A 57513-nucleotide genomic window follows, 5' to 3' on the forward strand; every position below is an offset into this window, starting at 1 on the left:
TTGGGGTGGTGTCGGCGGGTTCGGTGGTGTCGGAGGGACGGGTACGGACAGCACGGTGTTCGGGGTGGCTGGCGGGGTCGGTGGGGTCGGCGGAACCGGTGGTGCGGGCGGGTTCGGCGGCGCTGGCGGGGCTGGCGGGGTGTTGGGGTCGGGGTTGTTGGGGTGGTCGGGGTCGGCGGGGGTAGCCGGGGTGGGCGGCAGCGGCGGGGCCGGGGGCGGCGGCGGTCTGGGTGGGGCCAGTGCTGCCGGCTTCAGCGCGGCCGGCACCGCTGGTGGCCCCGGTAGCGGGGCGGTCGGGCTGGCCGGCGGAGCAGGGGGCACCGGCGGGGCCGGCGGCTCCGGTGGCACGGTGAGCACCATCACCGGATTCCTCGGACCGAACGCGGTGGCGGTCAACCCAGGCGGCAACATCTATGTCACCGACTCCGGCGACGGCGTCCTCCTCGGCAGGGTGGCGGTGATCAACCCGAACACCAACACCATCACCGGGTCCATCCCGGTGGGCCTTTTTCCGTCCGCGGTGGCGGTCAACCCGGGCGGCAACATCTATGTCATCAACGCCGCCAGCGGCACGGTGTCGGTGATCGATCCGGGCACCAACACCATCGTCGGGTCCCCGATCGCGGTGGGCGACGCACCGAACGGGGTGGCGGTCAACCCGGGCGGCAACATCTATGTCACCAACTTTGTCAGCGGCACGGTGTCGGTGATCGATCCGGGCACCAACACCATCGTCGGGTCCCCCATCGCGGTGGGCAGTAATCCGTTCGGGTTGGCGGTCAATCCAGGCGGCAACATCTATGTAGCCAACCAACTCTCCGGCACGGTGTCGGTGATCGATCCGGGCACCAACAACGTGTCCACCATCGGCGGGTTCTCCGGTCCATCCGGGGTGGCGGTCAACACGGGCGGCAACCTTTATGTCACCAACCAATCTTCCGGCACGGTGTCGGTGATCAACCCGGCCAACAACACCGTCATCGGGTCCCCCATCGCGGTGGGCAGCGCACCGGCTGGGGTCGCGGTGAGTCCGGCCAGCGGGTTCGTGTTCGTCGCCAACCAATTCTCCGATACGGTGTCGGTGATCAACCCGGTCACCAACACCGTCACCGCCACCATTGCCGTAGGTGACAGCCCGATTGGGGTGGCGGTCGACCCCGGCACCGGTGCCGTGTATGTCACCAACTTCGAAAGCAACACGGTGTCGGTGATCAGTGGTTAGTCGCCCCGGGACCGGGGACGCGCAGCTGGGCAGGACGTGTCCCGGCGAGCATCACCGCCCTGGATCGCAGTGCGTGGCCTGAACAGCGACGGTGAATGCTTCGGCGCGTTGTTTGCCCGCGCAGCCGCCGGCAGATGAAGACCCACCGGGGCGGTGATGAGCGCTAGCGCTTTGGTGATCGCAAGCGCGGCGTGAGCCGCGCGCAGCGGGCCAGAGCCTGCTGACTGCAAATTTGTTGTGCGGCCGCGGGTTTGAGCGGCGCCGCCGCGGCGCGCCGTATGCTGGCGCGGACGGGCCGTGCGGGTGTACGGAAGAAGCATGGACAAGCGCACCGGCCTCTAGTAGCCCATAAACCACGCCCGTCACCGGTTGTAGTCACGAAATTCTCGTGTCAGCGCACCTGCGAACGTCCGCGCCGCAGCACTGCCTCACGGTTGGCTGCGATGTCCTCGCCGCTGGTCCGGAACTGGCGCGCCGCAGCGGCTTCCAGCCACAGCCCGCCGGCGATCTGGGCGTCGTCGATCCGGTGGTAGGAGGCCAGCAGCGCCCGCACCGCATCCTGGTTGTTGCCGACGATGGACGCCGCGACACCACGGGCGGCGGGCAACAGCTGATCGTGCGGCACCACCTCGGTGACCAGGCCGGCGCGTAGCGCGTCGGCGGCCGACAGATAGTCGCCGGTCATGCTCATCCGGCGGGCCAGGCCCACGCCCACCTTCTGCGGCAGCCGCACGCTCAGGCCCCAGGTGGGCAGCAGACCGACCCGGGCATGCGTGTCGGCGAACCGGGCCCGCTCCGATGCGATCAGGATGTCGCAGTACAGCGCCAGTTCCAGCCCGCCGGTGACCGCCGCACCGTTGATTGCTCCGATCACCGGTTTGGTCAGTGCCGGCCACCGCGGTGAGATGTCGGGAAGGGCGGTCTGCCCGCCCAGTTCCTTGAGGTCCAGTCCGGCGCAGAACACCGGATCGGCGCCGGTGACGATGACGACGTCCACGTCGTCGGTTTCGGCGTCGGCCAGCGCAGCGAAGAACTGGTCACGCAGCGCCGCGGAGAGCGCATTGCGGGACTGCGGACGGTTCAGCGTCAGGGTGCGCACCCGCTCGTCGGTGTCGATCAGCAGGATCTCGTCGGTCATGGCTTTACCGTAGCCAAACGAGTTCCGGCGGACGTCGAGCCTGCGCTGAGTTCATCGATTCCGCGCTGAGGGCGGCGACAAGCCAGGTGGGATGACCGTGGACGCAGGCTCGGCGTGGTTCGCCGACCCGGCGGCGCGCATATCGTGGAGACCATGTGCCGCAACATCACCGAACTTCGCGGGCTGGAGCCACCCGCCACCGCCGCGGAGATCGCCGCCGCGGCGCGCCAGTACGTGCGCAAGGTCAGTGGGATCACCCACCCGTCGGCCGCCAACGCCGACGCGTTCGAAGCCGCGGTGGCAGAGGTCACCGCGTCGACCGCCCGGCTGCTCGACGCACTCCCGCCGCGGCGGCAGCCGCCCAGGACCGTCCCGCCGCTGCGTCGCCCCGAGGTGGTGGCGCGGCTGGCCGGATCGCGATGACGGCGGCACTCAAAGAGTGGAGCGCGGCCGTCCACGCGCTGCTCGACGGGCGTCAGACCGTCCTGCTGCGCAAGGGCGGTATCGGGGAGAAGCGCTTCGAGGTGACCGCGCGCGAATTCCTGTTGTTCCCGACGGTGGCGCACAGCCACGCGCAGCGCGTCCGGCCCGAACACAAGGACCTGCTGGCACGGGCGGTCGGCGACAGCACCGAAGAGCACGTAACGGTGCGGGCGGCAGCGAAAATCGTTGCGGCAGTTGCCGTTAACCAGCCAGAGCGGTTACCCGAGATTGCGGATCTGCACATCTGGACCGACGAGTCGGTGCGCGCCGACCGCCTCGACTTCCGCCCCAAACACCGGCTGGCCGTGCTGGTGGTCTCGGCGGCACCGCTCGCCGAGCCGGTGCGGCTGTCCCGGACCCCTGAGTACGCGGGCTGCACCAGCTGGGTGCAGCTGCCCGTCGCGCCGAGGCCGGCGGCGCCGGTCCACGACCAAGAAGATTTAGCCGCCGTCGCCGCCCGGGTCCGCGCCGCCGTCGGATGAGGCCGGCAGCAGCAGCCGCGACTCGCCGAAGTGCACCGAATGCGTCGCCGGGTTGATCCGCCGACCGGTCAGTACCGGTTCTCCGCTGCCGAGGTTGCGTGCATAGCGAGGGAACCAGCTTCCGGCGATCAGCACCCGGATGCGGGAGCCGGCCTCGAACCGGTGCGCGACGGGGTCGAGCGCGACCGAGACGCTGCGCGAGGAGTCCCCGAGTCGGCGGTAGCCGTCGCTGACATTCCGGGACCTGCCTTTGGCGTCCACCTCGCTGACCCGGACGAACAGGTCGACGTGCGGATTATCGGAGCTGTGCGCCAGTTCCAGGACCGGGCTGCCGAACACGAAGAGATCCTCGGTGAGGGTGGCGCCGGTGAAGCTGAGCACGTCGTCGCGCTGCGCAAGGTGGGTGTCGTCCCGGTAGCCGCCCTTGGCCGACAGCAGCGGACCGCCGGTGGTCGGGGTCGGGTTGGCGGGGTCGTAGCGGAAGTTGGCCGGCCGGGTCTTGGTCTCCGGCGGGGTGTCGCCGAGGTGCCCGTAGGGCTGCAGATACAGCGAACGGTCCGTAGTAGCCGGCGGCCAGTCCGGCAGGTGCCGCCAGCCCTGGCCGGTGACGAAGACGTGGACCGGACTCGGGCGGCGCAGTGCCGGCGCCCCGCCTTGCCGGTCAGAGAGGTGGGCGTCCAGCCAGTCCAGCGTTTCGCGGGCGGAGACCGACAGGCCCTTGGTAAGCATCTGAACGTGCGTCCACGGACCGACCGTCATCGCGACGTTCACTCCCCGCTGGGAGAGGTGCCGGTACTGCCGAATCGTCTGGCCCACGAAGATGTCCTGCCAGCCGCTGAGCAGCAACACCGGAACGTCGACCCGGTCCAGGGCGTCGGGAAAACGCATCCCGTCCCAGAACGGGTCGTCGGCGTCGAGGGTCTGCACCCACGATTCGAACCAGGGCGCGCCCGAGCCGAGCAGATCGCGCGCTGCCGGCCCGAACGGGACCGACCCGACGGCGCGCGCCAGCTTGCGCGGTGCCCGCAGGTGACGGATGCCGGCCCGCAGCCGCCCGGGCTGCTCCTGGCGGCTCACCATCTCGCTCCAGGCCAGGAAGTCGATTGCGAAGGTGCCGGTGCCCCAGGTCGAGTCCCGGAAGTCGTGCGGCCCGACCGTGATCACCGCCGCGGCCAGCTCCGGTGGCGGGTCGTTGAGCAGCGCCCACTGAGTGAAACCCAGATAGGACAGCCCCACCGTGGCGAACTTTCCGGTGAACCACGGTTGCTCGCGAAGCCAGTGCACTGTGTCGGCGCCGTCGGCCGCCTCGTTGACCATCGGCTCGAACTCGCCGGCCGACCCGAAGGTGCCACGTACGCTTTGCAGCACCACGTGATAGCCGCGGGCGGCGTACAGCTTGGCGAAGGCCAGGGAGAACGGCAGTCTGCGGCCGTACGGCCCTCGGGCCAGCAAGGTGCCGGCCGGCTTGGAGGTCTGCGGTGCGTAGTGGTCGGCCACCAGGTGGACGCCGTCGCGCATCGGGATCTCGACCCGGTCGACGGTGTAACGCGTGGTGGCTCGCGGTAGGCCGAGTGCCGCGCCGATGGCGCCCAAGGTGGCCCTGCTGCCCAGACCGCTGGTCAGGGCCCGCAGCCTGGGTCGCTGACGCCGGATGGATGCGATGCTCACCAGTTGGGAGACAGATCAGAACTTGTAGAACGCAGCCAGGTCGTTGGCCCGCTGCAGGTTGGTGGACGGGCAGTCGACGTCGGGCTCGGAGTAGACGGTCGAGTAGAACAGCGACTGCTGGATCACGCCGTAACTGGTCTTGAACGTCACCATGCACGAGATGTACCAGTAGCTGTTGTGATAGGTCGGCTTCAACGTCCAGTACTGAGCCGCGCGGTGGCCCTGGATCGTCGTCTCGATGGCGTCGGCCGGAAGCGTCTGGGCATACGTTCGCCACACGATCGGCTCCACGGCCAGTTGGTAGTTGCCGGCATCGAACTGGCAGCGCAAGCCTTCCAGAGGCTCGGGGGGTGAGAAGGCCAGGCCGAGTCGTTGCACCGCGTCGAACGGGATGTCGCTGCAGGGGTCGAACGGGCTCGGGTCGGTCACCCCCACGATCGGGCTCTTCATGGTGGTTTCCATCGGCGCGGCGGTCGAGCGCAACTCGACGGGCCCCCGCACCGCCGATGGCGGGGGAGCGCATTGAAAGCCAACGACCACCGCCGTGATCAGCGCACTCAGCGCTGCAGCCAGACGCACCTTGGCGAACACGACATCCCCCCTGCTCTTGGCGGCCCTACTGCCCGGAGTGTACAAGTCGCCTCGGCCCAGTCGTAAGTGAAACGAGGCAATCAGCATCCGGTCGCTAGGGTGGTGAGTCGTGACAGGACATGAGCACGGCGGGGGACAGCCGACGCTGTGGGCCGTCTCGGACCTGCACACCGGTCACCTCGGCAACAAACCCGTCACCGAGTCGCTGCATCCGTCGTCGCCGGACGACTGGCTGATCGTCTGCGGGGACGTCGCCGAACGTACCGACGAGATCCGCTGGGCGCTGGACCTGCTGCGGCGGCGGTTCGCGAAGGTGATCTGGGTGCCGGGCAACCACGAACTGTGGACCACGAACAAAGATCCGCTGCAGATCTTCGGCCGCGCCCGCTACGACTACCTGGTCAACATGTGCGACGAGATGGGCGTCATCACCCCGGAGCACCCCTTCCCGGTGTGGACCGAACGGGGCGGACCGGCCACCATCGTGCCGATGTTCCTGCTGTACGACTACACGTTCCTGCCGGCCGGGGCCGCCACCAAGGCCGAGGGACTGGCCATCGCGAAGGAACGCAACGTGGTCTGCACCGACGAGTTCCTGCTCTCCTGCGAGCCGTACCCTACCCGCGACGCCTGGTGCCGCGAGCGGGTCACCAAGACCCGCGCCCGCCTCGAACAGCTCGACTGGATGCAGCCGACCGTGCTGGTCAATCACTTCCCGCTGGTGCGCGAACCCTGTGAGGCACTGTTCTATCCGGAGTTCGCACTGTGGTGCGGCACCACCAGGACCGCGGACTGGCACACCCGCTACAACGCGATCTGCTCGGTCTACGGGCACCTGCACATTCCGCGGACCACGTGGTACGACGACGTGCGGTTCGAAGAAGTTTCGGTCGGTTACCCGCGCGAGTGGCGGCGCCGCAAGCCGTACAGCTGGCTGCGTCAGGTGCTGCCCGACCCCCAGTATGCGCCCGGCTACCTCAATGACTTCGGCGGTCACTTCGTGATCACCCCTGAGATGAGGGCGCAGCACGCCCAGTTTCAGGAACGGTTGCGGCAGCGGCAGTCCCGGTGACCGCGCGCACGCTGGTGTCGTCGCTGCTGCCCGGCACCCTGGTCGACGATCTAGGCCATGCCGAGTTGTACTCCGACCCGCCGGGGCTGGCGCCGCTGCCCGAGGAGGAACCGCTGATCGCCAGGTCGGTGGCCAAGCGGCGCAACGAATTCATCACCGTGCGGCACTGCGCCCGCGTCGCGCTAGGCGAGCTCGGCGTGTCGCCGGTGCCGATCCTCAAGGGCGACAAGGGGGAACCGTGCTGGCCCGACGGCGTCGTCGGCAGCCTCACCCACTGCACCGGCTACCGCGGCGCGGTGGTCGGGCGCGACGGCGCGGTGCGCTCGGTGGGCATCGACGCCGAACCGCACGATGTGCTGCCGAACGGCGTGCTGGACGCGATCAGCCTGCCGGCCGAGCGTGCCGAGATTCCCGGGGCACTGCCCGCCGAGCTGCACTGGGACCGAATCCTGTTCTGCGCCAAAGAGGCAACCTACAAGGCCTGGTATCCGCTGACCAAGCGCTGGCTGGGTTTCGAGGACGCCCACATCACCTTTCACGCTGATTCGCCGGCGGCGGGCCGCTTCGTCTCCCGCATCCTGATCGACCCGGCCGCCCTCTCGGGCCCGCCGTTGACGACGCTGACCGGCCGCTGGTCGGTGGAGCGCGGTCTGGTGCTCACGGCGATCGTGTTATGACCGAAAGCCGTCCCGGGCTGGTGATTGTCGACAAGCCGGCGGGGATGACCAGTCATGACGTCGTCGGCCGGTGCCGGCGGATCTTCGGCACCCGTCGAGTGGGTCACGCCGGGACGTTGGACCCGATGGCCACCGGAGTGCTGGTTGTGGGCATCGAGCGGGCCACCAAGATCCTCGGCCTGTTGACAGCGACGTCGAAGTCCTACGCCGCCACCATCCGGCTGGGCCAGACCACCTCCACCGAGGACGCCGAAGGTGAGCTGCTGCAGTCTGTCTCGGCGGGACACGTCACCGACCAGGACATCGAGGCCGCACTGCGAAGCCTGCGAGGCGACATCAGCCAGGTGCCGTCGGCGGTCAGTGCGATCAAGGTCGCGGGCCGCCGCGCGTATCAGCTGGTCCGCGAAGGCCAGGCGGTCGAGCTTGCGGCCCGGCCGGTGCGCATCGACCGTTTCGAGGTTCTTGCCGCGCGCCGCCAAGACGGCCTGATCGACCTCGACGTGGAAGTCGACTGCTCCTCCGGGACCTACATCCGCGCGCTGGCCCGCGATCTCGGCAACGCGCTGGCCGTCGGCGGCCATCTGACCGCGTTGCGGCGGACCCGGGTGGGCCGTTTCGACCTGAGCCACGCGGTGTCGCTCGACGAGTTGGCGCAGTGCCCGCGGCTGTCGTTGGGCCTGGACGACGCGTGCCTGCTGATGTTTGCGCGCCGCGACCTCACGGCCGAGGAGACCGACGCCGCGGCCAACGGCCGTGCCCTGACGCCCGCGGGGATCGACGGCGTCTATGCCGCCACCGCCGCCGACGGCCGGGTCATCGCTTTGTTGAGCGACCAGGGGGGCCGCACCAAATCGGTGGTGGTGATCCGCCCGGCAACGATGCAGTCCGGTACGGACTGAAGAGGAGCCGGGCGCATCTGGCCCCGCCCGTCGACAGTTTGAGCCTCGTTTCGGTATCCCGGCGATGGCGTCCGCTCTACTATCACGGCGACACGGTTAGCAGCGGCGACGGAGCAGCGCAGAGATGGTCCCGAAGGCGACGAGATGGCGGCGGCTGATGATGATCGGGCCTTACGCAGGCACTACTTCTTCGGGATGGCATAGCGGACAGCGAATCCTGCCCAGCCGTCGGCGCCGTCAGAACGTGAAGTGCGACGCCAGTCTCGTCGGAATCGAACCTGGACTGGACTGGTGGCAATGCGGTCCAACCAAGCCGTGGCGGGCTGGCGACGGCCGGAGGAGATGACGATGTCACATTCAATTGCAATTCCGGAAGTGATCAGCGCCGCTGCCGGAGACGTGTTCAGGATCGAGGCGACGATCAACGCCGCCAGTGCCGCAGCGGCGGCTCGGACGTCGGACCTAGTGGCGGCAGGCGCCGACGAGGTTTCGGCCTCCGTCGCAACACTATTCAGCTCCCACGGGCAGGCCTATCAAGCGGTCTGTGCGCACGTGGCGGCATGCCAGAGCCGGTTTGCGCGGTTGCTCTCGGCCAGCGCGGAGGCCTACGCCGGCGCCGAGTCGGTGAGCGCATCACCGCTGCAGGTTCTCGAGCAGCAGCTACTCGACATTGTCAACGGTCCCACTCAGTCGCTGCTGGGACGTCCGTTGATAGGTAACGGTGCGGACGGAACCGCTCCCGGCGAAGCGGGCGGGGCGGGCGGCCTGCTGTACGGCAACGGAGGCAATGGCGCGGCAGGTGAGCCTAATCAAGGCGGTGGGGCCGGAGGCAGCGCGGGCTTGATCGGTAACGGCGGGGTGGGTGGTGCCGGGGGTACGAGCGCCGCCGGCGGCGCCGGGGGCAACGGCGGACTGCTGTACGGCAACGGCGGTGCGGGCGGCGCCGGGGGTCTCGGTGTCTCCGGAACCAACGGTGGCGCTGGTGGGCTGGGTGGCCACGGCGGTCGTGCCGTCTTGATTGGTGACGGTGGCGCGGGCGGGCACGGCGGTGAGGGCGCCGCAGGCATCGACGGGAGCAACCCCACGCCGCGCAGCACCGCGAACGCTGGCAAGGCCGGCGCCGATGACACCGGGAATGGGCCCGCCAACGCCACCGGCGGTGCCGGAACAGCTGGTAGCGACGGCGGCCTCACCAAGACGGGGGGTGCGGGCGGACATGGCGGTCTCGCGCGATCGCAGGGTCTCGCCAGTGGAGGCGCAGGCGGCGACGGGGGTGATGGTGCCAGTGGGGGCAACGGCGGCGACGGGGGAGGTGCCGGTAGTTCGACGACGGCCGTCGGCGGTGCCGGCGGTGACGGAGGAAACGCTCTTGCTTCCGGAGGCGGCGGCGGAAACGGCGGAAACGGCGGAGGCGCCGACGTCAGCAATGTGGAGGCGACCGCCGGCGACGGCGGCGCCGGCGGAAGCGGCCACAGCAGCGCGGTATCCGGCGGTACCGGCGGTACCGGCGGGACAGGTGGTGAAGGTGGCCGCGCAGGCTTGCTGGTGGGCAACGGAGGTGTAGGCGGCCTCGGCGGCGCCGGCGGTAGCGGCGGGACGGGTGCCCCGGGCGGTGCGGGCGGCAACGGCGGTGACGGTGGGAACGCCACGGCCACGGGCGGGGGTTCGGCTTCCGGGGGCGATGGTGGATCTGGTGGCGACGGCGGACAGGGCGCGCCCGGTGGCGACGGAGGCGGCGGTGGCAAGGGAGGACCAGGCGGCTCCGGTGGACTACTGCTTGGCGCCGGTGGCGCGGGCGGTGCCGGCGGGACTGCCGGGCCGGGGGGCGCGGGCGGAACAGGTGGCGGCGGCGGAGCCGGTGGTGGCGGGCGGGCAGGTACCGGCAGCATCCTCGGGCTAGGCGGCGATGGCGCCGCGGGTGGCACCGGTGGCGACGGCGGCCCCGGGGGCGCAGGCGGTGCTCCCGGCCTTGGCGGTGCCGGCGGGACCGGTGGATGGCTGGCCGGACTCCCGGGCAGCGCCGGTGCTGGCGGCGCGGGCGGTGCCGGTGGCGACGGCGGTGAGGGCGGCCCAGCTGGCAGCGGCGGAAAAGGCGCCTTTGGAAATACGAGTTCTGGCGTAGACGGTTTTTCCGGCCGGGCCGGCAACGACGGGACGCCCGGCCCGAACGGCTGATGATCGATGCCCAACGAGGGGCTGCACTCTCGGGAAAACATCGTCCCGGCCTTGAGGCCGGGCGCGTGGGCCTCTCGGCTAGGCCACCACCCAAATCGCCCGCGTCGCCAGACTTCCCAGTTCGACGGTGGTCGAGCCATCGCCATCGGAGTCAATCGCCACGGTGATCATGCCGGCGAACTCCCGCCGCGACCGGACCTGCAGGCGTGAATCCAGGCTGGTCCCCAGATTGTCGAATAACGGAGAATCTCCGGGTCCGCATCGGAGATCCTGGCGACCGTTCCGCTTTCCCTGTCGTGGCAGTCCCACAACACACGCGCGAGTGGCGTCGGCACCTGCCCATCCGCAGCGGGAATCGGATCCCCATCTGGGTCACGACGAGGGAAGCCGAGCTTGGCCTCGATCCGGGACACCAACCGATCAGACACCGGGTGCCCATGGACTTCGGCTTTATCGTGACGTAGCTGTCCGGGCGCTGGTCGGTGCAACGCGGCCTGGTGATCACCGCGATCGTGCTGTGACGGGGTCAGTCCTGGGCTGGTGATCGTGGACAAGCCCGCCGGAATGACCAGTCATGACGTCGTGGGCCGGTGCCGCCGGATCTTTGCCACACGCCGGGTGGGGCACGCCGGAACGCTGGACCCGATGGCCACCGGTGCGCTGGTGGTCGAAATCGAGCCCGCCACCAAGATCCTGGGCCTGTTGACCGCGACCTTCAAGGCGTACGCGGCGACCATCCGGCTCGGCCAGTCCACCAGCACTGAGGACGCCGAAGGTGTGCTGCTGCAGTCTGTTCCGGCGGACCACGTCACCGATCAGGCGATCGAGGCGGCGCTGGGCCCGCTGCGCGGTGATATCCGGCAGATCCCGTCCGCGGTCAGCGCGATCAAGGTGGCCCGCCGTCGCGCCTATCCGTTGATGTTTGCGCGCTGCGATCTCACCGCCGAGGAGGCAGGCGCCGCGGGCAACGGCCGTGCTCTGTCACCTGCCGGTATCGACGGTATCTATGCGGCTACCGCGCCCGATGGCCGGGTTATCGCCCTGATGCGCGGCCAGGGGCGCCGCACCGAATCGGTGGTGGTGATCCGCCCGTCGACGTTGTAGGGGGCCTTCGTCGCCCGGGGCCGAATCGCCCCCCGCCTGCCATCCGGTCCGACCAGGTTGCACACTGGGATACGAGTCGATCGAGCGGAGGGGCAACGATGCCTGCTAAGAGTCGTAACAAGGTCTACGTCGTTGGCGTGGGCATGACGAAGTTCGAGAAACCCGGCCGCCGCGAAGGCTGGGACTACCCACAGATGGCCAAGGAGTCCGGCACCAAGGCTCTGGCGGACGCTGGGATCGACTACACGGAGATCGAGCACGGCTATGTCGGCTACGTGGCCGGCGATTCGACCTGCGGGCAACGCGCCCTCTACGAACTCGGTATGACGGGGATCCCGATCGTCAACGTCAACAACAACTGTTCGACGGGGTCCACCGCGCTGTACCTGGGCGCGCAGGCCATCAGAGGCGGACTGGCCGACTGCGTGCTGGCGCTGGGTTTCGAGAAGATGCAGCCGGGAGCCCTGCAGGGCGGCGCCAACGACCGGGAGTCGCCGCTGGGCCGGCACGTCAAGGCGCTGGCCGAGATTGACGAATTGGCATTTCCGGTGGCGCCGTGGATGTTCGGTGCGGCCGGCCGCGAGCACATGAAGAAGTACGGCACCACCGCGGAACATTTCGCCAAGATCGGCTTCAAGAATCACAAGCACTCGGTCAACAACCCGTACGCCCAGTTCCAGGACGAGTACACCCTTGACGACATCCTGGCCGCGAAGATGATCTCCGACCCGCTCACCAAACTGCAGTGCTCGCCCACCTCCGACGGCTCGGCCGCGGTGGTGCTGGCCGGCGAGGACTACGTCGCCAGGCAGGGCTTGGCCGGTCAGGCGGTGGAGATCGTCGGGCAGTCGATGACCACCGACTTCGCCTCCACCTTCGACGGCAGCGCCCGCAACATCATCGGCTACGACATGAATGTGCAGGCGGCGCAACAGGTTTACGAGGAGTCCGGGCTCGGCCCCGATGACTTCCAGGTGATCGAACTGCACGACTGCTTCTCGGCCAACGAGCTGTTGCTGTATGAGGCGCTGGGCCTGTGTGGCGAGGGTGAGGCGGCCAAGTTGATCGACGACAACCAGACCACCTACGGCGGACGCTGGGTGGTGAACCCGTCGGGCGGGCTGATCTCCAAGGGCCACCCACTGGGCGCGACGGGGCTGGCGCAGTGCTCCGAACTCACCTGGCAACTGCGGGGAACCGCCGACAAGCGCCAGGTGGATAACGTGACCGCGGCACTGCAGCACAACATCGGACTGGGCGGTGCGGCCGTCGTCACCGCCTACCAGCGCGCCGAGCGCTGACTGGTGATCGATTGGTCCGACACCGACCTGATGGTGCGCGACAGCGTCCGTCAGTTCATCGATAAGGAAATCCGGCCCAACCTGGACGCGTTGGAAACCGGCGAACTGCCGCCGTATCCGATCGTACGCAAGCTGTTCAGTCAGTTCGGCTTGGACGTGTTGGCCGCGGAGTCGGTGAAGAAGATGCTCGACCGCGAGCGCGCTGAGCGGGACGGGACTTCCCGATCCGAAAAGCCGGACAGCTCAGGTGGATTCGGCGGCATGGGCGGCGCTCAGGGATCCATGGCAGCGGTGTTGATCTCCGAACTCGCCGGAGTCAGCATCGGCTTGCTGAGCACCGCGTCGGTCAGCCTCGGCCTGGGTGCGGCGACGATCATGAGTCGCGGCACGCTCGCTCAGAAGGAACGTTGGCTGCCCGATCTGATGACGCTCGACAAGATCGCCGCCTGGGCCATCACCGAACCCGACTCCGGCTCGGATGCGTTCGGCGGCATGAAGACTCACGTTAGGCGGGACGGGCGGGACTACATCCTCAACGGCCAGAAGACATTCATCACCAACGGCCCGTACGCCGACGTGCTGGTGGTCTACGCCAAGCTCGCGGAAGATGCTGCCGGCCAGGCGGACAAGCGCAACCGTCCGGTGCTGGTCTTCGTCCTCGACTCCGGCATGCCCGGACTCACCCAGGGCAAGCCGTTCAAGAAGATGGGCATGATGTCCTCGCCGACCGGCGAGTTGTTCTTCGACAACGTGCGGCTGAGCCCGGACCGGTTGTTGGGCGAGAGCGAAAGCCCCAGCGACGGTGACGGCCGGGAGAGCGCCCGGGCCAATTTCGCCGCCGAACGGATCGGCATCGCGATGATGGCGCTGGGCATCATCAACGAATGCCATCGCCTATGCGTGGATTATGCGAAGAGCCGTACCTTGTGGGGCAAGAACATCGGGCAGTTCCAGTTGATTCAGCTCAAGCTGGCCAAGATGGAGATTGCCCGAATGAACGTGCAGAACATGGTTTTTCATACCATCGAGCGCCAACAAGCGGGCAAACCGCTGACGCTGGCCGAGGCGTCGGCGATCAAGCTGTACAGCTCGGAGGCGGCCACCGATGTCGCGATGGATGCCGTGCAGTTGTTCGGCGGCAACGGCTATATGGCGGAGTACCGCGTGGAACAGCTTGCGCGCGATGCGAAGTCGCTGATGATCTACGCCGGCAGCAACGAGGTCCAGGTGACGCACATCGCCAAGGGGCTGTTGAGCGGCTGATGTGAGCGAGTGTCATGGCAGCGGCATAGCGCATCGGCGGCCGTCAGATCGTATTCCGGACCGTCGCAGCCCTTCGTCAGCATCGTGACGCCGAGGTCGGCCAGCGCCTGTGCGCGAGCGAGCAGTGCGGCGCGATCGAGCCCGGTGGCGATCTCGCCCCAGATCGCCACCGACCGCTCGATGGTGTCGGGATCCAGGCGTTTGATGAGGGGTAACGCCGCCGCGAGATCGTCGATACGGCTTGCGGCCGTGTCGAGCTCGTAGCCGTGCTCGTCGTAGTCGCGCTGCTTCCAACCCGATGCCGAGGATCAGCCGGCCTTGGCAGATGTGATCGACAGTGCGCGCCATGTCGGCTTCGGGCGCGCCACCTGTACCGATGCCCAGGGTCCCTCGTGGGCGCCCTCCCCGTCCTGGATGAGTCCGGCAGCTGCTAGCACCGGCGGGTTGATCGCGTCGCGCAAGCTCGACAGTGGGGATGCCCGCGCGGCCCCGGCGCCGCGGCGGGGATGTTTCGTGCGCCAACGAAGAAGTGAAAGTTCCGTCACAATTTGGTTGACTGAAGTTATCGTCATAACTGATACTTACCTCATGTGAATTGGCGAGACGCGGAGTTGTGGGCGTCGGCAGCCGTGAGGCAACCCCATGTCTTGTTGGCGCGGGTGGAAAGGGTTGGACCATGTCATATGTACTGGTGGCAACAGATCGGCTCGACGCCGCAGTTCGTGACTTGTCCGCCGTGGAATCGGCGGTCGCTGCTGCGAACGCGGCCGCCAAGGCCTCCACGACAGCGCTGCTCAGAGCGGGTGCCGATGAGGTGTCGGCCGCGATCGCGGCGATATTCGCCGGGCACGGCCAGGCCTATCAGGCGGTGAGTGCACAAACAGCGGCTTTCCACAGCCGATTCGTGCAAGCCCTCGCTGGCAGCGCCACTACTTACGCTGGGGCGGAGGCAGCTAGTGCCTCGCCGCTGCAGGCGCTCGAAGAACAGGTGGTCGCCGCAATCAACGCGCCATCGCAGGCTCTGCTGGGACGACCGCTGGTCGGTGACGGCGCAAACGGCGCGCCGGGAACAGGGCAGGATGGCGCACCGGGCGGGCTGCTATTCGGCAACGGCGGCAACGGCGGGTCGGGTGGGGGTGCACACCCGGGTGGTGGCAACGGCGGTGCGGCGGGGCTCATCGGCAACGGTGGTCTCGGCGGCGTGGGTGCGCCCGGGGCGGCCGGCGGTGCTGGCGGTGCCGGGGGACTTCTCTACGGATCCGGCGGGGCAGGTGGCAACGGCGGCAACGCAATCGCGCCGGGGAGCATTGGCGGCAACGGGGGCAACGGCGGATCCGCCGGCCTGTGGGGCCAGGGTGGGGCGGCCGGCAATGGCGGGCTGGGAGCCCCGGGGGCTCAGGGCGTCAACCCGACCCCTCTTCCGCAGGGTCCCGCAGCAGGTCCCGGCGCGCATGGTGCCATTGGCACAAGTGTTGGAGGCGATGGAGGGCCGGGCCATGACGGTGTCAGTTCCGCCACTCTCGGTCAGGCCGGCGGCACCGGGGGCTCTGGCGGTCTGGGCGAAGCGGGGGGTAAAGGCGGCTCGGGAGGCGGCGGCGGATTTGGCGCCCCGGGCGGTGCTGGCGGCCCCGGAGGCACCGGTGGCCGCGGCGGAGGCGGCACGGGTGGCACCGGTGGTGCCGGCGGTGTCGGCGCCCAAGGCGGCAGCGGCGGCACCGGCGGAGTTGGTGCGTCAGGCGTGGTCGGCGGTGTCGGCGGTGTCGGCGGTGCCGGCGGCATTGGCGCGGCGGGTGGCGCGGGCGGTACCGGCGGCACTGCCTTTGGCAACGCAGGTGGCCCCGGTGGGCTCGGCGGTGCCGGGGGTGTCGGCGCCGCAGGCGGCACCGGCGGCAACGGCGGCGCTGGCGGCGTTGGCGGTCGCGGCGGGTTGCTGGTGGGCAATGGGGGCGTTGGCGGGTACGGCGGCGACGCCGGATTCGGCGGCACCGGCGCGGACGGCGCCGCCGGCGGCAGAGGGGGCACCGGCGGCACCGGGCAGACTTGGTATCTCCAGGGCCACGGCGGCAACGGCGGGAGCGGCGGCGCCGGCGGTCCGGGCGGAGGTGGCGGCACCGGCGGAAACGGGGGACCGGGTGGCGCCGGCGGGCTGTTTGGCCTTGCTGGCGCGCCGGGTGCGGGCGGTAGCGGCGGTGGCGCCGGGGCCGGCGGTAGCGGCGGCGTTGGTGGAGGCGGTGGGACCGGCTTCGTAAACGGCCAGGCGGGCCCCGCCGGCAAGGCAGGCGCTGCGGGCGCGACCGGCGCCGACGGATTGCCTGGCTGAGCGTTGGCCGAAGCTGATCAGGAGTTTCGAGGCATGGAACGGCGTGGTGGCAACGCCGCTGCGGCCTCGACTCGTCGGTCGAGATGTCCATCCTGGCTGCGTTCCCGGCCGTCATCACGATGGAAGGATCTAAATGTCAGCCCAGGGACCTGAGCATGCCCGCGCCTGGGAGGACGTGGCTCCAAGCGCGGAAGCCGCGGAGTTTGCGTACGGCCAAAGCGGCGACCATACCGCCGATGGATCCGACTACTACGGCAACAGCCAGGGATACGGGCCCGACGACGTCGGCCCACCGGGGGCCGAGGCGATGGGCTGGCATCGCAACGCCGCGGTGTTGATGGGGTTCGGCGCCTTCGCCACCGTGACGATCGGGTTCATCATCTACGGCCTGGTCGTGCTGCTCGGCGGCGGCCAGGCCGGCGCGCCCGCCGACAGGACGTCGTTGCCTCCCCCAACATCCTCGGCAGTCCCAAAACCCACGCCAGTCACCACAGACTCAGAGGTCTCATCATCCGCACCGGTCCCGACGTCCCCGTCGGTCTCGGCGTCGATTCCGACGACGACCGTCGCAGCGCCCTCCTCGACTTCGCCAGCCACCACCCTGGTGCCCACGACTGAGGCGTCGGTGCCCGATACGACGTCCGTACCGTCGACGCAGAGCTCGCCCACTGCCACCACTACCGACACGTCGAGCGAGTCATCGTCCCGTCCGCTCGGCCCCCCGCCCCCGCAGGGCCCGGTTGGTCCGCTCCCTCCACAACCTCGGCTGGGTCCTTAACCGTCGCTGCGCGCCTGGGGTGCCGCCCCCATCCAAGAAGTTGGCTCGGCACGCCAGCACAAGGTCGACGAGGGAATCGATTCCTGAGCCGAAATCATCGGAGCGTCGACAGCGAAGCTGCTCGGATTGCCTGGGCCGCCATTTCGTCCACCCCTTATAGGCCCTGTCCAGGCCGACGCTCGGATGAGCAAGAGGGGACGCGGGTCAATACCCACCCGCGCCAGCGGTCCCGGCTTTGCCGAATGCCCCCGTCTCGCCGGCCGTCCCGTCGTTGCCGGCATTGCCGTTGTTTCCGCCACCGGTAGCGGTGCCCCCTGCACCGGCGGCGCCGCCGCCACCGCCAACACCACCACCGCCGCCGCCTCCGCCCGCGCCACCGGCGCCATGGTTGCCCGGCTGGCCGAAGAGGCCTCGGGCGCCCCCGGGGCCGCCCAGACCTCCATTGCCGCCGTCGCCGCCGCTCCCGCCGTTGCCGCCGTTGCCTCCGTTGCCGCCGTCGCCGCCGTCTGCACCGTCGTTGCCGAACCCGCCATTGCCGCCGTGACCGCCGTTGCCGCCGATGGCGCCGACACCGCCGTGGCCTCCGTCGCCGCCCTGGCCGCCTGCGCCACCGTTGCCGAATAGAAGCCCGCCAGTACCACCGGCGCCCCCGGCCCCGCCGGGGTGGCCGGCGCCCCCGGAGCTGCCGCTACCGCCGGTGCCGCCAGCGCCCCCATCACCCCCGTAGCCGGGGCTGCCGTTGATGCTTCCCTCGCCGCTTCCGTGTCCGGCGCCGCCGGCGCCGCCGTTGCCGCCGTCGGCTCCGATGCCGCCCGGCCCGCCAGCCCCCCCGCCACCGCCGCCATTGGGGCTGGGCACCCCGAATTGGCCGGCTCCGCCGGCTCCACCGCCGACGCCACCGCCTGCGCCCCCGCCCTTCGGGACGATACCGCCGGCGCCGCCGCCGATTCCGCCACCAGGGTCGCCTACGGAGGTGAAGTTGCCAGTGCCCCCTGCGCCGCCTATCCCGCCGCCGCCGCCCCCGCCGCCGCCGGCGACGCCGAGCAAGTTGCCGTCCCCGCCGGACCCGCCGTCGCCACCGGGGGCGCCCGCGCCACCGGGGCCACCGGCACCACCGCCTCCGCCGCCACCGGAGCTGGCCTTCCCGCCGTGGCCTCCGGTCCCACCGGGGGCGCCGGCCGCGCCAGCCCCGCCGGCTCCGCCGCCGCCGCCCCCGCCTAAGTCCCCCTGAGCTCCCGTACCGCCATCGCCGCCCGGCTGCCCGGCAGTGACGCCGTTGGCGCCGGGTTGGCCGCCGAGACCCGTGAGAGGTGCGCCGTTGGCGCCAGGGGAGGCTGCTGGGACAACGACGTGCTGAGTGGGGTTGACACCGGGCGCGCCGGGCGCGCCGGTCCCGCCGACGCCGCCGGCACCGCCGTTGCCCCAGAGCCACGCGTTACCGCCTGATCCGCCCGATTGCCCAGCTCCGCCTCGGCCGCCTGCACCACCATTTCCGATCAGCCCCGCATCCCCGCCGCGACCCCCGGATTGCCCGGCCCCACCGGCCGCACCGGCACCGCCATTCCCGTATAGCCAGCCGCCGGCGCCACCGTTACCGCCCGGCGTGGTCGCATTGGTGCCATCGCCGAAAAGTGGACGGCCGGTCAGCGCCTGGCTGGGTGCATTGACCGCTCCCAGCACGTGTTGCTCAATCAGCTGCAGCGGCGACACATTGGCGGCCTCGGCGCCGGCATACCAGCCTGCCCCGGTGTTGAGGGCTTGCATGAATTCACGATGAAACGCCGCTGCCTGCGCGCTCACTGCCTCGTAGGCTTGCCCGTGTTCGCTGAGTAGCGCAGCAATCGCAATCGACACCTCGTCGGCGCTGGCCGCGACCATTCGTGTGGTAGAAGCCACAGCCGCCGCGCTGGCGTCATCGATGGTGATGCCGATTTGGGCGATGTCCCCGACTGCCGCTTCGAGCAATCCCGGGGCTACTCGGAGATGTGACACCTATGGCTCCTTTCGGAGGCGGAATGTTCCTCCCGGTGGCGCCGCACATTTGCGGCAACCCGTACTCGCCCGGCCGTTACGCGGGTCGAAGCGAGAACGGCCAGCGATGTGTTCGCTCCGACGAAGTTGCGTGCTCGGACGCTGGCCCGGGACAAGTCGGCGAGATGTTGGCCCCCGCTCCGGTCGCGCGCATATCCAACAGGAATCGGCTGCATCGTTTGTTCGCTGACCATGCGGCAATCTCTCGACGTTTCGAACTTGAATTAAGTCTCACATAAGAAGTTTTCCTCAGTCAAGGAAGAGCTTGGGCGTACTTGCTGCGCCGGCATCGTCGCCTCTGCAACGCCCATGTGACTTGTTCTCGTTGACTGAAACTTGCAGCGGCCGGCAACAGCGGCGGACGGCGTGGCGTTCCCCGAGGCGGCCCTGGGCCTGCGGCGCGGGCGGCCGACGGCAGCTAAAGCGGCAGCGGAGTGGTTGGACCATGTCCGGTCCGAGCGGCGCCGGAGCGAAGAGTACGAGTGAGGTCGCCCGTGCTGCCCGGGCGAGCGCTAACCCACAACCCAAATCGCTCGTGCAGCGGGGCTGCCCAACTCAAGGCTCGTTACCGTCTCACCCCTGGATTCGATCGCCACAGTAACCGTGCCAGCAAACTCTCGCCGGGTCACCACCCGCACCCGCGAGTCCAGGCTGATCCCGACGCTGTCGAAATATCGCAACATCTCGGGATCGGCATCAGAGATGCGGGCCACGGTGCCGGTCTCACCGTTACGGCATTCCCACAACTGACGTGCCGGCGGAGTCGGCACCTGCCCATCGGGAGCAGGAATGGGGTCGCCGTGCGGATCGCGGCGAGGAAAGCCCAGCTTGGCGTCGATACGCGCCACCAGCCGATCCGACACCGCGTGCTCAAGAATCTCCGCCTCATCGTGCACTTCGTCCCAGCCATAGCCAAGTTCGTTGACCAGAAATGTCTCCAGCAAGCGGTGGCGACGCACCATTGCAAGTGCCGCTCGCCGACCGGCATCGGTCAACGTCACCGCGCCGTACTTGGCGTGGTTGACCAGGCCCTGCTCGGCGAGTTTGCGGACGGACTCCGAAGCCGTGCTGGCTGATACTCCAATCTTCTCAGCCAGCATCTTGGTGCTGACCCTCTCCAACGACCATTCCTGGGCCGTCCAGATGACCTTCAAATAGTCCTGGGCAACCGCGGTGAGACCGCCAGGCTCGTCGTCAGCCTTCACAAAGTGCAAGTCTAGGCCGCTCGAGTGGCTGCCGGGCGTCGCCACCTGTTTGGCCACGCCGCGCCTGCACCGGTAGTGCCGGCGGTGGCGGTATGGCCGGGGGGCTGCAGAAACTGGCGGCTGCGGCGTCGCCAGTGTCGGCAGCGGCAATGACGGCGGATCTGGCGGCGCTGTGGCAGGACAGCGCCGCCGTGACCGGCAGCGCCGCCAGTCGCGTGCGGGCCTGTGTTCGCAGCTCGCGGCAGCGACCTATCGGTGACGAGCATTGATGGCTACCCTTGCGCCCTCGAAGGCAATTGTGAGGAAATATTCAAAACCGCTTGACTGACTATTAATTCTTCAGTGACAATTACTTCAGTTTCACTTGGGCCCGGGCGGCCCGGCAAACCTTGCCGGCCCGCGCGGCAAGTCCACGGGCTCGGCAGGAGGCGCTGATGTCTTACACGCGTGACCCCGCAGGCGCTGGTCAGCGCCGCAATCGGCGACTTGGCGATTATCGAGACGTGGGCCAGGCGCGTATGCAAGCGCCGACTCCGATGCGCGCGGCCCGCGCGACGCCCATGGGCTACGGGCGCAGACGGTTGACCGTTAGTGCGCCCAATTGATTCAACGGGATGCCGGTGATTGCCGGACAAGTTCCCGCCAGTCCGTTGGTTACTTCAATGCAAGGAGTCGGTGATGTCGTATCTGCGGGTTGTGCCGGAGCTGGTCGGTGTCGCGGCTGGTGATTTGGCCGGTATCGGGTCGGCGATCGATACGGCCACGTGGGCGGCATCGGCGTCGACGACGGAGTTGATGGCGGCGGGTGCCGATGAGGTGTCTGCGGCGGTTGCGGGTCTGTTCAGCGAGCACGGGTTGGCTTACCAGGTGGTCAGCGGGCAGGCGGCGGCGTTTCATCGCCAGTTGGTGGACGCTCTGGCTGCCGGCGCCGGGTCTTATGTGAGTGCCGAGGCCGCCGGTGCGTCACCGCTTCAATTGCTCGAGCAGCAAGTGCTGACTGCGGTGAATGCCCCGACTCAAACGTTGCTGGGGCGCCCGTTGATCGGGGATGGCGCCGCTGGCGGGACTGTGAACGGGGTGGGGCAACCCGGTGGTGCTGGCGGACTCTTGTACGGAAACGGGGGTACCGGCGGTGCCAGTACGGTTGCCGGAGCCGCCGGGGGTGCTGGCGGCAGTGCCGGGCTGTGGGGGAGCGGCGGGGCAGGCGGGCAAGGTGGATCCGGTGCGGCAGGCGGTAGCGGCGGTACCGGCGGACTGCTGTACGGCAACGGCGGCGTCGGCGGGACCGGCGGAGCCGCCTCGGCTGGCATCAACGGCGGCGTTGCGGGGCGCGGAGGCGACGGAGGAAGTGCGGTGGTCTTTGGCAGCGGTGGAAGCGGTGGCCACGGCGGGACAGGGTTAGCCGGTGCCAACGGGACCAACGCCCTCCCCAACGGCACCACCGCTGCGACCGGAAGGTATGGCACGACGAGTCAGCTGACCTACGGTGGTGACTTCCAAGTAGGTGCGGGTTCGGGAACCGCCGGGGCCAGTGGTGGTGCTGGTGTGAACGGCGGCACGGGCGGAGGCGGCGGCGAAGCTATTGCGAGCGGCGTCAGCGGCGGTTCGAACAGTATCCAGGCGTCCGGCGGTCCGGGCGGCGCCGGAGGCTCCGCCGGTGCCGGCGCCACTGGCGGCGCTGGCGGTGCCGGCGGCGCAGCCATCATCGACGATTCCACCGCCGCCGGCGGCTACGCAATCGCCTACGGCGGCCAAGGGGGTGAAGGGGCGCCGGGCGGAGTTTTCGGTGGCGCGGGCGGCGCCGGCGGTGACGGCGGCACCGCAAGCGCATCCATACCGAATGATGCTGGAATCGCGCTTGGCGGCAAAGGTGGCCCGGGCGGTGCCGGTTCCAGCGGTGTCACCGGAAATGCCGGCGGAACAGGCGGCGCTGGCGGCAATGGGGGTCGCGGCGGGCTGCTGGTCGGCAGCGGTGGTGCTGGTGGCATCGGGGGTGTCGGCGGCCACGGAGGCGCCGGTGACATTGGTGGCGCAGGCGGCATCGGCGGTAACGGCGCTGCTGCCACGGTCAACGGAAGTTCGGACATCACCAATGCCACCGGCGGCAACGGCGGTGACGGGGGTGCCGGCGGCGCCGGCGGCGACGGCGGTGTCGGTGGCGCTGGCGGAGCCGGCGGTCAGGGCGGCGCAGCCGGGTTGCTGGCGGGGACCGGCGGTGCCGGCGGAGCCGGCGGCAGCGGCGGTGATGGTGGCACCGGTGGCCAGGGCGGCAACGGAGCCGCGGGGGGTGCCGCCGGCGGACCTGGCGGGTACGACGGCATCGTTGGCGACGGCGGTGACGGCGGTGGTGGTGGAGCCGCGGGGGTTGGAGGCAGCGGTGGAGCGGGCGGGTCCGGCGGCGTTCTCACCGGCGGTGGGGGAGCCGTGGGCTCGGTGGGCAGTGGTGGTTCCCAAGGCGCGAACGGAACTAACGGCCAGCAGGGATGATTCCGTTCTGTGCGCACAAAGCACAGGCTGTGGCGAGTCTGAACGTTGACCTTGGCGGCCGGACCTGGTCTGCGGGGTCAGGAAAGTCGCGGAAGAAGGATGAGCGGGGTTACCCGCCCACAACAACGATGCATGATTGCACGCGGCGGGCCCGTGCGGTGTACGCCAGTGCGAATTTTCCATCTTGCGCCGACTATTAGGCTTGCGGGCGTGCAGCGGTGGCGGGGCCAGGACGAGATCCCCACGGACTGGGGCAGATGTGTGCTGACAATCGGGGTGTTTGACGGTGTTCACCGCGGACATGCCGAGCTGATCGCACACGCGGTGAAGGCCGCCCGCGCCCGCGGCGTGCCGTCGGTGCTGATGACCTTCGATCCGCACCCGATGGAGGTGGTGTACCCCGGCAGCCATCCCGCGCAGCTGACCACGCTGACGCGCCGCGCCGAGCTCGTCGAAGAACTGGGCATCGACGTCTTTCTGGTGATGCCGTTCACCACCGACTTCATGAAGCTCACGCCCGACCGCTACATCCACGAGTTGCTGGTGGAGCACCTGCATGTGGTGGAGGTGGTGGTGGGGGAGAACTTCACCTTCGGCAAGAAGGCGGCCGGCAACGTCGAAAGCCTGCGCAGGGCAGGTGACCGGTTCGGGTTCGCGGTCGAAGCGATGTCGCTGCTGTCCGAGCACCACAGCAACGAGACGGTGACGTTCTCCTCCACCTACATCCGGTCGTGCGTGGACGCCGGCGACGTGCTGGCAGCCACCGAGGCGCTGGGCCGGCCGCATCGGGTGGAGGGCGTCGTGGTGCGGGGCTACGGGCGGGGCGCCGGGCTCGGCTTCCCTACCGCGAATGTGGCGCCGCCGATGTACTCGGCCATCCCCGCAGACGGCGTGTACGCCGCCTGGTTCACCGTGCTCGGGCACGGGCCGGTGACCGGTACCGTCACCCCCGGTGAGCGCTACCAGTCCGCGGTGTCCGTGGGCACCAACCCGACGTTCTCCGGGCGCACCCGCACCGTGGAAGCGTTTGTGCTGGACACAAACGCGGACCTGTACGGCCAGCACGTGGCGCTGGACTTCGTCGCGCGCATCCGCGGCCAGCAGAGGTACGACTCGGTGGACGACCTGATCGTGGAGATCGGCAGGGACACCGAGCGCACCCGCGGACTGCTGACTTAGCGCTGACGTTGCTTTAGGCCCCTGCTAGACTGCCCACGACATCGGCGCGTGCTGCGGTTCGCGGTGGCCGTGCCGTCAAATCCCTGATCGCGGACCTATTGATGGAGATATTTTCGTGGCGCTTACTGCCGAGCAGAAGAAAGAAATTCTGAAGTCTTACGGTCTGCATGAGACCGACACCGGATCGCCCGAGGCGCAGATCGCGCTGCTGACCAAGCGCATCGCCGACCTCACCGAGCACCTGAAGGTCCACAAGCACGACCACCACTCGCGCCGCGGCTTGTTGCTGCTGGTGGGGCGGCGCAAGCGGCTGGTCAAGTACCTGACCCAGGTCGACGTGGAGCGGTACCGTTCGCTGATCGAGCGGCTGGGCCTGCGCCGCTGACCCGTGGCGCGCCGGGCGTCGTGGCGGCCGCCATCCTGGCCGTCGCCATCGGCGCACTGACCGGGTGTTCGGCGGGGAAGAGCGGCTCCGACCTCACCGAATTCAAAGTGGGGGATTGTCTCAAGCTCGGCGGCACCGCCGACCACCCGGAGGCCGCAAAGGCCCCGTGCGGAAGCCCGGCGTCCAATTTCAAGGTGGTCGCTTCGGTCGCCGACCGCGACCAGTGCCCGGCCGACGTGGATTCGTCGTATTCCACCCACAACTCGATCAGCGGCACCAACAACACGGTCTGTCTGGACATCGACTGGGTGATCGGTGGCTGCATGAGCGTGGATCCACACCACCGGGCCGACCCCTTCCGGGTCGATTGCAGCGACACCGCCGTGCCCAATCGGCAACGGGCCACACAGATCCTGCGAGACCTCGACCCACCGGTCTCGGTCGACCAGTGCGCCAGCGGCCTGGGTTACACGTACTCCCAGCGCCGGTTCGCCGTATGCGTCGAGGACATCAGCAGCGCACCCCGGAGCTAGTGGTCGGACGCTGCTGACAACGGGTTCGGCTCAATGGCACGAGTTAGCCGGTGTAGAGTGAGGTCGTTCTGGGCCGGTTCGGTCCGGACAACTTGGTGCGGCTCACGCATCCGCGTGCGCCGTCCCAGCGAGTCACCATGCGTACCACGGGAAGCAGCTCTGTATCGGACGGTCTTCGGTAGTGGCTGCCGTGCTCCCTGGATCTGGGGTAGGTCGGCAGCTTCGATCGATGGCCGTAGCCGTATTCAGATGATGATCTCTGGTTTGCTCCGCAAGGAGCTGATCTCTTTCCGGTTCGCGTGGACCCGCGAAACAGCTGAATAACCAGAGAGGCCGCACTGACGTCATGTCTGCGACTGAAATTGAAGAAGGCGTCTTCGAGTCGACTGCCACCATCGACAACGGAAGCTTCGGTACCCGCACCGTCCGGTTCGAGACGGGACGCCTGGCCATGCAGGCCGCCGGCTCGGTGGTCGCCTACCTAGACGAAGAGAACATGCTGCTGTCGGCGACCACCGCCAGCAAGAACCCCAAAGAACATTTCGACTTCTTCCCACTGACCATCGATGTCGAAGAGCGGATGTACGCCGCGGGACGCATCCCGGGCTCGTTCTTCCGTCGTGAGGGCCGTCCGTCCACCGACGCGATCCTGACCTGCCGGCTCATCGACCGGCCGCTGCGCCCGTCGTTCGTGGACGGCCTGCGCAACGAGATCCAGGTCGTGGTGACGATCCTGAGCCTGGACCCGAACGACCTGTATGACGTCCTGGCGATCAATGCCGCCTCGGCATCCACCCAGATCTCCGGCCTGCCGTTCTCCGGACCGGTCGGCGGCGTCCGGGTGGCGCTGATCGACGGCACCTGGGTCGCTTTCCCCACCGTCGAGCAGCTCGAGCGGGCGGTGTTCGACATGGTCGTGGCCGGCCGCAAGGTTGACGGAGACGTCGCGATCATGATGGTCGAGGCCGAGGCCACCGAGAAGGTCATCGAGCTCGTCGAAGGCGGTGCCCAGGCGCCGACGGAAACCGTGGTCGCCGAGGGTCTCGAGGCCGCCAAGCCGTTCATCGCCGCGCTGTGCACCGCGCAGCAGGAACTGGCCGACGCCACTGGAAAATCGGGCAAGGTGGCGAAAGAGTACCCGACATTCCCCGACTACGAGGAAGACGTCTACTACTCGGTGGAGTCGGTGGCCTCCGACGAACTGGCCGCGGCGCTGTCCATCGGCGGCAAGGCCGAGCGCGACAAGCGCACCGACGAGCTCAAGGTCCAGGTCCTCGAGCGGCTGGCCGGCACCTACGAGGGCCGCGAGAAGGAGATCGGCGCCGCGTTCCGTGCGCTGACCAAGAAGCTGGTTCGCCAGCGCATCCTCACCGACCACTTCCGCATCGACGGGCGCGGCACCACCGACATCCGCGCGTTGTCGGCCGAGGTCTCGGTGGTACCGCGGGCGCACGGCAGCGCGCTGTTCGAGCGCGGCGAAACCCAGATACTGGGGGTGACCACCCTGGACATGGTCAAGATGGCCCAGCAGATCGACTCGCTGGGGCCCGAGACCTCCAAGCGCTACATGCACCACTACAACTTCCCGCCGTTCTCCACCGGTGAGACCGGCCGGGTCGGTTCGCCCAAGCGCCGCGAGATCGGGCACGGCGCGCTCGCCGAGCGGGCCCTGATTCCGGTGCTGCCCAGCGTCGAGGAGTTCCCGTACGCGATCCGGCAGGTGTCCGAGGCCCTGGGCTCCAACGGTTCGACGTCGATGGGATCGGTCTGCGCGTCCACGCTGGCGCTGCTCAATGCCGGTGTGCCGCTCAGGTCGCCGGTGGCGGGCATCGCGATGGGGCTGGTGTCCGACGATGTAGAGGTCGACGGAAAGACCGAGCGTCGGTTTGTCACCCTGACCGACATCCTGGGCGCCGAGGACGCGTTCGGCGACATGGACTTCAAGTGCGCCGGCACCAAGGACTTCGTCACCGCCCTGCAGCTGGACACCAAACTCGACGGGATTCCCTCGAAGGTTCTGGCCGGCGCGCTCGCCCAGGCCAAGGACGCGCGGCTGACCATCCTCGAGGTGATGGCGGAGGCCATCGACCGGCCCGACGAGATGAGCCCGTACGCCCCCCGGGTCACCACCATCAAGGTCCCGGTGGACAAGATCGGTGAGGTCATCGGGCCCAAGGGCAAGGTCATCAACGCGATCACCGAGGAAACCGGCGCACAGATCTCCATCGAGGACGACGGCACCGTGTTCGTGGGCGCCACCGACGGCCCGTCCGCCCAGGCCGCGATCGACCGGATCAATGCCATCGCCAACCCGCAGCTGCCGACGGTAGGCGAGCGGTTCCTCGGAACCGTGGTCAAGACCACCGATTTCGGTGCCTTCGTGTCGCTGCTGCCCGGGCGTGACGGCCTGGTGCACATCTCCAAGCTCGGCAAGGGCAAGCGCATCGCGAAGGTCGAGGACGTGGTGAACGTCGGCGACAAGCTGCGGGTCGAGATCGCCGATATCGACAAGCGGGGCAAGATCTCGTTGGTCCTGGTGGACGACGACGATTCCGCTGCGGCTCCGGAGGACTCAGGAGCGGCTCCGGCCGATGCCGCGTCGGTCAGCAGCTGATCCCGGGGGCGGCCCGCAGCGGGGCGCGGGGGGTGTGCGCCGCACCACGTTGCCGGGCGGTCTGCGGGTCGTCACCGAATACCTGCCCGCGGTGCGCTCGGCGTCGGTAGGGGTGTGGGTGGGAGTGGGCTCCCGCGACGAGGGCACCACCGTGGCCGGAGCCGCGCACTTCCTCGAGCATCTGCTGTTCAAGTCGACCCCGACCCGTTCGGCGGTGGACATCGCGCAGGCGGTGGACGCCGTCGGCGGTGAGCTCAACGCCTTCACCGCCAAGGAACACACCTGCTACTACGCGCATGTGCTGGACGCCGACCTGGCGCTGGCGATCGACCTGGTCGCCGACGTGGTGCTCAACGGCCGGTGCGCCGCCGAAGATGTGGAACTGGAACGCGACGTGGTCCTCGAGGAGATCGCGATGCGCGACGACGACCCCGAGGATGCGCTGGCCGACTTGTTCATGACGGCGCTGTTCGGTGACCACCCGCTGGGCCGACCGGTGATCGGCAGCACCGACTCGGTGTCGGCGATGTCGCGATCCCAACTGCACTCGTTTCACCTGCGCCGGTACACCCCGGAGCGGATGGTGGTGGCGGTGGCCGGCAACGTCGAGCACGACGAGGTCGTCGCGCTGGTGCGCGAGCACTTCGCGGCCCGGCTGGTCCGAGGGCGGCGGCCCGTGGCGCCGCGCAAAGGCGCGGGCCGGGTGACCGGCGATCCCGGCCTGGTGCTGGGGCGCCGCGACGCCGAGCAGACGCACGTGTCGCTGGGGGTGCGCACGCCGGGGCGCGGCTGGGAGCACCGCTGGGCCTTGTCGGTGCTGCACACCGCGCTGGGCGGCGGCCTGTCCTCGCGGTTGTTCCAGGAGATCCGTGAGGCGCGGGGGCTGGCCTACTCGGTCTACTCGTCGCTGGACATCTTCGCCGACAGCGGCGCGCTGTCGGTGTACGCCGCCTGCCTGCCCGAACGATTCGCCGACGTCATGAAGATCACCACCGCGGTGCTGGAATCGGTGGCCCGTGACGGCATCACCGAGGACGAATGTCGCATCGCCAAAGGTTCGCTGCGCGGCGGACTGGTGCTGGGCCTGGAGGATTCCGGCTCCCGGATGAGCCGGATCGGCCGCAGCGAACTGAACTACGGCGCCCATCGCAGCATCGAGCACACATTGCGGCAGATCGCGCAGGTCACCGTTGATGAGGTCAACGCGGTCGCCCGGCGCCTGCTGACCAAGCAGTACGGCGCCGCTGTTCTCGGTCCGTACGGCGCGAAACGATCGCTGCCCCAACAACTTCGAGCGATGGTAAGTTAGCCCGATGGTTTTGGGTTTCTGGGACATTGACGCGCCGATCGTGGGTGCGCCGATGGCCGGTGGCCCGGGCACCCCGGCCCTGGCCGCGGCGGTGTCGAACGCCGGTGGGCTCGGTGTCGTCGCCGGCGGTTATCTGACCGCGGAGCAGTTCGCCGACGACATCGTGGCCGCCCGAAAGGCCACCACCGGGCCGATCGGTGTCAACCTGTTCGTGCCCCAGCCCAGCGTCGCCGACTGGGTGCAATTGGAGTACTACGCCGAAGATCTCGAAGAGGTCGCCGACCACTACCGCGTCGAAGTGGGTCGCCCAGAGCACGGCGACGACGACGACTGGAAACGCAAGCTCGAAGTGGTGGCCGATATGCGCCCGGAGATGGTGTCGTTCACCTTCGGCGCCCCGCCACCGGATGTCATCCGCATGTTGAGCGCGCAGGGACTACTGGTGTCGGTGACGGTGACGTCGGCCTACGAGGCCGGGGTGGCCATCGCCGCCGGCGCGGACAACCTGGTGGTCCAGGGCCCCGCGGCCGGCGGACATCGCGGCACCTTCGCACCGGACATGGAGCCGGGTGCGGAGTCGCTGGACCAATTGCTGGACCGCATCGGTAGCTCGCACGACGTGCCGCTGATTGCGGCCGGTGGCCTGGGCACCGTCGAACAGATCGCGGCGGTGTTGCGCAGGGGTGCGGTGGCCGCTCAGGTCGGTACCGCACTGCTACTGGCCGATGAAGCCGGCACCCACCCGGCCTATCGAGTCGCCCTGAAGAACCCGGAGTTCGACTCGACCGTGGTCACCCGGGCGTTCTCCGGCCGCTACGCGCGCGGCCTGGCCAACAACTTCACCCGGTTGCTCGATCACGTTGCGCCGCTGGGTTATCCGGAGGTGAACCAGATGACCAAGCCGATCCGGGCGGCCGCGATCCAGATGGAGGATCCGCACGGCACCAACCTGTGGGCGGGCGAGGCCTACCGGCAGGCGCGCAGTGGGCCCGCGGCCGACATCGTCACCGCATTGGCGCCCTACATCCGTTAACCGGCCAGCACCCCGGCCGCAGCGGTGAACGGCAGCCCGAGGTCTTCGGCCACATGGTCGGCCAGCAACGCCCCGGCATGGGTCGAAAGCCCTTTGGCCAGAGCGGGATCCGAGCGGCACGCCGCCCGCCAGCCCAGGTCGGCCAGCCTCAACACATAGGGCATGGTGGCGACGGTCAGCGCGTAGGTCGACGTCTTGGGTACCGCACTGGGCATATTGGCCACGCAGTAGAAAAGCGTGTCGTGCACCGCGAAGGTGGGCTCGTCGTGTGTGGTCGGGCGGGAGTCCTCGAAACAGCCACCCTGGTCGATGGAGATGTCCACCAGCACTGCCCCCGGCTTCATCTGTGCCACAAGTGAATTCGGGATCAGGCTGGGCGCCTTTGCGCCCGGGACGAGTACCGCCCCGATCACCAGGTCGGCGCGGGTGACCGCGCCCTCGAGTTCGTAGGCCGACGAGTAGCGGGTGCCGATGCGGCCGGCGAATTCCGCATCGAGTAACCGGAGCTTGTGCAGGTTGACGTCGAGCACCATGACGGATGCCCCCATGCCGGAGGCGACCCTGGCGGCGTTGTAACCGGCTGTGCCGCCGCCGATCACCACGACGTCGGCGGGTTTCACGCCGGGCACCCCACCCATCAGGGCGCCGCGGCCACCCTGGGTCCGCATCAGGTGGTATGCGCCGACCTGAGCGGCGAGGCGCCCGGCGACCTCGCTCATCGGAGCCAGCAGCGGCAACGATCCGTCGGCGGTCTGGACCGTCTCGTAGGCGATCGACGTGGCGCCGGAGGCCAGCAGCGCGTCGGTGCACGAGCGCGAGGCGGCCAGGTGCAGATAGGTGAAAAGGACTAACCCGGAACGCAGGTGCCCGTACTCGGCCGGCATCGGTTCTTTGACCTTGAGCACCAGCTCGGCGTCGGCCCACACTTGTGCCGCGGTGTCGGCCAGTACGGCACCGGCCGCTTTGAACTCGGCGTCGGAGATCGCTGAACCGTCCCCGGCGCCGGCCTGCACCAGTACTTCGTGGCCGTGCTGCGTCAGTTCGGCAACTCCGGCCGGGGTGATCGCCACCCGGAATTCGTTGTTCTTGGTTTCGGTCGGTATGCCGATGCGCATGAGCCAATTTTGAAGAAACTATCCAAATATGGCAACAGTAACGAATTATCTTCTATAGATTCGCCTGATGACCGACATTTCAGTCAAGGGCACGGTCGAAACCGGCGGGAGCCCGAAGGATGTTCGCCCGGCCGATCTTGATGACGTGGACCGGCGGATTCTCAATCTCCTCCGCGGTGATGCCCGGATTACCAACGCCGCGCTGTCTGCCGCTGTCGGTATCGCGCCATCGACGTGTCATGGTCGGGTGCGACGCCTCGTGGAGATCGGCGTGATCCGCGGCTTCTACGCCGACATCGACCCGGTGGCGGTGGGTTTGTCGTTGCAGGCGATGATCTCGGTGAAGCTGCAGTCCGGCGCACGCCGGAAGATCCGCGGTTTCATCGAACAGATCCGCAGCAAGCGGCAGGTCATCGATGTTTATTTCCTCGCCGGCGCCGACGATTTCATCCTGCACGTCGCGGCGCGCGACACCCAGGACCTGCGTTCATTCGTGGTGGAGAATCTCAACGCCGACGCCGACGTGGCAGGGACTCAAACGTCATTGATCTTCGAGCATCTGCGTGGGGCGGCGCCGATCTAGCGGGCAAAAGCCTGGCTATGATCAGCCCATGAGCGAGCCCTCCGCGACCGCGACCGTGCAGATCGACGCCAGCCCCGAAGCGGTGTACGGCCTGCTCACCGACCTGCCGACGTTGGCCGAACTGGCCGAGGAGACGGTGTCGATGGAGCTGCGCAAGGGTGACGCGGTCACCGAGGGGGCGGTGTTCGTCGGGCACAACGAGAACGGCGGCAAACGCTGGGCGACGAAGTGCACAGTCACCGACGCCGAACCCGGCCGGGTCTTCGCCTTCGATGTGCGGCACATGGTGTTCCCGATCGCCCGCTGGCAGTACGACATCGTCGCGGCCGACGGCGGCTGCCGGGTCACCGAGAGCACCTGGGACCGGCGGCCCGGTTGGTTCGCCAAACTGGCCGTGCGGGCCACCGGGGTGTCCGACCGGACCGCGGCGAACCGCAAGCACATCGAGCTGACGCTGCAGCGCCTCAAGCAGCGGGCGGAGCAAAGGTAGTACCGCGGGTATCGCATACTTGGGTCATTTCAGTACACTTGCCGGGCGAGGCAAGGGGGCCGTGATGACCACAGTTGACGATCGGGCGGTAGGTCCGCATTCCAGCAAATCGGACGCCGCCGACCATGAACGCCTGGTACTGGAAGCTCGCGATGTCGAGTTCGACTGGGCGAATCTGCCATTTCACTACGTTCCGGGCGAACCGATGGCCACCCACGTGCTCAACGTGCTGCACCTGCTGCTGCCCGCGGGCGAGGAGTTCTTCGTCGACGTGTTCAAGAAGGCGCTCCCGCTGATCAAGGACGATCAACTGCGCCTCGACGTGCAGGGATTCATCGGCCAGGAGGCAATGCACTCCCAGGCGCACTCGGGCGTACTCGCCCACTTCGACGCGCAGGGCATCGACCTGAAGCCGTTCACCGACCAGGTGCGCTGGCTGTTCGAGAAGCTGCTGGGGGAGAAGCCGCATCGCAGCCAGCGCCGCCAGCACAGCTGGCTGCTGGAGCAGGTCGCGTTCATCTCGGCGATCGAGCACTACACCGCCGTGCTGGGCGAGTGGATCCTGGACTCGCCGGAGCTTGATGAGGTGGGCACCGACCCGATGATGCTGGACATGCTGCGCTGGCACGGGGCCGAAGAGGTCGAGCACAAAGCCGTGGCATTCGACACCATGAAGCATCTGCGGGCCGGGTACTGGCGGCAGGTGCGGGCCCAGCTGGCTGTGACGCCGGTGCTGACGTTGTTGTGGATCCGGGGGGTGCGGTTCATGTACTCGGTGGACCCGTGCGTACGGCCCGGCACCAAGGTGCGCTGGCGCGACTTCCTGCGGGCCGCACGACGCGGTCTGGTGCCTAAACCGCGGCGCTTGATCGGGGTCGTCGGGTCCTATTACCGGCCGGGCTTTCACCCGTCCCAGCTGGGCGGACTGGAGCGGGCCGTCGACTACCTGGCGGTGTCGCCGGCCGCCCGCGCATCGCACTGAAACATGGCTGTTGTCAGAGCTTCTGACGGCGTCGCCCTGGCCGTGCACCCGTACAACGAGGTCGACCCGGCGCGCCCGACCATCCTGGCCATCCACGGCTATCCGGACAATCATCACGTCTGGGACGGCGTGGCGGAGCTGCTTGCGCAGCGCTACAACGTCGTCGCTTACGACGTTCGAGGTGCCGGTGAATCGGCTTCTCCGGCCAGTAGATCCGGCTACCGGCTGGAGCAGTTGGTAGCCGACATCGGTACCGTGATCGACAGCTTGGGCGTCGAGCAGGTGCACCTGTTGGCACATGACTGGGGCTCGGTGCAATCGTGGTCGGCGGTCACCGACGACACGGTCCGGGCCAAAGCCGCTTCCTTCACCTCGATCTCGGGCCCGCACGTGCGGCATATCGGGCGGTTCGTGCGCTCGGCGCGCAAGCCACGCGACATCACCGCGGTGGCCCGGCAGGCCAGTTCGTCGGTGTATGTCGGGTTCTTCCTGAGTCCGTTGTTGCCGGAGGTGTTCTTCCGGTCCCGGCTCGGAGTGAAGGTCGTCGAGAACCTGGAACGTTTCGGCAGGTCGAGCACGCTGAGCCGCCGTGCCAAGTCTCCCCGCGCGATCGGCGACTATCTCAACGGTCTGAACCTGTACCGCGAAAACCTGCCGGCCCCGCTGGTGTCGCCGGGCCCCGAGTTGCCCCAGACCACCGTCCCGGTACAGGTACTGGTCCCACTCAAGGATCTGTTCATCACGCCGGCCCTGCAGCGCTACGTCGGGGCGATTCCACCGACCGGCAGGGTGGTTCCGGTCCAGGGCGGGCATTGGGTGGTCACGTCGCGCCCTGACGTCATCGCGCGGCTGACCGGGGAGTGGATCGACCGGGTCGTCGAGGGCATGCCGGCCGGCGAGTCGGAGGTGCGAGGTGGCCCCCGCGAGGTGAGTGGCAAGAAGGCGCTGGTGACGGGGGCGGGCGCCGGCATCGGGCGCGCCACCGCGGTGGAGTTGGCCCGCCACGGTGCCGCCAAAGTGGTGGTCGTGGACCGGGACCTCGGTGCGGCCGACGAGACCGCGGATGCCGTCCGTGCGGCCGGCGCCCAAGCGGCCGTCTACCAGGTCGACGTCACCGACGAAGACCAGGTGAATCGGCTTGCGGCACAGGTGCATGACGAGCACGGCGTGGTCGACATCCTGGTGAACAACGCCGGCATCGGGATGGCGGGGCGATTCCTGGAGACGACGTTGCGACACTGGGACGACATCATGGCGGTCAATGTGCGTGGTGTCATCACCGGCAGCCGGGCGTTCGCTGCTCAGATGGTGGAGCGCGGCGAGGGCGGAACGATCATCAACCTCTCGTCGGCCGCGGCGTTCCTGCCGTTCAAGTCGATGGTGGCCTACAGCACGACGAAGGCGGCGGTGCTCGGGTTCAGCGAGGCGCTGCGTGCCGATCTCGCCGACGAGGGCATCAGCGTCACGGCCGTGTGCCCGGGTTTCGTCAACACCAACATCGCCAAGAGCACGGTCTACGCCGGTATGTCGGCACAGCAACAGGAGCAGGCCCGGGCGAAGGCGGACGCCGCCTACCGGCGGCGTAACTTCACCCCTGAGGCCACCGCCAAAGCCATTGTCAAGTCCATCAAGACCGGGCCCGCCGTGCTGCCGGTCGCCCCGGAGTCCAGGCTCGGTTATGCAATGCGGCGTATCAGCCCCTCGGCGATCCGGCTGCTGGCCCGGCTGGAAATCCGGCAATAGTGGGGAATGTGATTGTGGCGGAGAGCATTTGGACCAGTCGGCCCGCCGACCTGTACGGGCGCCGCGACCACGATCGTTTCTTCACGGCGCTGTGGGGCATTCGCACCATGATGGGCGGGCTTTCCGCGGCTTCGCGGTGGAAGCCCTCGCGGGTGGTGCCGGTGCCGCGCACGCACCGCGCGAGGATCATCGAACGCAGACTTGTCGCTCCCGATGTGGTCGCGCTGACGCTGGCCGACCGGGACGGCGGACTGTTGCCCTCGTGGACGCCGGGCGGGCACATCGATGTGCAGCTGCCCTCGGGCCGTCGCCGGCAGTACTCGCTGTGCGGACCGCCCGGGCGCCGGACGGACTATCGCATCGCGGTGCGCCGCATCGCCGACGGTGGCGGCGGCTCAATCGAGATGCACGAGGCCTTCGACGTGGGCGACCCGCTGGTGTTCGAAGGCCCGCGCAACGCGTTCTACCTCGGATCATCCGAGCGCGACGTGTTGTTCGTGATCGGCGGCATCGGGGTGACGCCCATCCTGCCGATGATGAGGGTCGCCGCCCGGCGCGGAATCAACTGGCGCGCAGTCTATGCCGGCCGTAGCCGGGAGTATATGCCGCTGTTGGACGAGGTGCTGGCGGTGGCGGGCGAGCGGGTCACGGTGTGGGCGGATGACGAACGCGGCGGGATCGCATCGATGGGTGACCTGCTGGCCGGTGCCGGGCCGACGACGGCGGTGTACGTCTGCGGACCGGCCGCCATGCTGGAGGGGGTCCGCCTGGCCCGCAACCAACACGCCAGTGCCCCGTTGCATTACGAACGGTTCAGTCCGGCGCCGATCGTCGACGGTGCTCCCTTCGAGCTGGAGCTGGCGCGTTCGCGTCAGGTGCTCAGTGTCCCGGCTAACCGCTCGGCCCTCAGTGTCATGCTTGACCGCGATCCGACGACGGCGTACTCCTGCCGACAGGGGTTTTGCGGCACCTGCAGAGTCAAAGTGCTTGCCGGGCAGGTCGATCGACGGGGACGCACCGCCGAGGGCGACGACGAGATGCTGGTATGTGTCTCGCGTTCGGACGGCGGCCGGCTCGTGATCGACCGCTAGAACACTTTCCGCTCGGTGAGAACGTCGGCGTAGGCGGCAATGTCCGCGGCGAACAACGCCGGTTGCTCGAAGGCGGCGAAATGTCCGCCGCGTTCTTGCACGGAATAGTGCACGAGGTTGTAGCGCGCAGCAGCCCATGCCCGCGGTGTCTGCAGGATCTCGCCGGGGTAGACGGCATAACCGGTGGGAACGTCGACGCGGCCGGCCCACTCGCTGAGCGGACCGGTGCCGGCTCGCGCTGATTCGCAATACAGGCGTGCCGCGGAGGTACCGGTGCCGGTGAGCCAGTAGAACATCAGGTTGTCGATGAGCCGATCCGTACCGATGGGCATGCCCTCGGCAAGGTCGCACCAGGCGTGGAACTTCTCGAGTATCCAGCCGGCCAGGCCCAGCGGTGAGTCGTCCAGGCCGAACCCCAGCGAATGCGGCCGTGTGGACTGCAATTCCATGTAGGCGGTGCCGTCTTTGATCCGCTCGACACCGGCGGCGACGGCCGCCCATTCCGCTTCGGTGACATTCGCCAGCAGTTCGGGGTCGTTCTGGTCGGGCGGTGCGAAACACATGTTGGTGTGGATCGCGACGGCGTATTGCGGGTAGTGCTCACCGAGATGACGGGTGACCAGTGCCCCCCAATCGCCGCCTTGCGCCAGATAGCGTTCGTATCCCAGCTGGGCCATCACGTCGGCCACGGCCGCGGCGACCCGCGCGACGTCGACCCCGCGCTCCCGGGTGGGGCCGGAGAAGCCGTAACCCGGCATCGATACCAAGACCACGTGAAAGCGCTGCCGCAGCAGCGGCAGCGCATCGAGAAATTCGACGATCGAACCCGGCCAACCGTGCGTGATGACCAGTGGGATGGCGTCCTTACGCTCTGACCTGGCGTGCACGAAGTGCACCCGCTGCCCGGCGGCCTCGGTGACGAAGGAGCCGGCCGCGTTGACCTCGGCTTCGGTGGCCCGCCAGTCATAGTGGTGCAGCCAGTGCTCGATGACGTTCTTGAGGAAGGTCTGGTCGGTGCCGTAATCCCAACCCGCATCGGCGATTTCGGCCGGCCAGCGCGCCGTGTCGAGACGGTGGCGGAGATCGTCGAGCGTTGCCTGGGGTACATCGAGGGGATAGGGCCGGATTCGGGCGTCGACGGCCCGGGCGCTCGGCGCGGTGACGGGTGGCGCGATCAACGAGACCACCGGGGCCGGCCCCGGCGGTTCCGCAACGGCGGGATGCGCGACCGCCTGCTCGCCGCCGGCCGCTGCGGGCTCCGCACGGTAGAGGCGGTAGCCCACGTGCGGCACGGTCACGCCCGGCAGCGGCTTCCACACGTAGGTGCGGTCGTCGAGTTGGAAGCCGTTCTTCTCGTAGAAGTTGCGCGCCTTCTGGTTCTTGTCGGCGCACCACAGGATGATGTCGTTGTCCGGATAGGTGCGCAGCGCCTTGTTCAGCAGCATGCCGCCGATGCCGTGCCGCTGATTGTCCTCGACGATGTAGAGCGCATCGATCTGAATGTGCTTGGGATTCGACAGGTCCGGACCGAACATCGTCATCCCCAGCAGTTTGCCCCGCGCCTCGGCCATCCACAGCTGCCAGCCGCCCCGTTTGAGCGTCGTTGGATAGAACGTGTCGACCCAGGTCTTCGGCGTGCTGATCATGTCCAGCACGTGCATGGCCACGATGCCGTTCCAGGACTGTCGCCACACCGGATAGTGCATCGCCGCCACCCGGGCGTAATCCTTCGGTTTGGCCTCGCGGATCCGGATATCGCTGGATCTCACGTGCGCACCCCTTTCCGACGTCTCGACCGTCTCAGCCTAGAGAGGCGCCGTTGCGCCGCCTGCTGCCGCATGCCTACGGCCCGGCCCGTTCGTCGTCGTTGTCGTTGAGGAGGCGTTCGGGGTGGTGATAGTCGTTGGTGCGGGGTCCGCCGCGGTCGAAGTGCGCGGGTGGGGTCCACGCGGTGCGGTGGTTGGGGAGTTTCCTTGTGTTCCAGCCTTTCCCGACGAGTTTGTGGTTGGGTGCGCAGGTCAGGGTGAGGGCGTCGATGTCGGTGCGTCCGCCGGTGGCCCATTCGTGGATGTGGTGGACTTCGCACTTGTCGGCGGGCACGTCGCAGCCGGGGAAGGTGCAGCCGCGCTCGGCGGCGAACAGCGCCAGGCGTTGGTCGGCTGAGGCGATGCGGCGGCTGCGCCCGAGGTAGAGGGGCCGGTTGGAGTGGCCGTCGAAAACGGCCAGGTAGTTGTAGGCGCGTCCGGCCATGGCGATGAGGTCGCGCATCGGGATCGCGGTGCCACCGGCGGTGACACCCTGCCCGGTGGCGCTGCTCAGCTCCTGCAGGGTGGTGGAAACCACCTCGGTGACAGGTAAACCGTTGTGCCGGCCGAGGGCGGGGTCGCCGAGCTGACGGCGCAGCAGGATGTTCAGGGCGTCGTGTTGGCGTTGGCCAGTGCTGCGGGTGTCGGTGGCCGCGGCCTCGTCGCCGGTTTCGTCGGTGGACGAAGGGTTCTGGTCGTTGTCGGGGTGGCACATGCCGGGGGCGGCGAAGCGGGCCAGCCACGCCTCGATGCTGGCGCGCAGTTCTGGGGTGGCGATGAGGGTGGCTTCACTCATGCCGTCGGCGCGTTGGCGTTTGAAGGTAAAGCTGCGCTGACGGGCACGGTCTCGGTCGGAGAACTTGCCGTCCGGGTTGATCAGGATGGCGGCGCGTTTCGCGGCTTTGTCGAGTTGGTCGGGGCGAAGTTGGGTGGCGTGGTGGGCCAGGAAGGCCTCGGCCTGCTCGACGACGGTGACCGCAACGTCCTCGGGTAGGTCGCGGACGAAGGTTTGGATGACGCGCAGGTGTTCGGGGTCGAGCAGTCCCCGGCGCCACGCCAGGGCGGTGGCCGGCAGCTCGGGAGGTAGTTGCTGGCCGGTCAGAGTGGTGCGGGGGGAGAGTTGGGCGGCGTCGCGGATGCGGCGGCGGGCTTCGGTGTATGTGATGCGGCACCAGTCGGCGACGACCTGGTGGGTGGGTCCGCCGATCTCGGCGGGGTCTTGGGTCGCGAGGCCGGCGATGATGTCGTGGCTGATCACGGCCTGCTGGCGGCGCGAGGTCTCCAGACGTTGCAATGCGCGGCATCGCACGACGGGGTCCAATATCCGGTGTTGCAGTTGACGGAGTCCGGCGACGGCTGCGTCGAGTGCGTCGAACGCGGTGACCACCTCAGCCGGCGCCGTTATCGCACTCATGTTCGAATTCTATGGCGCGCCCGGCGTGCCGCGCCGCTCGGGAAGCACGGCCTGTGGACAAACACCCAACTGTGGACAAAACCCACCGCAGTAGGCTGCACGCCATGCGAGTAGGCGTGCTGGGAGCTAAAGGCAAAGTCGGAGCGACCATGGTGCGGGCGGTCGAGGCCGCAGCCGATCTGACCCTGTCGGCCGAGGTGGACGCCGGCGACGCATTGAGCCTGTTGACCGACGGCGGCACCGAGGTCGTCATCGACTTCACCCATCCCGACGTGGTGATGGGCAACCTGGAGTTCTTGATAGACAACGGAATTCACGCCGTCGTGGGCACCACCGGGTTCACCGGCGAGCGCATCGAGCAGGTCGAGTCCTGGCTCGCCGACAAGCCTGGAACCTCCGTACTGATCGCACCGAACTTCGCCATCGGGGCCGTGCTGTCCATGCACTTCGCCAAACAGGCCGCGCCGTTCTTCGAGTCGATCGAGGTCATCGAACTGCATCACCCGCACAAGGCCGATGCGCCTTCCGGCACCGCCACCCGCACCGCCAAGCTGATCGCCGAAGCCCGCAAAGACCTGCCGCCCAACCCCGATGTCACCAGCACCAGCCTGCCCGGTGCGCGTGGTGCCGACGTCGACGGCATTCCGGTGCACGCGGTTCGGTTGGCCGGACTGGTCGCCCACCAGGAGATCCTGTTCGGCACCGAGGGCGAGACGCTGACCATTCGCCACGACAGCCTCGATCGCACCTCGTTCGTGCCCGGCGTGCTGCTGGCAGTGCGCCGCATACGGGAGCACCCCGGCCTGACCATCGGGATAGAGCCGCTGCTCAACCTGCAATGACGAGAACCCTGCGGATCCAGCTGCTGATCGCCTTCCTCTGCGTGGCGATGCTGGTGTACTTCGTGCTGCTCGGCCGGACCGCACTGGTGCTGGTCGGTTCGGGCCGGGCCGCCGCGGTTGGCCTGGGATTGGCCCTCCTGATCATGCCGTTCCTCGGATTGTGGGCGATGATCGCGACGCTACGAGCCGGGTTCGCCCACCAGAAGCTGGCCCGCCTCATCGCCGATGACGGGATGGAACTCGACGTCAGCGCGTTGCCACGACGTGCGTCGGGCCGCATCGAACGAGGTGCCGCCGACGCGTTGTTCGATGCCGTGCGCCGCGAACTGGACGACGATCCGGACAACTGGCGCCGCTGGTACCGGCTGGCGCGGGCCTATGACTACGCGGGGGACCGGCGCCGGGCCCGGGAGGCGATGAAGACGGCGGTCCAGTTGGAGGCTCAACGGTGAAGCTGCTCATCGTGCACCACACTCCGTCGCCGCACTGCCAGGCGATGTTCGAGGCGGTGGTGGCCGGGGCGACCGATCCCGACATCGAGGGCGTTGAGGTCATTCGCCGCCCCGCCCTCACCGTCTCGCCGGTCGAGATGCTGGAAGCCGACGGGTACCTGCTGGGTACCCCGGCCAATCTCGGATACATCAGCGGCGCACTCAAACACGCCTTCGACCAGTCGTACTACCAACTTCTCGATTCCACCCGCGGCCGGCCGTACGGACTGTGGCTGCACGGCAACGAAGGAGCCGAGGGAGCGGCGCGCGCGGTAGACGGGATCACCGGGGGCTTGGGGTGGGTGAAGGCGGCGGATCATGTTGTCGTGTCGGGCAAGCCCACCAAAGCGGACCTGGAGGCGTGCTGGAATCTTGGCGCGACGGTCGCCGCGACGCTGATGAGTTGATCCGTAGTGACTTTGAGCCGCGCGCCCACGCACTCGCCGCCGGGCCACCCAGCAACCCGCCTGTGCCCCGTTGGGTTGACGAAGTGGTTACGTTAGCGGCGAAGGCCAGTCGGGTGAACGGCCGTCAGGGGACAGCCATCAGGTCGGAAGTCCCCCAGACGGTGTCCATAGGCCCCTGTCCCGCGCGCCGGCGCACGACCAGACTCGACCGGATGAGCACATACACCAGGCCGCGGGTTCGAGATGCGGTACGCAGCTTCAACAAGCGCGTACTGAACCCCGCAATGATGCTGCTGGCCGGCCGCCGCTACTGGTATGCGTCAACCATCCGGCACGAGGGCAGGAAATCGGGCAAGAACTATGCCACCCCGATCGTCGCAATTCCGGTTGACGAAGGCCTTGTCGTGCCACTGCCGTACGGTTCGGGCGTCGATTGGCTGCGCAACGTGCGCGCCGCCGGATCTGCGACCATCAGGTGCAAGGGCCAGACCTATCACGTCGTGAAACCCGAAGTTGTCGGTGCGGCCAGCGTCGAACCACAGCTGTCGGCGGCTCGACGCCGGATCTTCCGGGCCGCCGACGTCGACAGCTACGCGAAGTTCACCCTGGCCTGAGTCAGAAGTTGCCCCTACCGTTTGTCAGTAGACGACGGTGAGGAACGTGCATGCCTGCAGTAGTGGAGATTTCGCGCACCGGCAACCCCTTCCCGCGATCCGGGATCACCGTCGACGGCGTGCCCCGCTACGACGGCATTCCGGCCACCTTGCTGGATATGCTGGCCGAGCAGGTCAGCGCCCACCCCCACAGCGAAGCCGTTGTCGAATTGGGCTCCGGCCGCCTCACCTACCGTCAGCTCTGGGACCGCGCATCACGCGTCGCCGGCGGTCTGCGCGCGGGTGGCCTCAAACCCGGTGACCGCGTCGCGGTGCGCTACCCCGCGGGCCTCAAGTGGGTGCTGGCTTTTTGGGGCACCGTGATGGCCGGCGGCATTGCGGTCGCGGTCAACACACGCTCCGCGCCACCGGAGGTCGAGTTCGTGCTGTCCGACGCCGGGGCCCACATAGACCTCGACGCAAGCACACCGCTGCCCGACGGTCGGCCCTACGCCACCGATCAGCTTGGCCCGAAAGACGTTGCGGCACTGTTCTACACCTCGGGAACCACCGGCTATCCCAAGGGGGTGCCGACCACCCACGAAGCATTCGTGACCAACACCGAGAACGGGATCCGCTGTCTCAACCAGCCGAGGGACCTCGGCGCGGACCTGCGCACCCTCATCTCAGTGCCGCTGTTCCACGTGACCGGTTGCAACTCTCAGCTGATGGCGGCTACCCGGCTCGGCGGTGCAGCGGTGATCATGCCGGCGCTCAACATCGAGGAGCTGGTTGCCGCCCTGGCGTCCGAGCGCATCTCGGTGATGGTCACCGTGCCGGCGATATATGCGTTACTGCTGCGACACAAAGGCTTCGGCGCGTCCGACAGGTCCGGTGTCCGCTGGGTGGGCTACGGCGGAGCGCCCATCGCGCCGTCATTGGTGCGGTCGGTCAAGACCGCGTTTCCTTACGCCACGGTGTTCAACGGCTACGGCATGACCGAGACCGCATCCCTGATGACGGTGTTGCCCGACGCCGAGGCCATCGAGCACGCCGATTCGGTGGGTTACGCGGTGCCGTCAGTGGATCTGGGCGTGATCGCGATGGAAGACGGCCGGCTGGTCGGCGAATTGGTGGCCAGAGGCGCCAACGTCACCGCCGGTTACTGGAACCGGCCGGAGGCCACCGCCAGCACCATCGTGGACGGCTGGCTGCACACCGGGGACGTGGTACGCGTCGATGACGCCGGACGCGTGCACCTCGTCGACCGGCTCAAGGACCTGATCAACCGGGGCGGCGAGAACATCTCCAGTGTCGAGGTCGAAGCGGCGCTGTTGGCCGCTCCGGGCGTCGTCGACGCGTGCGTCCTGGCGGTGCCGGACGAGGTCATGGGGGAGAAGGTGGGTGCGGTGCTGGTCGGGGATCAGGTCGATGTAGCGGCGGTGCTCGAGCACTGCCGCGATCAGCTCGCCGACTTCAAGGTCCCGCAGTACGTCACGGTGGTGACCACGCCGCTGCCGCGCAACGCCGGCGGCAAGCTGCTCAAGGGCAAGCTCCGTGAGCAGGTGCAATGGGGTCCCGCGCTGCGTTGAGCTGACCGCGCTGATCGAGGCGAACACGTTCGGGCAGAACATGCCGGCCATCGCGCCACCGAGGCGCGCTACAGCGAAATGTGGGCCCGAGACGCTTCGGCTATGTACGGCTACGCCGCCACCTCAGCGGCGTCGGGAAGCATGCCGCCAAGCCGGCCGCGGCCGCCCATCGCGCTCAACCGGCGAGCGGCGCCGCAGCTCCGGTGGCAGCCAAACTGGGCAAGGCGCGCCAGGTGGGTGAGCTGCCGGCAAACTGGTCGAATTCGGAGCGGGCGACGCCTGCCGCCCCGGCTGTGGACGGCACCTACTGGGCGGTGCCGCAGGACGAAGAATCTTCCGGAGAACCGACATTTGCGCCGGGGAGTGTCGCAGCCATCTTCGCCGACCGGCTCCACGAGGGGCAACGCTTCGGAGTGAAGCCGACCGTGATGCCCAAGCAAGGGCTGCTCTGAACCGCGCCGTACTGTGGGCGTTATGCGGCCATCACCGCGCGATGTCCTGATCGCCAACCGCGGCGAGATCGCTCTTCGCATCATCCGCACCGCAACCGAACTGGACATCCGGACCATCGCGGTCTACGCCGAGGACGACGCCGACAGCCCGCATGTGCACGCGGCCGATGAAGCAGTCGCTTTGCCGGGCAACGGCGTAACTGCCTACCTCGACCAGGCCGCGGTGCTGGCCGCAGCGAAAGCGTCGAATGCGACGACGATCCACCCCGGCTACGGGTTCCTCAGTGAGAACCCCGATTTCGCCCGGGCCTGTGCGGGCGCCGGGTATGTGTTCGTCGGACCTCAGGCCGGCGTACTCGAGCTGGTAGGGGACAAGTCCTCGGCCCGCGCCGCCGCGATCGCCGCCGGCGTGCCGGTGCTGACGGCCACCGAGGGGCCGGGCACTGTCGAGGAGATAAGCGCATTCTTCGGTGCCCGGGACGGCGCCATCATGATCAAGGCCCTGGCCGGGGGCGGTGGGCGGGGCATGCGCAAGGTCGAGCGAGCTGATCAGATCGACGACGCCTACCGACACGCCGCCGCGGAAGCTCAACTCGCATTCGGTAACCCGGCGGTGTTCGGAGAAGCGCTGCTGACCGACGCGCGACACATAGAAGTGCAGATCGTCGCCGCACCGGCCGGGCACCAAACCCATGCCCTTGCACTGGGCGACCGGGACTGCAGCGTCCAGCGCCGTTATCAGAAACTGGTGGAAATCGCCCCCGCCCAGAATCTTTCCGACCAGGTGCGCCGCGCCCTGCACCAGGCGGCTGCGCAACTATGTGCCAGGGTGCGCCTGTCCGGAGTGGCCACTGTCGAATTTCTGGTCCGCGGCGAGAAGTTCGTCTTCCTGGAAATCAATCCGCGAATCCAGGTGGAACACACCGTCACCGAGGAAGTCACCGGCGTCGACCTGGTCGCCATCCAGCTGGCCATCGCCGCAGGTGCGTCGTACCACCAGTTGCGACTTCCCGCCGGAATCGCCTCTGACGGAACGGAAGTCATCGGCGAACCTGCAGGGTGCACGGGCATCGCGATCCAGACTCGGGTCAACATGGAGTCTTTCGCGCCAGATGGCTCGGTGCTGCCGGCTGCCGGTACCCTATCGGTGTTCTCGCCGCCGACCGGGCCAGGGGTGCGTGTCGACACCTACGGGCGGCCGGGGCTGACGCCCAGTGCTAGCTACGATTCGCTGCTGGCCAAGGTCATCACCCATGTGCGCAGCACGTCGTTTGCCGCCGCGGTCCGCAAGGCGCACACCGCCTTGACCGAGTTCGGCATCGACGGTGTCGCCTGCAACATTCCCGTTCTTCGAGAGCTGCTGTCGGACGCTGATTTTCAGCGCGGCGGGGTATCGACGACCTTCCTCGACGACAAGCTCCCCGCCCTCGTCGCTGCGGCGGCCTCGCATCAGTGTCAGTACCCGGCCCACGTTGCGGCGGTCGAACTCTACCCGGGTGAGGAGCTGTTGCGTGCTCAGCTGGCCGGCACGGTGGTCGAGGTGGTTCCCGATGGTGCCGAGGTGGCCGGCGGAGGGCAAGTGGTCGTGCTGGAAGCGATGAAGATGCAACACGTCCTGGCCGCACCGGGCGCGTTGCGCACGGTCCGGAGCCTGGTGACTGCCGGCCAGGTGGTAGGAACGGGGGACCCGCTGGTGGTCTTCACTCGTAGCGGATCCGGACCCAACGGCGAATCGGTCTCGGCAACACTCGATCTCGATCGGCCAAGGGCGGACCGCGACGAGGTTCGGCAACGACACCTGATCACTCTCGACGAGGGGCGTCCGGCCGCTGTTGCCAAGCGGCACAAGCTGGGTCGGCGCACCGCGCGGGAGAACATCAGCGACCTCGTCGACCCGGGCAGCTTCGTCGAATACGGTGCGCTGGCCATCGCCGCCCAGCGCAGCAGGCGTTCCGAAGATGACTTGATCGCCAACACCCCGGCCGACGGGTTGGTCGCCGGTTTGGCCACGATCGGCGCCGATCGATTCGGGCCGCAGGCTGCCGCAGCCGTCGTCGTGTCCTACGACTACACCGTGCTGGCCGGCACCCAAGGCATGCGAAATCACGCCAAGACCGACCGTGTCTTCGACTTGGCGGTCCGAAAGCGGCTCCCGGTGGTGCTTTTCGCCGAAGGCGGCGGCGGGCGCCCCGGTGACACCGACGTCGGGGGGATGGCGGGACTGGACGTGCCGACGTTTCGCTTGCTGGCCGGGCTGTCCGGGCGGGTACCGCTGATTTCGATCGTGTCCGGGCGGTGCTTCGCCGGAAATGCTGCGCTGGCCGGAGTGTGCGATGTGATCATTGCGACCCCGGATGCCAACATCGGGATGGGTGGCCCGGCGATGATCGAAGGCGGGGGACTGGGAAGCTATCCGCCCGAGGCGATCGGGCCGATCGATGTGCAGCGACGCAACGGTGTAGTGAGCCTGGTGGCTGCCGACGAGGCGCACGCGGTGGCGCTGGCGAGGCGATATTTGGCGTACTTCCAAGGTGCCGAGGCCGACTGGGCGGCACCGGATCCTCGTCTGGCGCGACATGTGGTGCCCGAGAACCGCTTACGCGCCTACGATGTGCACCGGGCGATCGAGAGCATCGTCGACGTGGGTTCGGTGTTGGAGCTGCGTCCGGACTACGGGCTAGGCGTCGTCACCGCGCTGGTACGGGTTGAGGGCAACGCATATGGCTTGATTGCCAATAGCAGTCATCATCTCGGGGGCGCTATCGACGCAGAGGCGGCCGACAAGGTCGGCGACTTCCTCACACTCTGCGAGTCGTTTCGGCTGCCGGTCATCTCTCTCTGCGACACGCCGGGATTCATGGTCGGACCGGAAGCGGAAAAGGAGGCCGCGGTAAGGCGTTTCGGCCGGATGTTCATCCTAGGCGCGCAGTTGACGGTGCCGTTCGGAATGATCATCTTGCGCAAGGGTTACGGCCTGGGCGCCATGGCGATGGCCGGCGGCTCGTTTCGTGCGCCGCAGTTCACGGTCGCCTGGCCCACCGGCGAGATCGGCGGCATGGGGCTGGAAGGCGCTGTGCGCCTTGGCTTCAGCAAGGAGTTGGCGGCAGCCGAGGATGAAAGCCAACGCCAGGCACTGTTCGACAAGCTGGTCGCCGCCGCCTATCAACACGGCAAGGCGCTGCGCGCCGCCACCACGTTCGAACTGGACGACGTGATCGACCCGGCAGAGTCCCGGTCCTGGATCGCCAGGCTGCGAGAACCCTGACGTTTCTGGGCTACGTTCCGTCAATCCCGTTCTGCCCGAACAGCAGCCCCCCGACACCACCAATCCCACCGATTGCACCGGGGGCAGCGGCAAACCCGGCATTACCGCCGTTGCCGCCGTTTCCGATCAGCTGGGCGGCGCCGCCGCGACCACCGTTGCCCGCCGTATTGAGGCCGACGTTATACCCGCCCTGGCCTCCGTTCCCGCCGTTGCCGATCAGGGCAGCCCTACCTCCGGCCCCGCCATTGCCCGAGGCGCCGTCACCGTCGCCGCCGCTTCCGCCGACTCCGCCGTTGCCGTACCACCCGATCGCGTTACCGCCGGCTCCTCCCGCCCCGGCACCGAAACCACCACTCCCGCCGGCACCTCCGGAGCCTGCGAGTCCTCCGCTGTTTCCGCCTGCGCCCCCGTCTCCGCCCGTGGCTACGGTGGAGACGCCGCCGGTGCCACCGCCGCCGCCATTACCGAAAAGCATTGCGGCGTTGCCGCCTTTCCCGCCCGCACCGCCCGATCCGAAGTGGGATCCGCCGCCGAGACCGCCGGCCCCGCCATTGCCGAAGAACACGCCCGCATTGGCCCCGGCGCCTCCGGTCCCGCCGGTGATCGTCTGGCCGAAGCCGCCTCGACCGCCCGCGCCGCCGGTGCCGCCCAATGCGCCGGCCCGGCCGCCGGCACCACCGGTCCCGCCGGTGTTGGCGCTGTCGCCGCCATTCCCACCCGCGCCGCCTGCGCCGATGAGCGCAGCGCCGGTACCCCCGGAACCCCCGGCCCCGCCGACGTGGCCGCCACCGCCGGCGCCGCCGGTGCCGCCGTTGGCGTAGAGCACACCCCCGTTACCGCCCGCACCCCCAGTTCCTCCGGTGAATCCCGCATTGCCGGAGCCGTCCCCGCCGGCGCCACCGTCACCGCCGCTGCCGAAGAAACCGGCACCGTTGCCGCCCTTGCCCCCGATGCCGCCCGAGCCTTCAGGGGAATCACCGCCAGCGCCGCCGGCGCCGCCGTCGCCGAAGAGCAGACCGGCATTCGCTCCGGCCCCTCCTGCTCCGCCGGCTCCGAAGGTGGCGAAGCCGCCCCGGCCGCCGGCTCCGCCGGAGCCGCCGAGGGCTCCCGCACGCCCGCCGTTGCCGCCGGCACCGCCGTTGACGAAACTGGAGCCGCCGTCGCCGCCAACGCCGCCCGCGCCGAAGAGCGCGGCCCCGTTGCCGCCGGTGCCGCCGTTGCCGCCAACGCCGCCAGCGACCCCGCCGGCGCCGCCGGCGCCGCCGCTACCGAAGAACGCACCCGCCGAGCCGCCGGCGCCGCCCGCTGCGCCGGCGGCGGCGGCTAACGGTGCGCCGTTTCCGCCGACTCCGCCGGCGCCACCGTCGCCGAGGAATAGGCCGCCCGCACCGCCGGTTCCGCCGACACCGCCATTCGCTCCCGGCGAGCCCCCGCCTGATCCGCCGGTTCCGCCATTGCCAAACACGAGACTGGCTCCGCCCGCTCCGCCAGGGCCGCCATTGCCGGTAAGACCGCGTCCCCCGGCTCCTCCCATGCCGCCATCGCTCAATATTCCCAAGCCACCGGCTCCGCCGGCGCCGCCGGTCAACCCGCCGCTGCTCAGACCGCCGGCACCGCCAACCCCTCCTGGGCTGAACAATCCACCCATTCCGCCTTGGCCACCGGTGCCACCGACGCCGCCGGGACCGGTGGCGGCTCCGCCGGCTCCACCGGTGCCGGCGGAGCCGAACAGCAGACCGGCCGCGCCTCCGTTGCCGCCGGGCCCGCCACTGGCGCCGTCGGTGCCTGACCCGCCTGCCCCTCCGTTGCCGATCAATATGCCGCCGGCTTTGCCGTGCTGTCCTGTTCCCGGGGCGCCATTGGCGCCGTTACCAATGAGCGGGCGCCCCAGCAATGCCTGAGTGGGCGCATTGATCACATCCAATAATGCCTGCTGGGCGTTGGCGGATTCAGCAGCGGAATAGGCGCCCGCACCTACCGCCAAATTGTTGATGAACTGGGCATGTAGGTATTCGGTGTGAGCGTTCAACGCCTGATAGTTCTGCGCGTGTTCGCGAAACAGCGCCGCGATCGCCACTGACACCTCATCGACGGCCGCCGGCGCCAACTGTGCTGTCGGGATTGCCGCCACTGCGGCCGCCGCGTTGATCGACGAGCCGACCGCCGCCAGTTCCCTGGCCGCCAACTCGATGAAGTCCGGTATCGCGGCCAAGAACGGCATCTTGTCTCCTCGCTGAGAGTGGCGGATCCGGCACGATTTGTCTTGGCGGGCGACTTTACTTTCCCGCTGGAAGGCCGTCTAGCAATAACCGGCTCTTCGCCTGTCGGGACGGAGAAAGCTCGGCGTGTCGCTAGCCGGGTCGGGGGTTGATGATGGAGTACCGGTACCCCCCCCGGCGCGGGTGCTCGACACCTCTGCGGCCGCTCCAAGCGGTCGTCCCGCCAATTGCTGGCTGATCGGCCAATTTTGCACAAAGATCGGGCGTAACCGATTCCGCGGTCCTCTTTCCGGCACACATGCAGCAGAAGGCGAAACACTATGACTACATTCGATTTGAGCGGCCGCACCGCGATTGTCACCGGCGCCTCCCGGGGTATCGGACTGGCAATCGCGCAGAAGTTGTCTGATGCCGGCGCGAACGTGGTGCTGACCGCCCGCAAACAGGAGGCGGCCGATGACGCAGCCGCACAGGTGGGCGACCGAGCCGTCGGGGTAGGAGCACATGCGGTCGACGAGGACGCCGCGCGGCGCTGTGTCGACCTCACCCTCGAGCGCTTCGGCAGGGTGGACATCTTGATCAACAACGCCGGCACCAACCCCGCGTACGGCCCGCTGATCGACCAGGATCACGCCCGCTTCAACAAGATCTTCGACGTCAACCTATGGGCGCCGCTGTTGTGGACGTCGCTGGTGGTCAAGTCGGGGATGGGGGAGCACGGCGGCGCGATCGTCAACACCGCGTCGATCGGGGGCCTGCACCAGTCCCCGGCGATGGGCCTCTACAACGCCACCAAGGCCGCACTGATCCACGTGACCAAGCAACTGGCACTGGAACTTTCACCCCGCATCCGGGTGAACGCGATCGCACCCGGCGTGGTGCGCACCCGGCTCGCCGAGGCGCTGTGGAAGGACCACGAAGATCCGCTGGCCAGCTCCATCGCGCTGGGCCGCATCGGAGAGCCAGACGACATCGCCGACGCGGTGGCCTTCCTGGTTTCGGATGCGGCCCGCTGGATCACCGGTGAGACGATGGTCATCGACGGTGGTCTACTGCTGGGGCCGGCGCAGGGCTTCCAGTCCGGAGGCGGGCAGTGACCACCGAAGCCGAGTTGGACGCGCTGGTGGAGACGCTGCTCGGCGAGCATGATCCGGCCACCACCGCACCGCGGGACTTCCTGGGTGCGCAGTACGACGCGGGTCTGGCCTGGGTACATCTGCCGGTCGGTTTCGGAGGGTTGGGACTGCCGCGGACTGCGCAGGAGCGGGTGGACACCAGGCTGGCTGACGCGGGCGCTCCGATCGGTGGCACCGTGAAGAACTACATCGGCATGGGCATGGCCGCGCCGACGATTGCGGCGTTCGGGACCGACGAGCAGAAGCGAAAGTTCCTGCGGCCGTTGTTCACTGGTGACCACATCTATTGCCAGTTGTTCAGCGAGCCCGGCGCCGGATCCGACTTGGCCGCCGCGGCGACCCGGGCCGTGCGCGACGGCTCAGGAAACGGGGACTGGATCGTCAACGGGCAGAAGGTGTGGACTTCCCAGGCGCAACACGCGCAGATGGCGATCCTGGTCGCGCGCACCAACCCGGACGTGCCCAAACATGCCGGGTTGACCTACTTCCTGTGCGACATGACCCAACCCGGTGTCGATGTGCGACCGCTGCGCCAGATCACCGGAGAGGCGGAGTTCAACGAAGTGTTCCTCACCGACGTCCGGGTGCCCGACGCCAACCGGCTCGGCCCGGAAGGCGGCGGCTGGCGGGTGGCGACCACGACGTTGAACAACGAACGTGTCGCGATCGGTTCGCGTGCCGGCACTCCGCGCGAGAGCGGCCATATCGGCAAGGTCACCAAGGCGTGGCGCAATGATGCGGCGCTGCGCAACCCGGCCATGCACGACGACTTGATGCGGTTATGGGTCGACGCCGAGGTACTGCGTCTGACCGGCGAACGGGTGCGCCAGCAGGCCGCCAGCGGTCAGCCCGGCCCGGAGGGCGCCGGCATGAAGATCGCCTTTGCCCGCATCGCGCAAGCGATTTCGGGGTTTGAGATCGAGCTGCACGGTGAGGCGGGCCTGGGTTACGACGACTGGACTTTGCGCAGGCCGGAAATCGTCGATTTGACCGGTCGCGAGCCCGGCTACCGCTACCTGCGGGCCAAGGGCAACTCGATTGAGGGGGGCACCTCGGAGATTCTGCGCAACACCGTCTCCGAGCGGGTACTGGGTCTACCCGGTGAACACCGGGTGGACAAGGCCGTCGCTTGGAAGGACCTGCCCCGATGAGCGATCTGTTGTATTCCGACACCGAGGAGGCACTGCGCGACGGTGTTCGGCAGTTGTTCGCCGAACGGTGTTCGCTTGAATCGGTGTCGACATGCTATGACGATGCGCCACAAGACTTTTCCGCCGTCTGGCGCACGCTTGCCGGAGAGCTGGGGGTGGCGGGCTTGTTGGTGCCGGAGTCGCTCGGCGGGGCCGGTGCGAGCGCCCGCGAGGCCGCGGTCGTCATGGAGGAGATCGGCCGGGCCGTGGCACCAGTGCCGTACCTGTCCAGCGCCGTGCTGGCCACGGTCGCGCTACTGCGGGCCGGTGACACCGAGACGGTGTCGGCGCTGGCCTCCGGTTCCGTCACCGCGGCGTTGGCGGTTCCGCTGTCCACCGCTCCGTGGGACTCGATCACCGGGTTGACCCGGGCCGGGGATGGATTGAGCGGGCGGATCACCAGCGTGGCGGGTGCCGTCGGGGCGGACGTGCTGGTGGTGCCCGTCGCCGGCTCGGATGGGCTTGAACTGCACATCGTTTCGGGTGACGACGGCGGTGTCGAGATGACACCGCGGCTGGCTCTGGACATGACGAGGCCGCTGGCGGACGTGACCTTTTCGGGGGCTGCATCGACAGCGGTCGGTAGCGGAGCGGAGGCTGTTCGCGCCGCTCTGCAGGCCGGGGCGGCATTGCTGGCCTCCGAGCAACTGGGCTTGTCGCAGTGGTGCTTCGAGACCACGCTGGCCTATGTCAAGGAGCGCAAGCAGTTCGGCCGCGCCATCGGCTCTTACCAGGCGATCAAACACCGGATGTCTGACCTGTGGTTCGAGGTCAGTTCCGCGACGTCGGTGGCCCGCTACGCCGCCGACACCAGTGCCCGCGACGACGATGACGCGCCGGTCGCGGCTTGCCTGGCACAGTCCTACTGCAGCGCAGCCGCAGTGCATGCTGCCGAGGAGTGCATTCAGCTGCACGGCGGCATCGGGATGACGTGGGAGTATCCCGCGCACTTGTTCCTCAAGCGGGCCAAGAGCGACCAATTGGTGTTCGGCACCGCCTACCGGCACAGGTCGCGGCTCGCCGAGTTGGTGGACCTGCCCGTCACCTGAGTTCCGCGGGACCATCCCCGCGGCGACCATCCCCGCGGCACCCCGCGGCACCCCGCGGCACCCCGCGGCACCCCGCGAGCAGACATAAACTCGCACAAGATCGGCGCGTCGGATGCGAGATTGTGTCTGCTCGCGCGCTTCCGGGGCGCGAGACCCGGCCGCGTTGGGACGCGCACGGGTCTGACTAAGCCTTCAATGCCTCGCCAAAGGTCTCTGTCAGTGCGGCCCAATGCCTTTCGTCGGCGGCAGCGTCATAGGGCGCATTGTCCGGGACCGCGAACCCGTGCCCGGCCCGATACCACTCGATGCGGTGACGCACACCTGCTGCCGTCAGCGCCTTGCCGAGCTGCTCGGCCTGCTCGGCAGTGAATGACGGGTCGTTTTCGGCGCCACCCACGTACACCAGCGCGTTCATGCGCTCGGACAGCAGGTGTGGACTGTCCTCGTTGTCGGTCACCAGCCCGCCGCCGTGGAACGACGCCGCGGCGGCGACCCGGTCGGGGAGGCGGCCGGCCAGCAATACCGAGATGCGCCCGCCCATGCAATAGCCGCATAGACCGAAACGATTGCCGGTCACCTCAGGGCGGTCGGACAGGTAGTCGAACAATGCCGTGGCGTCGCGGGTAATCCGGTCCGGCGTCACCGTGCCGAGCATGAACATGATGCGCGCGCGCTCCTCCGGGTTGCTGAACGCCGTCGCCATGTCGAAGGGTTTCCAATCGCCCTCGCGGTAGTACACGTCGGGAAGCAACACCGCGTAACCGGACTCCGCCAGCCTGGCCGCCATATGGTCGAACGTGTCGCGCGCACCGCCGGCGTCGGGGAACATCACCACCCCGGGCCACGGACCCGTGCCGTCCGGGGTGTACAACGCGACGTTGCAGCTGCCGTCGGGAGTGGTGACACTGTCGGTGAGTTTCGGCATGTCTTCTGTTCTACTCCGCGCGCGACGATCCGACCCGCCGCGCCCGGCTGCGCCGCGCTTGCGATCGCCGCGGGGTCCGATGGCGGCGACCCGCCGCGCCCGGCTGCGCCGCGCTTGCGATCGCCGCGGGGTCTGATGGCGGCGACCCGCCGCGCCCGGCTGCGCCGCGCTTGCGATCGCCGCGGGGTCCGATGGCGGCGACCCGCCGCGCCCGGCTGCGCCGCGCTTGCGATCGCCGCTAAGCTAGCCGCGTGCCAATTGCGACGCCGTACGAGGATTTACTGCGTCAGGTGCTCGACACGGGAACGGCCAAATCCGACCGCACCGGCACCGGAACCCGCAGCCTGTTCGGCCAGCAGATCAGGTACGACCTGTCGGCCGGGTTCCCGCTGCTCACCACCAAAAAGGTGCATCTGAAGTCGGTCATCTACGAACTGCTGTGGTTTCTGCGCGGCGACTCCAACGTCAGCTGGCTGCACGAGCACGGCGTCACCATCTGGGACGAATGGGCAAGCGAGACAGGAGATCTCGGCCCAATTTACGGCGTCCAGTGGCGATCGTGGCCGACCCCGAGCGGCGAGCACATCGACCAGATCAGTGCGGCCCTGCATCTGCTGCGCACCGACCCGGATTCCCGGCGCATCATCGTGTCGGCGTGGAATGTCGGCGAGATCCCGCAGATGGCGCTACCACCATGTCACGCGTTCTTTCAGTTCTACGTCGCCGGTGGGCGATTGAGCTGCCAGTTGTATCAGCGCAGCGCCGACCTCTTCCTGGGCGTGCCTTTCAACATCGCCAGTTACGCGTTGCTCACGCACATGATGGCCGCCCAGGCGGGCCTGGCGGTCGGCGAATTCATCTGGACCGGCGGGGACTGTCACATCTACGACAACCACCTCGAGCAGGTGGCGCTGCAACTGACCCGCGAGCCCCGGCCTTACCCGAAACTCGTTCTCGGACATAGGGATTCGATCTTCGACTACACGTACGAGGACATAGTTGTGGAGAACTACGACCCGCACCCCGCGATCAAGGCCCCCGTAGCCGTATGAGAGTCGGCCTGGTCTGGGCTCAGTCGACGTCCGGCGTGATCGGTCGCGGTGGTGACATACCCTGGCGAGTGCCCGAGGATCTGGCTCACTTCCGGAAGATCACCATGGGGCACACGGTGGTGATGGGCCGACGCACCTGGGAATCGCTGCCCTCGGGCTTTCGCCCACTGCCCGGCCGGCGAAACGTCGTGCTGAGCCAGCAGGCGAACTTCCGGGCCGACGGAGCCCAGGTGGTCGGTTCGCTCGAGCAGGCCCTGAGCGAACCGGAGACCTGGGTGATCGGCGGGGGTCAGGTCTACGCGCTGGCATTGCCGCAGGCCACGAGGTGCGAGGTCACCGAAGTCGATATCGACCTCCCACGCGACGACGAGGACGCGCTGGCCCCGGTGTTGGACGAGACGTGGCAGGGTGAGGCGGAGGAGTGGCAGGTCAGTCGCGCGGGGCTGCGCTACCGGTTCCACACCTACGTCCGCCCATAAGCGGTCCCATATCCGCCGGCGATTGACCTGACATACTCGGCTGGGGGGCGGGCGGGTATCAGGCATGTCTAGAAGGGGGAATTGACAGTGGTAACCGAACCCGTGAAGACGTTTTCGCGCAAGTTCATCGGCTACGACCAGGCCGCGGTCGACGCGCACATCGAGGTGCTGACCACCAAACAGCGACTGCTGCGGGATGACGTCGAGAGCCTGCGGGCGCGTCTGCGGGATGCCGGCGACGAAGTTGCCGCACTGCGGCAGGAAGTGTCCTTGCTCACAGACACCTCACCGTCGCCCCACGCGATGCAACAGCGAATGGCCAAGATGCTGCGACGTGCCGTCGACGAAGTGTCACAGATGCAGGCCGAGGCGCGGGCCGAGGCGGACGCGCTGATCGCGGCGGCCGAAGCCGATGCGGAAGCCGAGCAGCAGAAGTCGCAAGAGCAATTGGCCGAGATGGCCGAGCGGCTCAAGGCGCTGCAAGCCGAGTACGACGAGACCAGGGCGAAGCAGGAAGCCGAACTCGCCGGCATGCGCGCGGACACGCAAGCCGAAATTGATGAGGCGTGGCGGAAGGCCCAGCAGGAACGTGACCAGCTTCTGGCCGATACCAGGCACGAGGCCGATCATTATCGGGACAAGGCGCGGCGTGCGGTGGACGAGGCCACCCAGCAGCGAATCCAGGTGCTCGAGCAGCTGATGCGCGTATACCGCGACCTCGAACCGGTGCCTGCCGCTCTGCAGGCGGCATACCAAGCCCAAAACCAGTCGGCGCAGGAGAGCCCGGCCGGCAACGGCGCGGAGCGCTCGGAGCACAAAGTCAGTGCCGGATAACCCGCGGCGGTATCGCCGCTGATACGCGCGCAGCGGTATCCTCGGCGCCGTGTCGGCCCGCAACGCCAAGCTGACCGCCGTGCAGGCCCGGCGGATCGCCGTTGCGGCGCAAGGGTTTAGCGAACCCCAGCCGACGGGCGCGGTCACCCGTGCCCACCTGCGGCGGCTGATCTCGCGGATCCAGGTGCTGCAACTGGACTCGGTCTCGGTCGCGGTACGCGCGCATTACGCGCCGGTGTTCAGCAGACTGGGGCCCTACGATCGCGAGGTGCTGGACCGTGCGGCCTGGGGCTCGGCGAAAACCCGCTTGCTGACTGAATATTGGGCGCACGAAGCCGCGCTGATGGCCGTGGACGACTGGCCCCTGATGCGCTGGCGGATGCGTCAGTATCGCCATGGCCGCTGGGGCACCCACATCGTCAAGGCCAACCCGCACCTCGTCGAGGACGTCGTCGCCGCGGTCGCTCGCCTGGGGCCGAGCACTGCCGGACAAATCGAGGCGCATCTGGAAGGCGAACCGCGCCGGGCGAAAGGTGCCTGGTGGAACCGTAGCGACACGAAGTGGGTGTGTGAGGCGCTGTTCGCTTCCGGTGTGCTCACCACGGCCACCCGGGTAGGTTTCGCACGGCATTACGACCTGGTGGAGCGGGTGCTGCCGGCGCAGGTGCTGACCCGGCACGTCGAGGACGACGAGGCCATCCGCGAGCTCACGCTACGAGCGGCCTCCGCATTGGGCGTGGGCACCGAAGCCGACATCCGCGACTACTTCCGCCTGTCCGCCCAACAGGTCAAACCGGCCATCGCCGACCTGCTGGCAGCGGGTGAGATCGAGCGGGTCGAGGTGGAGGGCTGGCAGCCACCCGCTTACCTGCGGGCTCGTACCGTACCGCGCGTGGACCGCGGCACCGGGCTGCTCTGTCCGTTCGACCCGCTGATCTTCTTTCGGCCCCGGGTCGAGCGACTGTTCGGCTTCCACTACCGCATTGAGATCTACACCCCGGCGGCCAAACGGCAGTACGGCTATTACGTGTGGCCGTTTCTGCTGGACGGGCGCCTGGTGGGGCGGGTGGACCTCAAGGCCGACCGCACGGCTGACGCGTTGCAGGTGGTGGGTGCCTTCGGCGAGCCCGATATGTCGCGTTCCGAAGTTGCCGCGGCTCTGGCGACCGAACTCGAGTCGATGGCAGCGTGGTTGGGGTTAGGTGGTGTGGCCGTAACCGACCGGGGCGACCTGGCGAAAGACTTGCGTGGCGTCGGAAAGGGGGCAGGCTGATGACCGAATCCGTGGTGCTGGGCGATTACCTCGACTTCGCCTCCGGAGGTGCTCCGCCGGCCGGAATGACCTATGGACGTCATCCCGTCTACGGAGCCAACGGGGCTCTCGGGTATACGACCGAACACAACGCGCGAGGCCCGCTGATCGTGGTCGGTCGGGTCGGTTCCCATTGCGGCAGTGTGCATTACTGCGAGGGCGACGTATGGGTAACCGACAATGCGCTGATCGGCCGAGCCCGGAACCCGGAAGAAACTCGCTATTGGTTCTACGCACTGAAAAGTTTCGGGCTCAATCGTCTGCGCGCCGGATCCGGTCAACCGTTGCTCAACCAGCGCGCCCTGCGAAGCGTGCGGTTCAAAGCTGTATCCGCTCCGCGGCGGCGACCAATCGGTGAACTTCTCGGAGCATTCGACGACAAGATCGCCGTCAACAACCGCGTCATCGCCGTAGCCGAAGCCTTGATAACGGCTCTGGTGGAGCACGTGGAGTACAGCACAGCGCTGTCGGATCTGGCCGAGCAGTCGACGACGTCTCGCAAT

At 68.3% G+C, this 57513-nt stretch carries 50 protein-coding genes and 3 pseudogenes (1 of these 53 only partly in view); 41 read left to right on the forward strand and 12 right to left on the reverse strand.

What is annotated here, in order from left to right:
• The coding region (locus AC5Y7D_RS16035; RefSeq protein WP_499925665.1) for a Vgb family protein at nucleotides 1-1222 on the forward strand (1222 nt) is incomplete at its 5' end.
• A gap of 391 nt (nucleotides 1223-1613) precedes the next feature.
• On the opposite strand, the gene AC5Y7D_RS16040 is transcribed toward AC5Y7D_RS16035, so the two are convergent.
• Nucleotides 1614-2360: an enoyl-CoA hydratase gene (locus AC5Y7D_RS16040; RefSeq protein WP_499925667.1), complete on the reverse strand. Its 747-nt coding sequence runs from the start codon at nucleotides 2358-2360 to the stop codon at nucleotides 1614-1616.
• Between the two features lie 153 nt (nucleotides 2361-2513).
• Here AC5Y7D_RS16040 and AC5Y7D_RS16045 point away from each other — a divergent pair, with 153 nt between their 5' ends.
• A complete protein-coding gene (locus AC5Y7D_RS16045; protein WP_499925962.1) occupies nucleotides 2514-2783 on the forward strand; it encodes a DUF2277 domain-containing protein in 270 nt (89 codons plus the stop codon).
• Complete coding sequence (locus AC5Y7D_RS16050; protein ID WP_499925669.1) at nucleotides 2780-3325, forward strand: DUF1802 family protein; 546 nt, start codon at nucleotides 2780-2782, stop codon at nucleotides 3323-3325. Before AC5Y7D_RS16045 ends, AC5Y7D_RS16050 begins: the two co-directional genes overlap by 4 nt.
• On the opposite strand, the gene AC5Y7D_RS16055 is transcribed toward AC5Y7D_RS16050, so the two are convergent.
• Nucleotides 3284-4993, reverse strand: a complete 1710-nt coding sequence (locus tag AC5Y7D_RS16055; protein ID WP_499925670.1) for a CocE/NonD family hydrolase — start codon at nucleotides 4991-4993, stop codon at nucleotides 3284-3286. The genes AC5Y7D_RS16050 and AC5Y7D_RS16055 overlap by 42 nt on opposite strands.
• Nucleotides 4994-5008: 15 nt before the next feature.
• Complete coding sequence (locus tag AC5Y7D_RS16060; RefSeq protein ID WP_499925671.1) at nucleotides 5009-5584, reverse strand: DUF3558 domain-containing protein; 576 nt, start codon at nucleotides 5582-5584, stop codon at nucleotides 5009-5011.
• Between the two features lie 109 nt (nucleotides 5585-5693).
• On the opposite strand from AC5Y7D_RS16060, the gene pptH reads away from it, so the two are divergent.
• The 4 genes from pptH (at nucleotide 5694) to AC5Y7D_RS16080 (ending at nucleotide 10407) form a co-directional block, all read left to right on the forward strand.
• A complete protein-coding gene (pptH, locus tag AC5Y7D_RS16065; RefSeq protein WP_499925672.1) occupies nucleotides 5694-6656 on the forward strand; it encodes an ACP phosphodiesterase PptH in 963 nt (320 codons plus the stop codon).
• Nucleotides 6653-7333: a 4'-phosphopantetheinyl transferase PptT gene (gene pptT / locus AC5Y7D_RS16070; RefSeq protein ID WP_499925674.1), complete on the forward strand. Its 681-nt coding sequence runs from the start codon at nucleotides 6653-6655 to the stop codon at nucleotides 7331-7333. Before pptH ends, pptT begins: the two co-directional genes overlap by 4 nt.
• Nucleotides 7330-8232 carry a tRNA pseudouridine(55) synthase TruB gene (gene truB / locus AC5Y7D_RS16075; RefSeq protein ID WP_499925676.1) on the forward strand — a complete coding sequence of 301 codons (903 nt, stop codon included), beginning with the start codon at nucleotides 7330-7332 and terminating at the stop codon, nucleotides 8230-8232. Before pptT ends, truB begins: the two co-directional genes overlap by 4 nt.
• A 348-nt stretch (nucleotides 8233-8580) precedes the next feature.
• Complete coding sequence (locus AC5Y7D_RS16080) at nucleotides 8581-10407, forward strand: PE family protein (protein ID WP_499925678.1); 1827 nt, start codon at nucleotides 8581-8583, stop codon at nucleotides 10405-10407.
• A 78-nt stretch (nucleotides 10408-10485) separates the two neighbouring features.
• Here the strand turns inward: AC5Y7D_RS16080 and AC5Y7D_RS16085 are convergent.
• Nucleotides 10486-10865, reverse strand: a pseudogene (locus tag AC5Y7D_RS16085) (metal-dependent transcriptional regulator); the annotation flags it as partial.
• A gap of 106 nt (nucleotides 10866-10971) precedes the next feature.
• Here AC5Y7D_RS16085 and AC5Y7D_RS16090 point away from each other — a divergent pair.
• The 3 genes from AC5Y7D_RS16090 to AC5Y7D_RS16100 all read left to right on the forward strand — a co-directional run bounded on the left by AC5Y7D_RS16090 (nucleotide 10972) and on the right by AC5Y7D_RS16100 (nucleotide 14075).
• Complete coding sequence (locus AC5Y7D_RS16090; protein WP_499925964.1) at nucleotides 10972-11511, forward strand: hypothetical protein; 540 nt, start codon at nucleotides 10972-10974, stop codon at nucleotides 11509-11511.
• A 98-nt stretch (nucleotides 11512-11609) separates the two neighbouring features.
• A complete protein-coding gene (locus AC5Y7D_RS16095; protein ID WP_499925680.1) occupies nucleotides 11610-12812 on the forward strand; it encodes a lipid-transfer protein in 1203 nt (400 codons plus the stop codon).
• Nucleotides 12813-12815: 3 nt separating this feature from the next.
• Nucleotides 12816-14075, forward strand: a complete 1260-nt coding sequence (locus tag AC5Y7D_RS16100) for an acyl-CoA dehydrogenase family protein (protein WP_499925682.1) — start codon at nucleotides 12816-12818, stop codon at nucleotides 14073-14075.
• On the opposite strand, the pseudogene AC5Y7D_RS16105 reads toward AC5Y7D_RS16100, so the two are convergent.
• A pseudogene (locus AC5Y7D_RS16105) lies at nucleotides 14015-14429 on the reverse strand (hypothetical protein); the annotation flags it as partial. The gene AC5Y7D_RS16100 and the pseudogene AC5Y7D_RS16105 overlap by 61 nt on opposite strands.
• 322 nt (nucleotides 14430-14751) lie before the next feature.
• Here AC5Y7D_RS16105 and AC5Y7D_RS16110 point away from each other — a divergent pair.
• Both AC5Y7D_RS16110 and AC5Y7D_RS16115 read left to right on the forward strand, forming a co-directional pair.
• Complete coding sequence (locus tag AC5Y7D_RS16110; RefSeq protein WP_499925684.1) at nucleotides 14752-16395, forward strand: PE family protein; 1644 nt, start codon at nucleotides 14752-14754, stop codon at nucleotides 16393-16395.
• Between the two features lie 133 nt (nucleotides 16396-16528).
• On the forward strand, nucleotides 16529-17173 hold the full coding sequence (locus tag AC5Y7D_RS16115) for a hypothetical protein (protein WP_499925686.1): 645 nt from the start codon (nucleotides 16529-16531) through the stop codon (nucleotides 17171-17173).
• Between the two features lie 204 nt (nucleotides 17174-17377).
• On the opposite strand, the gene AC5Y7D_RS16120 is transcribed toward AC5Y7D_RS16115, so the two are convergent.
• Together AC5Y7D_RS16120 and mntR are read right to left on the reverse strand one after the other, a co-directional pair.
• On the reverse strand, nucleotides 17378-19165 hold the full coding sequence (locus tag AC5Y7D_RS16120; RefSeq protein ID WP_499925688.1) for a PE family protein: 1788 nt from the start codon (nucleotides 19163-19165) through the stop codon (nucleotides 17378-17380).
• Between the two features lie 551 nt (nucleotides 19166-19716).
• A complete protein-coding gene (gene mntR / locus AC5Y7D_RS16125; protein ID WP_499925689.1) occupies nucleotides 19717-20409 on the reverse strand; it encodes a manganese-binding transcriptional regulator MntR in 693 nt (230 codons plus the stop codon).
• A gap of 92 nt (nucleotides 20410-20501) precedes the next feature.
• Between mntR and AC5Y7D_RS16130 the strand changes: the two genes are divergently transcribed.
• The 8 genes from AC5Y7D_RS16130 (at nucleotide 20502) to AC5Y7D_RS16165 (ending at nucleotide 29949) form a co-directional block, all read left to right on the forward strand.
• Complete coding sequence (locus AC5Y7D_RS16130) at nucleotides 20502-20678, forward strand: hypothetical protein (protein ID WP_499925691.1); 177 nt, start codon at nucleotides 20502-20504, stop codon at nucleotides 20676-20678.
• Between the two features lie 409 nt (nucleotides 20679-21087).
• Complete coding sequence (locus tag AC5Y7D_RS16135) at nucleotides 21088-22896, forward strand: PE family protein (protein WP_499925693.1); 1809 nt, start codon at nucleotides 21088-21090, stop codon at nucleotides 22894-22896.
• A 210-nt stretch (nucleotides 22897-23106) separates the two neighbouring features.
• Nucleotides 23107-24075, forward strand: coding sequence for a bifunctional riboflavin kinase/FAD synthetase (locus AC5Y7D_RS16140; protein WP_499925695.1), 969 nt, complete (start codon nucleotides 23107-23109; stop codon nucleotides 24073-24075).
• 115 nt (nucleotides 24076-24190) lie between these two features.
• A complete protein-coding gene (gene rpsO / locus AC5Y7D_RS16145; RefSeq protein WP_036354818.1) occupies nucleotides 24191-24460 on the forward strand; it encodes a 30S ribosomal protein S15 in 270 nt (89 codons plus the stop codon).
• 20 nt (nucleotides 24461-24480) lie between these two features.
• Nucleotides 24481-24993 carry an LppU family putative lipoprotein gene (lppU, locus tag AC5Y7D_RS16150; RefSeq protein ID WP_499925697.1) on the forward strand — a complete coding sequence of 171 codons (513 nt, stop codon included), beginning with the start codon at nucleotides 24481-24483 and terminating at the stop codon, nucleotides 24991-24993.
• 346 nt (nucleotides 24994-25339) lie between these two features.
• Nucleotides 25340-27607 carry a polyribonucleotide nucleotidyltransferase gene (locus AC5Y7D_RS16155; protein WP_499925700.1) on the forward strand — a complete coding sequence of 756 codons (2268 nt, stop codon included), beginning with the start codon at nucleotides 25340-25342 and terminating at the stop codon, nucleotides 27605-27607.
• A complete protein-coding gene (locus AC5Y7D_RS16160; RefSeq protein ID WP_499925702.1) occupies nucleotides 27585-28916 on the forward strand; it encodes a M16 family metallopeptidase in 1332 nt (443 codons plus the stop codon). Before AC5Y7D_RS16155 ends, AC5Y7D_RS16160 begins: the two co-directional genes overlap by 23 nt.
• Before the next feature lie 4 nt (nucleotides 28917-28920).
• Nucleotides 28921-29949 (forward strand): nitronate monooxygenase, encoded by a 1029-nt coding sequence (locus AC5Y7D_RS16165; RefSeq protein ID WP_499925704.1) that lies wholly within the window; start codon nucleotides 28921-28923, stop codon nucleotides 29947-29949.
• Here AC5Y7D_RS16165 and ald read toward each other — a convergent pair.
• Complete coding sequence (gene ald / locus AC5Y7D_RS16170; protein WP_499925705.1) at nucleotides 29946-31064, reverse strand: alanine dehydrogenase; 1119 nt, start codon at nucleotides 31062-31064, stop codon at nucleotides 29946-29948. The two genes, AC5Y7D_RS16165 and ald, sit on opposite strands and share 4 nt — an antisense overlap.
• Before the next feature lie 67 nt (nucleotides 31065-31131).
• Between ald and aldR the strand changes: the two genes are divergently transcribed.
• From aldR to AC5Y7D_RS16195, 5 genes are all read left to right on the forward strand, one after another.
• Nucleotides 31132-31647: an HTH-type transcriptional regulator AldR gene (aldR, locus tag AC5Y7D_RS16175; RefSeq protein WP_499925707.1), complete on the forward strand. Its 516-nt coding sequence runs from the start codon at nucleotides 31132-31134 to the stop codon at nucleotides 31645-31647.
• 28 nt (nucleotides 31648-31675) lie between these two features.
• Complete coding sequence (locus tag AC5Y7D_RS16180; protein WP_499925709.1) at nucleotides 31676-32137, forward strand: SRPBCC family protein; 462 nt, start codon at nucleotides 31676-31678, stop codon at nucleotides 32135-32137.
• 64 nt (nucleotides 32138-32201) lie between these two features.
• Nucleotides 32202-33119, forward strand: coding sequence for a metal-dependent hydrolase (locus tag AC5Y7D_RS16185; RefSeq protein ID WP_499925711.1), 918 nt, complete (start codon nucleotides 32202-32204; stop codon nucleotides 33117-33119).
• A gap of 3 nt (nucleotides 33120-33122) precedes the next feature.
• The gene (locus AC5Y7D_RS16190) at nucleotides 33123-34862 is read left to right on the forward strand and encodes an SDR family oxidoreductase (protein ID WP_499925712.1); all 1740 of its coding nucleotides are present in this window, start codon (nucleotides 33123-33125) and stop codon (nucleotides 34860-34862) included.
• A gap of 8 nt (nucleotides 34863-34870) precedes the next feature.
• On the forward strand, nucleotides 34871-35953 hold the full coding sequence (locus tag AC5Y7D_RS16195; RefSeq protein WP_499925715.1) for a PDR/VanB family oxidoreductase: 1083 nt from the start codon (nucleotides 34871-34873) through the stop codon (nucleotides 35951-35953).
• Here the strand turns inward: AC5Y7D_RS16195 and AC5Y7D_RS16200 are convergent.
• Entirely contained in the window at nucleotides 35950-37722 is a 1773-nt protein-coding gene (locus tag AC5Y7D_RS16200) for an alpha/beta fold hydrolase (protein ID WP_499925716.1), read from the reverse strand. The genes AC5Y7D_RS16195 and AC5Y7D_RS16200 overlap by 4 nt on opposite strands.
• 73 nt (nucleotides 37723-37795) lie before the next feature.
• Complete coding sequence (locus tag AC5Y7D_RS16205; protein WP_499925718.1) at nucleotides 37796-39172, reverse strand: HNH endonuclease signature motif containing protein; 1377 nt, start codon at nucleotides 39170-39172, stop codon at nucleotides 37796-37798.
• A 104-nt stretch (nucleotides 39173-39276) separates the two neighbouring features.
• Here AC5Y7D_RS16205 and dapB point away from each other — a divergent pair, with 104 nt between their 5' ends.
• From dapB to AC5Y7D_RS16245, 8 genes and pseudogenes are all read left to right on the forward strand, one after another.
• A complete protein-coding gene (dapB, locus tag AC5Y7D_RS16210) occupies nucleotides 39277-40014 on the forward strand; it encodes a 4-hydroxy-tetrahydrodipicolinate reductase (RefSeq protein ID WP_499925720.1) in 738 nt (245 codons plus the stop codon).
• A complete protein-coding gene (locus AC5Y7D_RS16215; RefSeq protein WP_499925722.1) occupies nucleotides 40011-40466 on the forward strand; it encodes a hypothetical protein in 456 nt (151 codons plus the stop codon). The genes dapB and AC5Y7D_RS16215 overlap by 4 nt, the downstream gene beginning before the upstream one ends.
• Before the next feature lie 44 nt (nucleotides 40467-40510).
• Nucleotides 40511-40912 carry a flavodoxin family protein gene (locus AC5Y7D_RS16220; RefSeq protein ID WP_499925966.1) on the forward strand — a complete coding sequence of 134 codons (402 nt, stop codon included), beginning with the start codon at nucleotides 40511-40513 and terminating at the stop codon, nucleotides 40910-40912.
• Between the two features lie 212 nt (nucleotides 40913-41124).
• The gene (locus AC5Y7D_RS16225; RefSeq protein WP_499925724.1) at nucleotides 41125-41526 is read left to right on the forward strand and encodes a nitroreductase family deazaflavin-dependent oxidoreductase; all 402 of its coding nucleotides are present in this window, start codon (nucleotides 41125-41127) and stop codon (nucleotides 41524-41526) included.
• Between the two features lie 50 nt (nucleotides 41527-41576).
• The gene (locus tag AC5Y7D_RS16230; RefSeq protein WP_499925725.1) at nucleotides 41577-43097 is read left to right on the forward strand and encodes a class I adenylate-forming enzyme family protein; all 1521 of its coding nucleotides are present in this window, start codon (nucleotides 41577-41579) and stop codon (nucleotides 43095-43097) included.
• 1 nt (nucleotide 43098) lies between these two features.
• Nucleotides 43099-43247: pseudogene (locus AC5Y7D_RS16235) on the forward strand (PPE domain-containing protein); the annotation flags it as partial.
• 53 nt (nucleotides 43248-43300) lie between these two features.
• On the forward strand, nucleotides 43301-43549 hold the full coding sequence (locus AC5Y7D_RS16240; protein WP_499925727.1) for a PPE family protein, SVP subgroup: 249 nt from the start codon (nucleotides 43301-43303) through the stop codon (nucleotides 43547-43549).
• A 22-nt stretch (nucleotides 43550-43571) separates the two neighbouring features.
• Nucleotides 43572-46814 (forward strand): acetyl-CoA carboxylase family protein, encoded by a 3243-nt coding sequence (locus AC5Y7D_RS16245; RefSeq protein ID WP_499925729.1) that lies wholly within the window; start codon nucleotides 43572-43574, stop codon nucleotides 46812-46814.
• Between the two features lie 10 nt (nucleotides 46815-46824).
• Here AC5Y7D_RS16245 and AC5Y7D_RS16250 read toward each other — a convergent pair whose 3' ends face one another.
• A complete protein-coding gene (locus tag AC5Y7D_RS16250; RefSeq protein WP_499925731.1) occupies nucleotides 46825-49035 on the reverse strand; it encodes a PE family protein in 2211 nt (736 codons plus the stop codon).
• Nucleotides 49036-49353: 318 nt separating this feature from the next.
• Between AC5Y7D_RS16250 and AC5Y7D_RS16255 the strand changes: the two genes are divergently transcribed.
• Genes AC5Y7D_RS16255 through AC5Y7D_RS16265 form a run of 3 tightly spaced genes read left to right on the forward strand, consistent with a single transcriptional unit; the run spans nucleotide 49354 to nucleotide 52408 of the window.
• Nucleotides 49354-50130, forward strand: coding sequence for an SDR family oxidoreductase (locus tag AC5Y7D_RS16255; protein WP_499925733.1), 777 nt, complete (start codon nucleotides 49354-49356; stop codon nucleotides 50128-50130).
• A complete protein-coding gene (locus AC5Y7D_RS16260) occupies nucleotides 50127-51320 on the forward strand; it encodes an acyl-CoA dehydrogenase family protein (RefSeq protein ID WP_499925735.1) in 1194 nt (397 codons plus the stop codon). The genes AC5Y7D_RS16255 and AC5Y7D_RS16260 overlap by 4 nt, the downstream gene beginning before the upstream one ends.
• Nucleotides 51317-52408 carry an acyl-CoA dehydrogenase family protein gene (locus AC5Y7D_RS16265; RefSeq protein ID WP_499925737.1) on the forward strand — a complete coding sequence of 364 codons (1092 nt, stop codon included), beginning with the start codon at nucleotides 51317-51319 and terminating at the stop codon, nucleotides 52406-52408. The genes AC5Y7D_RS16260 and AC5Y7D_RS16265 overlap by 4 nt, the downstream gene beginning before the upstream one ends.
• Nucleotides 52409-52592: 184 nt before the next feature.
• Here AC5Y7D_RS16265 and AC5Y7D_RS16270 read toward each other — a convergent pair whose 3' ends face one another.
• Nucleotides 52593-53333, reverse strand: a complete 741-nt coding sequence (locus AC5Y7D_RS16270) for a dienelactone hydrolase family protein (protein WP_499925739.1) — start codon at nucleotides 53331-53333, stop codon at nucleotides 52593-52595.
• A 251-nt stretch (nucleotides 53334-53584) separates the two neighbouring features.
• Between AC5Y7D_RS16270 and AC5Y7D_RS16275 the strand changes: the two genes are divergently transcribed.
• The 5 genes from AC5Y7D_RS16275 to AC5Y7D_RS16295 form a co-directional block, all read left to right on the forward strand.
• A complete protein-coding gene (locus tag AC5Y7D_RS16275; protein ID WP_499925741.1) occupies nucleotides 53585-54385 on the forward strand; it encodes a thymidylate synthase in 801 nt (266 codons plus the stop codon).
• The gene (locus AC5Y7D_RS16280) at nucleotides 54382-54864 is read left to right on the forward strand and encodes a dihydrofolate reductase (RefSeq protein WP_499925742.1); all 483 of its coding nucleotides are present in this window, start codon (nucleotides 54382-54384) and stop codon (nucleotides 54862-54864) included. Before AC5Y7D_RS16275 ends, AC5Y7D_RS16280 begins: the two co-directional genes overlap by 4 nt.
• Before the next feature lie 87 nt (nucleotides 54865-54951).
• Nucleotides 54952-55698, forward strand: coding sequence for a cell division protein DivIVA (locus tag AC5Y7D_RS16285; RefSeq protein ID WP_499925743.1), 747 nt, complete (start codon nucleotides 54952-54954; stop codon nucleotides 55696-55698).
• 49 nt (nucleotides 55699-55747) lie between these two features.
• A complete protein-coding gene (locus AC5Y7D_RS16290) occupies nucleotides 55748-56971 on the forward strand; it encodes a winged helix-turn-helix domain-containing protein (protein ID WP_499925745.1) in 1224 nt (407 codons plus the stop codon).
• Nucleotides 56971-57513, forward strand: the 5' portion of a protein-coding gene (locus AC5Y7D_RS16295) for a restriction endonuclease subunit S (RefSeq protein WP_499925747.1). The gene runs 564 nt beyond the window's last position; 543 of the gene's 1107 nt are visible here — the first part of the coding sequence; its start codon is at nucleotides 56971-56973; its stop codon lies off the right edge, out of view. Before AC5Y7D_RS16290 ends, AC5Y7D_RS16295 begins: the two co-directional genes overlap by 1 nt.

The sequence above is a fragment of the Mycobacterium sp. NGS49 genome (assembly GCF_059812565.1).

Bases quoted from the DNA above. Each gene is read 5' to 3' on its own strand.
- AC5Y7D_RS16040 (WP_499925667.1), bottom strand. From the start codon at position 2,360: ATGACCGACGAGATCCTGCTGATCGACACCGACGAGCGGGTGCGCACC.
- AC5Y7D_RS16045 (WP_499925962.1), top strand. From the start codon at position 2,514: ATGTGCCGCAACATCACCGAACTTCGCGGGCTGGAGCCACCCGCCACC.
- AC5Y7D_RS16050 (WP_499925669.1), top strand. From the start codon at position 2,780: ATGACGGCGGCACTCAAAGAGTGGAGCGCGGCCGTCCACGCGCTGCTC.
- truB (WP_499925676.1), top strand. From the start codon at position 7,330: ATGACCGAAAGCCGTCCCGGGCTGGTGATTGTCGACAAGCCGGCGGGG.
- AC5Y7D_RS16080 (WP_499925678.1), top strand. From the start codon at position 8,581: ATGTCACATTCAATTGCAATTCCGGAAGTGATCAGCGCCGCTGCCGGA.
- AC5Y7D_RS16090 (WP_499925964.1), top strand. From the start codon at position 10,972: ATGACCAGTCATGACGTCGTGGGCCGGTGCCGCCGGATCTTTGCCACA.
- AC5Y7D_RS16095 (WP_499925680.1), top strand. From the start codon at position 11,610: ATGCCTGCTAAGAGTCGTAACAAGGTCTACGTCGTTGGCGTGGGCATG.
- AC5Y7D_RS16110 (WP_499925684.1), top strand. From the start codon at position 14,752: ATGTCATATGTACTGGTGGCAACAGATCGGCTCGACGCCGCAGTTCGT.
- AC5Y7D_RS16115 (WP_499925686.1), top strand. From the start codon at position 16,529: ATGTCAGCCCAGGGACCTGAGCATGCCCGCGCCTGGGAGGACGTGGCT.
- AC5Y7D_RS16130 (WP_499925691.1), top strand. From the start codon at position 20,502: ATGGCCGGGGGGCTGCAGAAACTGGCGGCTGCGGCGTCGCCAGTGTCG.
- AC5Y7D_RS16135 (WP_499925693.1), top strand. From the start codon at position 21,088: ATGTCGTATCTGCGGGTTGTGCCGGAGCTGGTCGGTGTCGCGGCTGGT.
- AC5Y7D_RS16155 (WP_499925700.1), top strand. From the start codon at position 25,340: ATGTCTGCGACTGAAATTGAAGAAGGCGTCTTCGAGTCGACTGCCACC.
- AC5Y7D_RS16160 (WP_499925702.1), top strand. From the start codon at position 27,585: ATGCCGCGTCGGTCAGCAGCTGATCCCGGGGGCGGCCCGCAGCGGGGC.
- AC5Y7D_RS16165 (WP_499925704.1), top strand. From the start codon at position 28,921: ATGGTTTTGGGTTTCTGGGACATTGACGCGCCGATCGTGGGTGCGCCG.
- ald (WP_499925705.1), bottom strand. From the start codon at position 31,064: ATGCGCATCGGCATACCGACCGAAACCAAGAACAACGAATTCCGGGTG.
- aldR (WP_499925707.1), top strand. From the start codon at position 31,132: ATGACCGACATTTCAGTCAAGGGCACGGTCGAAACCGGCGGGAGCCCG.
- AC5Y7D_RS16180 (WP_499925709.1), top strand. From the start codon at position 31,676: ATGAGCGAGCCCTCCGCGACCGCGACCGTGCAGATCGACGCCAGCCCC.
- AC5Y7D_RS16185 (WP_499925711.1), top strand. From the start codon at position 32,202: ATGACCACAGTTGACGATCGGGCGGTAGGTCCGCATTCCAGCAAATCG.
- AC5Y7D_RS16190 (WP_499925712.1), top strand. From the start codon at position 33,123: ATGGCTGTTGTCAGAGCTTCTGACGGCGTCGCCCTGGCCGTGCACCCG.
- AC5Y7D_RS16205 (WP_499925718.1), bottom strand. From the start codon at position 39,172: ATGAGTGCGATAACGGCGCCGGCTGAGGTGGTCACCGCGTTCGACGCA.
- dapB (WP_499925720.1), top strand. From the start codon at position 39,277: ATGCGAGTAGGCGTGCTGGGAGCTAAAGGCAAAGTCGGAGCGACCATG.
- AC5Y7D_RS16215 (WP_499925722.1), top strand. From the start codon at position 40,011: ATGACGAGAACCCTGCGGATCCAGCTGCTGATCGCCTTCCTCTGCGTG.
- AC5Y7D_RS16220 (WP_499925966.1), top strand. From the start codon at position 40,511: ATGTTCGAGGCGGTGGTGGCCGGGGCGACCGATCCCGACATCGAGGGC.
- AC5Y7D_RS16225 (WP_499925724.1), top strand. From the start codon at position 41,125: ATGAGCACATACACCAGGCCGCGGGTTCGAGATGCGGTACGCAGCTTC.
- AC5Y7D_RS16230 (WP_499925725.1), top strand. From the start codon at position 41,577: ATGCCTGCAGTAGTGGAGATTTCGCGCACCGGCAACCCCTTCCCGCGA.
- AC5Y7D_RS16245 (WP_499925729.1), top strand. From the start codon at position 43,572: ATGCGGCCATCACCGCGCGATGTCCTGATCGCCAACCGCGGCGAGATC.
- AC5Y7D_RS16250 (WP_499925731.1), bottom strand. From the start codon at position 49,035: ATGCCGTTCTTGGCCGCGATACCGGACTTCATCGAGTTGGCGGCCAGG.
- AC5Y7D_RS16255 (WP_499925733.1), top strand. From the start codon at position 49,354: ATGACTACATTCGATTTGAGCGGCCGCACCGCGATTGTCACCGGCGCC.
- AC5Y7D_RS16265 (WP_499925737.1), top strand. From the start codon at position 51,317: ATGAGCGATCTGTTGTATTCCGACACCGAGGAGGCACTGCGCGACGGT.
- AC5Y7D_RS16270 (WP_499925739.1), bottom strand. From the start codon at position 53,333: ATGCCGAAACTCACCGACAGTGTCACCACTCCCGACGGCAGCTGCAAC.
- AC5Y7D_RS16280 (WP_499925742.1), top strand. From the start codon at position 54,382: ATGAGAGTCGGCCTGGTCTGGGCTCAGTCGACGTCCGGCGTGATCGGT.